Genomic DNA, 57,671 nt, shown 5'->3' with positions numbered 1-57,671 from the left:
TGCGCGGAACCGATCACCGACAGCGGCAGGTCGAGAACGTCGGCGTAGATCTGCATCAGCAGCGCGTTCTTCATCAGCCCGCCCGCGATCACCAGCTCGGTCACCGGCACACCGGCGTCGGTGAACGTGTCCACGATGACCCGCGTGCCGAACGCGGTGGCCTCCAGCAGTGCGCGGTAGACGTCCTCCGCCTTCGTGGCGAGCGTCTGCCCGAGGATCACACCGGACAGTTCGTGGTCGACCAGCACGGACCTGTTGCCGCTGTGCCAGTCGAGCGCGATCAGCCCGTGCTCGCCGGGCGCCTGGCCGGCCGACAGCTCGGTGAGCAGCTCGTGCACGGAGATCCCGCGCTCGCGCGCCTGCTCGTGGTAGGCGGGCGGCACCTGGTTCTTCACGAACCACGCGAAGATGTCGCCGACACCGCTCTGCCCCGCCTCGTAACCCCAGAGGCCCGGCACGATCCCGCCGTCCACCACACCGCACATGCCCGGCACGTCGCGCAGCACCGAGCCGCTCATCACGTGACACGTCGAGGTGCCCATGATCGCGACCATCTGGCCGGGCTCGACCGCCTGCGCGGCGGGCGCGGTGACGTGGGCGTCGACGTTGCCGACCGAGACCGCGATCCCCTCCGGCAGGCCGGTCCACGCAGCTGCCTCGGCGGTCAGCGACCCGGCGCGGTCGCCGAGCGCGGACAGCGGGTGGTCGAGCTTGTCGGCGACGAACTTCGCGAACGCCGGGTTGAGCTCGGCGAGGAACTCCTCGCTCGGGTACGCGCCGTCCTGGTGGATGCCCTTGTACCCGGCGGTGCAGGCGTTGCGGGTGTACTGGCCGGTGAGCTGCCAGACGATCCAGTCCGCGGCCTCGACCCAGTGCTCCATCGCCGCGTAGACCTCGGGCGCCTCCTCCAGGACCTGCAGGCCCTTGGCGAACTCCCACTCCGAGGAGATGAGGCCGCCGTAGCGCGGGAGCCACGGTTCCTTGCGGTCGCGGGCGAGGTCGTTGATGCGGTCGGCCTGCGGCTGGGCGGCGTGATGACGCCACAGCTTGATGTAGGCGTGCGGGTTGCCCGCGAACTCCGGCAGCTCGCACAGCGGCGTTCCGTCGGCCTTCACCGGGACCATCGTGCAGGCGGTGAAGTCCGTGCCGATGCCGATGACGAGCTGCGGCGCGATACCGGCGTCCTCAATGGCCTGCGGGACGGCGGTCCGCAGGACGTCGACGTAGTCGGACGGGACCTGCAGGGCCCACTCCGGCGGCAGGGCCTTGCCGGTCGCCGGCAGAGCGCTGTCCACCACGCCGTGGCGGTATGCGTGCACAGCGGTGCCGAGCTCGGCACCGTCGCGGACGCGGACGACCACCGCGCGACCGGACAGGGTGCCGTAGTCGACGCCCACCACACAGGCGTCGGGATGGATCGTCTTGTCAGTCACGACCTGAGTGTTATCGCTAACATTCCGCGCGTCAAGATGCGATCCGAAAGAGGTGAAAGCCTTGATAGGGCCGGTGTTGTGCAGCAGAGTGAACGCACGACAAAGGACCCCGGCCGGTGAGGTACCGGCCGGGGTCCGTCAGCCCAGCTGACAGGCGGGCTAGGCGGGTGGCGCCACGCTCTCGCGCTGCACGAGCACCGGGGCGATGGTCCGCCTCGGCCGCGCCGACTCACCCTCGCTGACCTGCTCCAGCAGCAGGCCGAGCGTCTCCCGCGCCACCGCGGCGAAGTCCGGGCGGACCGTCGTGAGCGGCGGGATGAAGTACGCCGCCTCCGGCACGTCGTCGAACCCGACGACGCTCACGTCGTGCGGCACCCGCCTGCCGCGCTCGTGCATCGCGCGCAGCACGCCCAGCGCGAGGTGATCGTTCGACGCGAACACCGCGGTGACCTCGGGCATCCGCGCCAGCATCTGCCCTGCCTTGTACCCGGACGAGGCGCTCCAGTCGGCCGCCATGACCGGCGGCACCTCCCGGTCGTGGAGCTCCAGCGCCCGGCGCCAGCCCTGCACGCGGCCTGCCGCGTCGAACCAGTCGGTGGGGCCGGAGACGTGCCACACGGTCTGGTGCCCGGCGTCCAGGAGATGGGTGGTGGCGTCGTACGCGCCGACCCCCTGGTCGACGGTGACCAGCGGCGTCGCCCGTTCCGGGTCGCCGTCCACCGTTACCAGCGGCAGCTCCGCCGGCACGTCCGCGAGCGCGTCGGCCGCGGACGAGTTCGGCGCGATCACCACGATCCCGGCCACGCGCTGGTCGCGGTGGCGTTCGACAGCGGCTGCTATCGACTCGCGGTCGAGGACCTTCACCCTGCCGACGCTGACCGCGAACCCCGCCTCGCCCGCCGCCTCCTCGAAGGCGGACAACAGCGAGGCCGGGCCGTACAGCGTCGAGTTCTGCGCCACCACGCCGATCAGCTGCGTCTTGCCCGTGACCAGCGCACGAGCCGCCCTGTTGGGCCGGTAACCCAGCTCCTTGATGGCGGCCCGCACCCGCAGGCGGGTCTGCTCGCGGACGTTCGGGTGATCGTTGAGGACACGCGAGACCGTCTGGTGGGACACCCCTGCGAGGCGGGCGACGTCGGTCATCGCGGGGTCACGAGTGGTCTTCTGATCCACAGACGGTCTCCGATCCTTGGTCTAGACCGATGATGTTAGCGATAACACCCGTCAGCCCTGATTCAGCACACCCATTGTGACCGCTATTCAAGCCGGAACGTCGCACGTCGGCGCGCGTCGCGGTCATTTCCGGGCTTGCCGGCCACCAGTCTGCCTCGGTCGTGGATGAGATAAGAATCTGCTCCAACATTCAACGAAACCGCCTTGCTGTCGGCGAGCCCCGGCACCCGCCGGAAGCTCGCCGCGCGGCCGTAGGCGTCCGAGTCCTCGAACGGGTCGATGCGGATGACGTCGCCGTCCACCCGCACGTACCGGTCGGGGAAGTTCACCGACTGCAGCGCGACGGTGTCGTTGCCGAGGAATCCGGGGACGAACCGGAACTGCGAGTCGGCCAGCTCGCGGACGTTGCCGTCCACCCGCAGCCGGTACTCGTAGTGCCGCACGTGCAGCCCGTCCAGTGTGGCCAGCCGCGAGATCGGGCCGCCCTCGCCGACCGGGACGCCGAAGCTCGGCGTGCCGTCGGCGTTCCAGTGCAACCGCTGCACGCGGGTGTGCCGGTTCGGGTCGAACAGCGGGTCGCCGTTGATGTCGCGGTAGTCGCGTGCGTGGTAGACCAGCACGTCCATGTCGCCGACCGTCGTGAACGAGTTGTGCCCCGGCCCGTACTGGGACGTCGGCACGTGAGTCGCGAAGATCGGCTGCGGGGACTTGGTCCACGCCCGCGCGTCGAGCAGGTTCGCGTTCTCGTCGGCGGTCAGCAGGCCCATGCAGTAACGGGCGTCGGTGGCGCTGGCCGAGAACGTCACGAACACGCGGCCGTTGCGGACCAGCACCGCGGGCCCCTCGTTCACCCGGAAGCCCTGCACCTCCCACGACAGCGTCGGCGTCGCGATGCGCACCGGCGCGGTCTTCAACGCCAGCGGCGAGGCCATCTCGGCGATGTAGAGGTTGGTGCCGGAGCCGACGCTCGGCTCGTTCTGCGCCCACAGGAAGTAGCGCTTCCCCCGGTGCGCGAACGTCGTCGCGTCCAGCGTGAACGTGTCCAGGTGCGTGACGATCTGACCGCGCAGCACCCAGCCGTCCTGACGCGGGTCGGCGTTGGCCGACTCCAGGACGTAGGTGCGGATGCGGAACGGCTCGTCCTTGTCCCCGGCGGCGAAGTAGATGTACCACTTGCCGTCGATGCGGTGCAGTTCCGGCGCCCAGATGTAGCCACCCATCTTGCCCGTGGCCGGCCGACGCCAGATGGTCCGCTCACGCGCCGAGGCCAGGCCGTCCAACGTGGACGCCCCACGCACGACGATCCGGTCGTACTCCGGCACGGACCCGGTCAGGTAGTACCTGCCGTCGGTCGGCGGCGTGATGAACGGGTCGGCTCGCTGCTCGACCAGCGGGTTGCGGGTCGGCAGTTCGGCAGGGGCTTGCGGCGCGGCCACGACAGGGGCGGAGGCCGCGAGGGGTACCGCACCGACGGCGGCGAGCACGCCACCGGTGCGCAGCAGGGACCTGCGGTCGATCACTTGCGGCTCCTGTCCTTGACGCGGAAGACCGTGATGGAGTTCGGCGGGAACGTGTGGGTGAACGCGCTGCGCACGCTGATCTGCGTGGTGCGCGGCTTGATGGGCTGGGTGAACTCGGTGTTCACGTCGTCGGGACGGCCCTGCAGGACGGTCACCTTCGCCGTCGACGCCACCGGCACGCCGAGGTCGACCTTGGTGCGGGCGGCGTTGTCCTGGGCGTTGACGACCTTGACGATCAGCTCACCGGTCGCGAGGTCGCGGGTGACGACCTGGCGGAACGGTTCCGCGAGCTTGTCGTCGGTGAACTCGCCCCATTTGATGCCGTCGAGGAACAGCGCGACGTGCCGTCCGCGCACCTCGACCCGTACGTCGTAGGTACGGCCCGTCTCGACGCGGGTGCCGTTGCTCATCAGCGTGCTCTTGCCGCCGCCGACGGCCTTCTCCACTGCGGACTGGGTGTTGTTCCAGCCACCGAGGTTCCACCAGTAGAAGTTGCCGGTGTCCTGGACGCCGAACGCGACGAGGAAGCCCTCGCGACCGGCCTGCTTGGTGGCCTTGAGGTTCAGCGTGTAGTCGCGCCAGTTCCTGTCGCCGGCGGTCACCAGGGTGTCCTCCGCGGCGGCGTCGGACTGGACGTAGGCGCCGTTCACGACGTTCCAGGTGCCCTTGCCGGTCTTGGTCCACTTCGCGTCGGTGCCGGAGAAGTCGTCGCTGAACAGCTGCTGGCCGGACGCGCTGGTGACGCGCACGTCGTCGTAGGTCGCGGCTGTGGCCCACGTGGACAGGCCGATCGCGCCCGTGATCGGCGCCTGGGTGGACGGCGTGGCCGACGCGGTGCTGGGCACGACCTCGTCACCGACGTTGGTCATGAACAGCTTCTGCGTCTCGTAGCTCGCCGAGCCCCACGACGCGTGGTTGTTGAACCAGATCATGTCCGGCTTCCACTGCACGTAGTCCTCGTTGGCGAGCAACGGCGCGTAGGAAGCGAGCTTCACGACGTCCGCGTTTCGTTCGAGACCGGTCATGAACGAGGCCTCGCTCAGCGCGTTGAACCACTTGTTGTCCTGGGAGGCGTACTCGCCGAGGAACACCTTCGGACCGTTGCGGTCGTAGGAGTCGTAGCGGTTGTTGTTCTCCAGGAACCAGCTCGGGCTGTTGTAGTAGTGCTCGTCGACCATCTTCACGCCGGCCTGCTTGTTGAGCTGCCACAGCCGGTCGAACGTGCCGCCGGTGTCGTCGGGACCGGAGTTGCTGACGACCGTGATGTCCGGGTACTTCGCGTTGATGGCCTTGCGGAACTCGGTGAAGCGGGCGAAGAACTCGTCCGGCAGGTTCTCCTCGTTGCCGACCCCGAGGTGGGTGAGCTTGAACGGCTTGGGGTGCCCCATCTCGGCGCGCTTGCGGCCCCAGGTCGAGTCGGCGGGACCGTTGGCGAACTCGATCAGGTCGAGGGTGTCCTGGATGTGCCGCTGCAGCAGCGCGGGGTCGTCCGTGGCGCGGTTCTGGCCGCAACCGGTGACCAGCGCGGGCACGACGGGCAGCGGCATGGCTCCGATGTCCTCGGAGAACTGGAAGTACTCGTAGTAGCCGAGGCCGTAGGACTGGTTGTAGCCCCAGAAGTTCCAGTTCGTGGCGCGCTGCTCGACCGGGCCGATCGTGTCCTTCCACTGGTACGAACGGCGGCGTTCGTAGTTCGGCGCGTCGTAGCCGTAGTGGCTGCCGGTGTTGACCAGGCAACCGCCGGGGAACCGGACGAAGCCCGGTTTCAGCGCGGCGATCTTCTCGGCGAGGTCGCGACGCAGCCCGTGACCCTTGAAGGTGTCCTGGGGCATCAGCGAGACCATGTCGAGGCGCAGGGTCCCGGTGCCACCGCCGGTGACGAGCAGCCTGCCGGTGGTCGTCGCCTTCCTCGCGCGGACCGAACCGGTGTAGCGGGTCCAGCCGTCGCCCTTGACCTCGAGCTTCACCGGGTCACCCAAAGGGTTGCCCGCCGGATCGGTGATCGTGGCGGTCAGGGGCGTGGCGGCCTGGTCGGTGCGCGCCCAGACGGAGAAGTCGTAGCGCTGCCCTTCCTTGACCGCGATCCCGCTGTTGTAACCCGAGTTGATGACGCCCGCGGGCAGGCCGAGCTTGAGGTAGCGGCGGTTGCGCTCGTTCATCCGGCCGTCGTCGTCGGCCACGTCTACGGTGCCGCTGTGTGGTGCCCACGAGGTCAGGCTGTTGTACGAAGCGTTGTCGGCCTGGTCGTACTCGAACGACCGGTTCTGGACGAGCTCGGCGTAGAGGCCACCGTCGGCAGCACGGTTGATGTCTTCGAAGAAGACGCCGTACATCGTGTCGTCGATCGACGCGCCCTTCTTGGTGGCGTCCACCTTCAGGGTGTAGTCGGTCTCGGCCGCCGCTCCGGAACCGGGGACAGCTGCCAGCAGGGAGGCCGCCAGTGCGGCCGACAGCAGAACGTGCCTGGGGGACATGGGTTGAGCTCCCGGCGTTGGAAGTTCCCAGCAAAAGTGAGCGCTAACATACGACGACCATCACCCTGGGTCAACGCTCACAAGTCGTTATGGTCGAAGGGTTGACGAGGCCGATGTGAGCGTTCACTCTTGTCCACCTGACAGCCGCGGACTCCGCGGCGGGCTCCGCGACACCGTAGTCACCTCGGAGGAATCCCTGTGCTGAAGAAGATCACGACAGCCGCCAGCGTGATCGCGCTGTGCGCGCTGACAGCGTGCGGCTCTGGCTCTGGCGGTGCTGGCAACAGCACCGGCTCGTCCGGCGACACCATCACCATGGGCTTCGCCCAGGTGGGAGCCGAGAGCGGCTGGCGCACCGCCAACACCAAGTCGATCCAGGACGAGGCCAAGGCCGCCGGCATCGACCTCAAGTTCTCCGACGCTCAGCAGAAGCAGGAGAACCAGATCAAGGCGATCCGCAACTACATCCAGCAGAAGGTGGACGTGATCGCCTTCAGCCCGGTCGTCGAGACCGGCTGGGACACCGTGCTGCTGGAGGCGAAGCGCGCCAACATCCCGGTGATCCTCACCGACCGCGCGATCGACTCCGACGACACGTCGCTGTACAAGACGTTCCTCGGCTCGGACTTCGTCGAGGAGGGCCGCAAGGCCGGTGACTGGATGGTCGCCAACGCGACCGGTCCGACGAACGTCGTCGAGCTGCAGGGCACCACCGGCGCCGCGCCCGCGATCGACCGCAAGAAGGGCTTCGAGGAGAAGATCGCCTCCAAGCCCGACATCAAGATCGTCGCCTCGCAGACCGGTGACTTCACCCGCTCCGGCGGCAAGCAGGTCATGGAGGCGTTCCTCAAGTCCCAGCCGAAGATCGACGTCGTCTACGCGCACAACGACGACATGGGCCTGGGTGCCATCGAGGCGATCAAGGCGGCCGGCAAGGTGCCCGGCAAGGACATCAAGATCATCACCGTCGACGCGGTGAAGGACGGCATGACGGCGCTGGCCAACGGCGAGATCAACTTCATCGTCGAGTGCAACCCGTTGCTGGGCAAGCAGCTGATGGAGCTCACCAAGAAGGTCGTCAAGGGTGAGCAGGTGCCGCCGCGGGTCGTGACCGAAGAGGGCACGTTCACCCAGGAGCAGGCCAAGGCCGCACTCCCCCAGCGCCAGTACTGATCCTTAACTGGTCCGTCCCAAAGTCTGCGGGGCCCGCCGTTCTCTCGCGCATCCGGCGGCGGGTCCCGCACCCCATCGACGAAGGCTCCCGCCATGACCGAGTCATCGCCGCCGATCGTAGAAATGCGAGGCATCAGCCTCGCATTTCCTGGCGTGAAGGCGTTGCAGGACGTCGACTTCCGGCTGTTCCCGGGTGAAGTGCACGCCCTCATGGGTGAGAACGGCGCCGGCAAGTCCACTCTGATCAAGACGCTGACGGGCGTGCACACCCCGGACAGCGGCTCAGTGCTGCTGGCGGGCGAGTCCGTCGCGTTCTCCTCCCCCGGCCAGGCTCAGCAGGCCGGGATCAGCACGGTCTACCAGGAGGTCAATCTCTGCGCGAACCTCACGGTCGCGGAGAACATCCTGCTGGGCCGCGAACCCCGCAAGTTCGGGGGCATCGACTTCCCGGCGATGCGCGCGCGGGCCGCGGAGGTGCTGGCGCGCATCGGTGTGCACATCGATCCCGCGTCCGTGCTGGAGACCCACCCCATCGCCGTCCAGCAGCTCGTCGCGATCGCCCGTGCGATCGCCGTCGACTGCCGGGTGCTGGTGCTCGACGAACCGACGTCCAGCCTGGACGCCGGTGAGGTCGCCGAGCTGTTCCGGATCATGCGGGTGCTGCGCGACGAGGGCGTGGCCATCCTGTTCGTCTCGCACTTCCTCGACCAGGTCTACGAGATCGCGGACCGGATGACGGTGCTGCGCAACGGAACCCTCGTCGGTGAGCACCTCACCAAGGACCTGGAACGGCGTGCGCTCATCTCCGCCATGATCGGCCGCGAGCTCGGTGCGCTCGAGGCCATCGAGGACGCGAGCGAACGCCACTCCGTGTCCGGCCCGGTGCTCGTGCGCGCGGAGGGACTCGGCCGGCGTGGCGCGATCGCGCCGTTCGACCTGGACATCCACGCGGGTGAGGTCGTCGGGCTCGCGGGCCTGCTCGGCTCCGGCCGGACCGAGCTCGCGCGCCTGCTGTTCGGCGCCGACAAGGCCGACTCCGGCCGGCTGATCGTCGACGGCACGCCGCTGCACCTGCGCGGACCGCGGTCGGCGATCGCCGCCGGAATCGCGTTCTGCTCGGAGGACCGCAAGGGCGAAGGACTCGTCGCGGACCTGTCGATCCGCGACAACCTGGTGCTGGCGATGCAGGCCGCACGCGGGTGGAGCCGCCCGGTCCCGCGCAAGCTGAAGGACCAGCTCGTCGAGAAGTACCTGGCGGCGCTGGACATCCGGCCCGCGAACCCGGACGCGCTGGTGCGCACGCTGTCCGGCGGCAACCAGCAGAAGGTGCTGCTGGCCCGCTGGCTCGTCACCGAACCGCGGCTGCTGATCCTCGACGAGCCGACGCGCGGCATCGACATCGGCGCGAAGGCCCAGATCCAGCAGCTCGTCACCACGCTTGCCGCCGAGGGCACCGCGGTGCTGTTCATCTCGGCAGAGATGGAGGAGGTCGTGCGCATCGCCGACCGGATCGTGGTGCTGAGGGATCGGCACAAGATCGCAGAACTGGACGGTGGCTCGACCATCGACCAGGTCGTCGAGCTGATCGCCGGCGACCCGGTGCCGGAGGAGGTGGCGTCGTGAAGAACCGCCTGCTCTGGCCGGGCATCGCGCTGGTCGCCCTGCTCCTGCTCAACCTCGTCGTCACACCGTCGTTCTTCGCGTTGCGCATCCAGGACGGCCACCTCTACGGCGGCCTGGTCGACGTGCTCAAGAACGGGGCGCCGACGCTCCTCATCGCGATCGGCATGACGCTCGTCATCGCCACCCGCGGCATCGACCTGTCCGTCGGCGCGGTCGCCGCCATCGCGGCCGCGGTCACGTGTGTCCACATCGGAACGTCGCCGGACATCGGCACGGCACTGGTCGGCATGGCGATCGCGCTGGTCCTCTGCGCGGCGCTCGGCCTGTGGAACGGTTTCCTGGTGGCGGGACTCGGCATTCAGCCGATCATCGCCACGCTGGTGCTGATGACCGCGGGCCGCGGTATCGCCATGCTGGTGACCGAGGGCCAGATCATCACCGTGAACAACGACGCGTACCGGCAGGTCGGCGCCGGGTTCGTGGTCCTGCCGATCTCCATCCTGATCAGCCTCGCCGTCCTCGGCCTGGTGGCGCTCGCCACGCGCAAGACCGCGCTCGGCATGCTGATCGAGGCGGTCGGCGTGAACCCGGAGGCCTCCCGCCTGGCGGGCGTCCGGGCCAGGACGATCATCTGGACCGTGTACGTGTTCGCCGCGGTCTGCGCGGGCATCGCGGGCCTGATGATCAGCTCGAACGTGAGCGCCGCCGACGCCAACAGCAACGGGCTGTGGATCGAGATGGACGCGATCCTCGCGGTGGTCATCGGCGGTACGTCGCTCGCGGGCGGCCGGTACTCGCTCGCCGGCACGCTGCTCGGCGCCATGATCATCCAGACCCTCACCACGACCGTCTACACGATCGGCGTGGCGACCGAGGTGACGCTGGTGTTCAAGGCTGTCGTCGTCATCACCGTGTGCCTGATCCAGTCGCCGAAGGCCCGCGCCGCCCTGAGCTTCCGGAAGGTGGCCGTGTCATGACCGCTCTCACCACCAGGCTGCCGTCGCGGTTCCTGCCGGTCCTCGCGACCGTGGTGCTGTTCGCGCTGACGTTCGGCGTGGGTTCCGTGCGCTACGAGGGTTTCGCGTCCGGTCAGGTGATCGCGAACCTGTTCATCGACAACGCGTTCCTCATCGTGCTCGCCGTCGGCATGACGTTCGTGATCCTCAGCGGCGGCATCGACCTTTCCGTCGGCTCGGTCGTGGCACTGTCCACAATGGTCACGGCGACGGGCCTGCGGGCTGGGTGGCCGGTCCCGCTGGTCATCATCGCCGTGCTGGTCATCGGCTCGACGCTCGGCCTGCTGATGGGCCTGGTGATCCACAAGTTCGACATCCAGCCGTTCATCGTCACGCTCGCCGGCATGTTCCTGGCCCGCGGCCTGTGCTTCCTGATCAGCGTGGAGTCGGTGTCCATCAAGGACACCACGTTCCGGTCCGTCGCCACCGCCGTCATCGAACTGCCCGGCGGCGTCACCATCACCTACAACGTGGTGATCGCGGTCCTGGTCGTGCTCGCCGCGCTCTACGTCCTGCACCGCACCCGGTTCGGCCGGGCGACCTACGCGGTCGGCGGCAACGAGCAGTCCGCGTTGCTGATGGGCCTGCCGACCGCCCGCGTGAAGGTCGGCGTGTACGTGATCAGCGGCTTCTGCTCGGCCCTGGCCGGCCTGCTGTTCAGCCTCTACATGCTGTCCGGCTACGGCCTGCACGCCGTCGGCATGGAACTGGACGCGATCGCGGCCGTCGTCATCGGCGGCACCCTGCTCGCGGGCGGGGTCGGCTACGTCCTCGGCTCGCTGACCGGTGTCCTGGTGCTCGGCACGATCCAGACGCTGATCTCGTTCCAGGGCACGCTCAGCTCGTGGTGGACCAAGATCGTGATCGGCGCGTTGCTGCTGGTCTTCATCGCGGTCCAGCGCGGCATGATCCGCGGCAGGCGACGACAAGGTGCTGTCGCCGCCTGACCAGGGCCGGGAAATGCGGTTCGGTCACCTCCACACGAGGTGACCGAACCCGCGTCGGCGGGTTCCGCCACTGGACTCGGCTGATGAAGCTGGGCGACGGCAAGCGGTTCGTCCACCCGGCCCGCATGTTCGGCATCCGCACCCTCGTGCTCGGCGTCGACCTGCTGACGCTCAAGCCCGGCGACGCGTCGGCTCGCCGCGTCCTGCCGTGCTCATCCACGCGACGGACACGGCTGCCGCCCTCTACGCCGGCAAGCTGACCACGATCATCTCCGCCGTCAACACCGGGCTGGCCGTCGTGTCGCTCGCAGCGGCCGAGAAGAGCTGATCCGTATCAGGCGGGCCTCTGCCGACTCCGTGTCATAGGCTGCCCCATGGCACGGACGGGAGGTTCCGGTGGGTTCGGCGGTCGAGATCGCGTTGCTCGGAGAGGTGAGCGCGCGGGTCGGTGGCCGCACGATCGAGTTGGGCCCCGCTCGGCAGCGATGTGTGCTCGCGGCGCTCGCGGTCGACGTCAACAGGGTCGTGCCGGTCAGGCAGCTGATCGAACGCGTCTGGGGTGACGAGCCGCCACCACGGGCACGCGCGACGCTGCAGAGCTATCTCTCGCGGCTGCGGCAGGCGTTCGCGGACACCGGCGTCGAGCTGGCCAGTCGTTCCACCGGGTACGTGCTCGTCGCCGACGAGTCCGCTGTGGACCTCATGAGGTTCCGGAAACTGCGCGGTGAAGCCGGCGACCGCGCCCTCGCGTTGTGGCACGGCGAACCGCTGACCGGAATCGGCGGTGACTGGGCCGACCAGACGCGCGACAGCCTGACGCAGGAACGCCACGCCGCCGAGCTCGACCTCATCGACGCGAGACTGCGGCTCGACCAGGGCCCCGAGCTGCTCGCGACGATCTCCGCGCTCGCCACGTCCCGTCCCCTCGACGAACGCGTGGCAGCGCAGCACCTGCAGGCGCTCGCGCAGGCAGGACGGATTTCCGAGGCGCTGGAACAGTTCCTGGTCATCCGCGCCCGGCTGGTCGACGAGCTCGGCATCGAGCCCGGCGAGGATCTCAAGCGGCTCCACGAAGAACTGCTCCTCAGCGATCAACCGGTCGAGGTTCCGAGGCAACTGCCGTCGGCGCCCGCGCAGTTCGTCGGCAGGCAGGAAGACCTCGCGCAACTGGACGACGCCGTGCGCACCGGGGTGGCGGCGATCGTGGGTGCGGGCGGCATGGGCAAGACGTGGCTCGCCCTGCACTGGGCGCACCGCAACCTGCACCGCTTCCCGGACGGCCAGCTGTTCGTCGACCTGCGCGGCTTCAGCCCCGACGAGACGCCGATGGAACCGGACGTCGCCATCCGCGGCTTCCTGCACGCGCTGGGCCTCGACGCCGCCCGCGTCCCTGCCGATCCGCGGGCCAGGGCCGCGCTGTTCCGGAGCCTGACCGCGCGGAAGCGCGTGCTCGTGGTCGTCGACAACGCGGCCGACGCCTCCCAGGTCGTCCCCCTCCTGCCCGGCGGCGACACGTGCCGCGTGCTCGTGACCAGCCGCAACCGGCTGCCGGGCCTCGTCAGCAGGCCGGTCGGTCTCGACGTGCTCGCCGACACGGACGCGAGCACGTTGCTGGCGACCAGGATCGGCCGGACCAGGCTGAGCGCCGAACCTCTCGCCGCGGCACGGCTGATCGACCTGTGCGGTGGGCTGCCGCTCGCGTTGAGCATCGTCGGCGCGCGCGTCCTCACCGAACCGGACCTGTCGCTCGCCGCCATCGCCCGCCAGCTCGAAGAGCTCGGGCTCGGCGCACTCGACGCCGACCCCGCGGTCAGCCTGCCGGTCGTGCTCTCCTGGTCGTACCGCGCGCTGACCGACGAGCAGAAGACGATGTTCGCGCTGCTCGGCATCGCACCGGGCGAGGACATCGACGCCCACGCGGCCGCCAGCCTCGCCGGAACATCCACAGAGGCCGCGAAGGCCGCTCTGCGGGCACTGGAGCAGGCCTCTCTGGTCTCGATCGGCCCCGGCTTCCGCGCGAGGATGCACGACCTGGTCCGCACCTACGCGGCCGGACGGCGCGCCGGCAGCGAGGACGCCCTGCGCAGGCTCGTCGACCACCACGTGCACACCGCGCACGCCAACGACCGGCTGATCGACCCGCTCCGCCCGTTGATCGACCTCGACGACCCCGCGCCGAACACCCTGATCACCCCCGCCGGTGACATGGCAGGCGCCCTGGCCTGGTTCGACGCCGAACGCGGCACGCGCAGGGCCGCCCAGCAGACGGCGGCTCAGCACGGCTGGAACGACAGGGTCGTGCTGCTGGCCAGGGTTTCGCACGCCTACCACCAGCGGCGCGGCCACCTCGACGACGAGCTCGCGATGTGGCAGGCCGCCATCGACGCCGCCGACGACCCGCAGGACAGGGTCGTCGCGCACCGGATCATGGGCAGCAGCCTCGGCCAGGTCCAGCGCTACGACGAGGCCCAGCACCACCTCGACACCTCCCTCGCGCTCGCGGAGCAGGCCGGCGAGGCACTGCCCCTCGCCTGCGCACACGGCACGCTGACCTGGCTGTGGGTCAGCAGGTCGGAGCACCACCGCGCGTACGAGCACGCCAAAGCCGCGCTGCCGCACTACCAGCAGACCGGCAACCAGATGCTGATCGCGCTGGCCCACAACAACATCGGGTACTGCGCCGCGGAGGTCGGCGACACCGACGAGGGCCGCGAGCACGCGACCAAGGCGCTGGAACTGCTGCACGAGCTCGGCGACCGGCAGGGTGAGGCCACCGCCGTCGACACGCTCGGCCGCATCGCGCACCAGACCGGCGACCACGCCGAGGCGATCGCCCTGCACGAGCGCGCCCTTGAGCTCTACCAGGTCGAAAACGACGACTACACCACCGCGAACGTGCTCATCGGCCTCGGCCACCCGCACCTCGCGCTCGAACAACGCGACCAGGCCGTGGAGGTCTGGCGACGTGCCCTGGAGATGCTGGAGCGGCAGGGCCGTGACGAGGAGGCCGCCCGGGTTCGCAAGCTGCTGGCGGCCGTCCACGCGGACTGACCGGGCGTCACGGCGGGTCGATGCTGAAGACCACCCGGTGGCCCGTGTACTCGTTCAGCCCCCACAACCGGCCGGAAGCGGTGCTGTACGAGAGGTTCTGGGTGAGACTGGGCGATCGCGTGACGACGCTCGGCTCACCTCCCGGCCGAGCCCGGTGGATGCACGAGTAGGCACCGCGGGCGATGGGGTCGGGCACCCAGCTCTGCGGGCACTCACCGGCCATGTAGTACCAGGTCCCATCGGTGGCCGCACCCTGCATCTGGAAGACCGGCGTGCTGTAGGCGGCGCTCGCCGTCGCCGTGCCGACGGTCGCGCCGTTGTCCGCGCGCGGCAGGTCGGTGGCGTCGTTCAGCGGCCACCGCACGACCCGGCCACCCGCGCCCGCGGCGTGGCTGCGGTACTCGCCGGAGACCAGCGCGGGCCCGGTGCGGTCGACGCTCAGCGAGCCCAGGCACGCCCTGCCGCTGCCGCCGGAGCAGGCGCGCGGGTCCAGGCCGCGGTCGCCGGTGTGGTAGCGGCCCTGCAGCGGCAGCGCCCACTGGTGATAGCGCGCCGACGACACCCCGTCGCGGATGCCGACCTCTCCGCTCGACGTCGACGACATCCGCCACAGGTACCGCGTGTCGAAGACGAGGAGCTCTCCCCCGTTGGCCACGAACAGCTTGTTGCCGTACCAGGCGATGCCGTCGGCGTGGACGTCGGTGACCGCCTTGAAGTCGTTGCCGACCGGCCGGACCAGCAGGACGTGGCCATAGCTGACCGAGCTGCCGGTCGACTCGGCGATGGTGATGCGGCCGAACTGGTTCATGGTGCTGCCATTGCCGTAGTACCAGGAGGCGAGGTAGAGGTTGCGCCCCTGGTAGGTGCTGCCCGTCGCGTCGTGGGCGGCGGTGAGGCCCTGCGGGTGCCAGCCTCCTCCTGCGGCGTACGCGCTGGTGTTGTCGTCGGCGGTGTCCCAGCAGAAGCCGTCGTACATGAGGGAGCCGTCCAGGCCGGTGTTGTGGCACAACGCCGCCCGCCCGACGTGCTGCCGGGACGTCGCGACGTCGAGAGGCGACGCGCGCGTGACGGCGCCGCGACTCTCGACCGCGCGGATGTCGTCACCGTAAGCGTCGTAGTCCGGCGTGCGGTCGATGTTGAGCTTGAAAGCGGACGACGGCAGCGGCGCGAAGGGCGTGGCGGCGGCCGACGGCGGCGCGGGCACGAACGTCAGTCCGGCCAGGGCGAGGGCTGTGCACAGCGTCCCCAGCAGCCGACCGCGTCTTGGCGATCTTCCCGATGTCACAGGCCAACCGTATTGGACAACGGCGTTGCCTGGCGCTCGAGGACCGTGCGCGGGTCACCTGCGGCGATCAACCGCCCGTTCTGGAGCAGCAGACAGTGGTCTGCGCGCGATGCCTCGATCAGATCGTGCGTGACGTGGACGACGGTCACGCCGTTGGCCCGTGCATCGGCCATCGCAGCGGAAATGTCCTGCCGGGCTTGGGAATCGAGGCCGGCGTCCGGTTCGTCGAGCAGCAGCAGGTCCGAGTCCTGAGCGAAGGCCTGCGCGAGAAGAGCGCGCTGGCGCTGCCCTCCTGACAGCGAGCTGAGCCGGTGCGAGGCGAGATCGGCGATACCCATCCGCTCCAGCGAAGCGCCCACCAGTTCCTTGTCCTTTGTGGACAATCGGCGCAACGGACCGCGGTGTTCCCACCTTCCCATGGCGACCGTCTCCCACACGGTGATCGGCAGTCCTGCTGGAACCGCACTGTGCTGCACCACGAACGCCGGACGCCGCGTGCCGATCTCCACCTCGCCCGCGGCGGGTGTGATGACACCGGCGAGGACGCCGAGCAGGGTCGACTTGCCGGAGCCGTTGTGACCCACGATCGCAGTCACCTCGGCGCGCGGGAACTCCGCGGTCACCTCGTGCAGCACCGTGTGCCGCGCGTAGCCGGCCGACAGTCCGCGCAGCCGTACCGCAGGCCGGTCCGAGACGTGCGTCACGACACCCTCCATCACATTGTAATGATTATCGTTGCCATTATACGGTCCTGCTCGTGGAGTGGATGCTTGCCCCGTTCGAGATTTCCTTCGTGCAGCGGGCTTTGTGGGCCGGTGTGCTCGTCTCGTGCCTGTGCGCGATCGCCGGGACGTGGGTTGTGTTGCGTGGCATGGCGTTCCTCGGGGACGCGATGTCGCACGGCATGCTGCCCGGCGTTGCCATCGCGTCGTTGCTGGGCGGCAACCTGCTCTTCGGTGCCGCGGCGAGCGCGGGCGCGATGGCGTTCGGCGTGACGGCGCTGGGCCGCACCAAGCGGTTCTCCCAGGACACGAGCATCGGCTTGCTGTTCGTGGGCATGCTCGCGCTGGGCGTCATCCTCGTGTCGCACTCCGAGTCGTTCGCGGTGGACCTCACCGCGTTCCTCTTCGGCGACGTGCTGGCCGTGCGGCCGCAGGACCTCGGTCACCTCGTCGTGGCGCTGGCCGTTGCCGCGGCGGTGGCGCTGTGGGGGCATCGCGCGTTCGTGGCGTTGACCTTCGATCCGCGCAAGGCGCAGACGCTCGGCCTGCGGCCACGGTTGGCGCACGCGGTGCTGCTCGGCCTGGTGACGCTGGCGATCGTGGCGTCGTTCCAAGTGGTCGGCACCTTGCTGGTGTTCGGTCTCCTCATCGCGCCACCCGCCGCCGCGACGTTCTGGTGCAACCGCATTGTGACGATCATGTTCGGCGCGGCGGTGCTGGGCGTGACCGCCACCGTCATCGGGCTGCTCGCCTCGTGGCACGCGGGCACCGCGGCCGGCGCAACGATCGCCCTGGTCTCCGTCGTTCTGTTCTTCCTGGCGGCACTGGGTGCCCAGGTGCGCGACCGGGTGCGGATCTCCGGCGCCGGTGGGCAGCACGCGGTGCTGATCGCCGCGCTGGTCGTGGCGCTGCCGCTGGCCGGTTGCGCCTCGAAACCCACCCAGGAGGAAGTGCCGCACGGCTACGTCGAGGGTGCGGAGGAGACGGCCGAGGCACAGTCCCGGCTGGTCGTGGCCGACGAGCGCACCGGTGCCGTGCGGGTCGTCGACCTGATCACGGAGCAGGTCACCGACGCCGGCAGCGTGGACGGTGTGCGGGCGATCACCGGCGACGGCCGTTTCGCCTACCTGACCGGCAAGGGCTCGGTGCGGATCGTCGACAGCGGGGCCTGGATGGTGGACCACGGTGACCACGTGCACTACTACCGCGCCCAGGCCAGGGATGTCGGGGCCGTCGCGGGAGACGGAGTGGTGAACGCGGACAGCGATCCCACCATCGCGGCCGTGGTGTTCGACCGCGGCGACACGACCCTGCTGGACCGGCAGGCACTGGACGGCGGTGCTGTGAACACGCGCGCCGAACTGCGCGGCGGGGTCGCGGTGCCTTACTCCGAACACCTGCTCGTCGCGGGATCCGGTCGTGTGACCGTCAAAACCAGGGACGGCAAGGACGTGACGACGATCGGGCCGGAGTGCCAGAGCCCGCGCGGCCAGGCGGTGACCCGGCGGGGCGTCGTCTTCGGCTGCGCCGACGGAGCCCTCGTGGTGACGGGGAAGGACGGTTCCTTCACGGGCGAGAAGATCCCGTATCCCCGCGCCGTGGCCGAGACCGACCGTGCCGTCGAGTTCCGCCACCGGCCCGGCAGCACGACGCTCGCCGCCGAGGCGGGAGACCTCGGTGTCTGGTCGCTCGACGTGCGGGCGAAGAAGTGGACGCTGCTGGAGACCGGGCCCGTCGCCGCCGTGAACGCGGTCGGCGAGGGAGGACCGCTGCTGACGCTGACGCCGGACGGGATCCTGCACTCCTACGACGTCAAGACCGGCAAGCAGATCACCCAGCGCCAGGTGCTCAGTGCACCCATCACCGGGGGCACGTCACCGGTGATCGAGATCGACCCGAACCGCGCCTACGTCAACGATGCGCGCGGCCGGGCGGTCCACGAGATCGACTACAACGACGGCCTGCGGGTCGCCAGGACCATCCGGCTGGAGATCGAGCCGGCGCACATGGTGGAGACCGGACGATGAAGCGGATTCTCGCGGCGGCCAGCGCCCTCCTGCTGGTGCTCACCGGATGCGGCAGCGCACGAGGGCAGAGCGACGGGATCGTGGTCACCACCAACATCCTCGGTGACATCACGCGGAACATCGTCGGCGACGCGGCGCCGGTCACGGTGCTGATGAAGCCGAACGCCGACCCCCACTCGTTCGCGATCTCGGCACAGGAGGCGGCAAGGCTGGAAAGCGCCGCGCTCGTCGTCCACAACGGACTCGGGCTGGAAGAGGGTGTGCTCCGGCACGTCCGCGCCGCCGAGCAGGCCGATGTGCCGGTCCTGTCGGTGGGCGACCAGATCGACCCGATCCGCTACACCGCCGACGACGTGGAGGGCAAGCCGGATCCGCACTTCTGGACCGACCCGAAACGCGTGCGCAAAGCCGTCGAAGTGATCAGCGAGCGCGTCGTCGAGCACGTCGGTGGCATCGACGCCGACAAGGTCAGGGCCAACACGACGCGCTACCTGGAGGAGATCGACCGGCTCGACACCTGGACGGCCGAGCGGCTCGCGTCCATCCCCGCCCAGCACCGCAAGCTGGTCACCAACCACCACGTCTTCGGCTACCTCGCCCAGCGCTTCGGCTTCCAGATCGTCGGCGCCGTGATCCCCAGCGGCACGACGCTCGCCTCACCCAGCGCGTCCGACCTGGCCTCGCTCGCGGAAGCCGTCCGCACGGCGGGCGTGGGCGCGATCTTCGCCGACTCCTCGCAACCCGACCGCCTGGCCCGCGTGCTCGCCGAGCAGGCAGGCGTCCACGTCCAGGTGATCGCCCTGTACTCGGAATCGCTGACCGCGGCGGGCGGCGGGGCGGCCACTTACGTGGAGATGACGCGCGCCAACACCGAGGCGATCGTGCGCGGCCTCGCCCGTGCCTGACCCGACACCCTGAAGAGGAAGTTGAGAAGCAGATGACAAGCTGGTCGCGAAAGTGGACGACCGCCGTGGTGTCCACGGTGGCCTCGACGCTCGTGCTGGCCGGTTGCGGCGCGGAGAAGGCTCCGCAGGCCGCTTCTGGAACCGGTGCGGTGGCCGAGCCGGTCGCCGTCACCTACGACGGCGGAATCCACGTGCTGGACGGCAAGACGCTCGAGGTCAAGGCCGACATCAAGCTGGCGGGCTTCAACCGGCTCAACCCCGTGGGCGACGACAAGCACCTGATGGTCTCGACGTCGAACGGGTTCCGGCTGCTCGACGCCGCCGCCGGCAAGCTGACCGACATCGAGTTCCCCGGCGCCGAACCGGGCCACGTCGTCCGGCACGCCGGGCGCACCGTGCTGTTCACCGACGGAACCGGTGAGGTGCGCATCCTCGATCAGGCCACAGTGGGCAGTGCCGAGCGGAAGGTCGAGACCTACAAGACCGCCGAGCCGCACCACGGCGTGGCGATCGAGCTGGCCAACGGCGAACTGGTCGTCACGCTCGGCAACAAGGACAAGCGCGTCGGGATCGCGGTGCTCGACAAGAACCGCAAGGAGATCACCCGCAACGAGGACTGCCCCGGCGTCCACGGCGAGGCGACCGCGAAGGACGAGGTCGTCGTCATCGGCTGCCAGAACGGCGTGCTGATCTACCGCAACGGCGCCATCACCAAGGTGAACAGCCCCACGGCCTACGGACGGATCGGCAACCAGGCCGGTAGCGACCACTCCCCGATCGTCCTCGGCGACTACAAGCAGGACCCCGACGCCGAACTCGAACGCCCCACGCAGATCTCGCTGATCGACACCACCACCGGCACCCTCAAGCTCGTCGACCTCGGCGCCAGCTACACCTTCCGCTCGCTCGCGCGCGGCCCGCAGGGCGAGGCGCTGGTGCTCGGCACCGACGGCAAGATCCACGTGATCGACCCGGTCAAGGCCGAGGTCACCCGCACCATCCCGGTGACCGACACCTGGCAGGAGCCGCTGGAGTGGCAGCAGCCGCGCCCGGCGATCTTCGTGCGGGGCGGCACGGTCTACGTCTCCGACCCCAACAAGCAGAAGCTGCACCGGATCGACCTCGCCGCCGGGACGATCACGGCGACCGCGTCGTTGCCGCAGAAGCAGAACGAGCTCAGCGGCGTCACCGCCTGAGCACCTTGATGCCGTACGGGGAACACCCCCGTACGGCATCACCGGCTGGGCGCGGCTCCAGGCACAGCGAGGTGCTGGCCAACCCGCGCGCCCCCGGGGACTTCCGGACCAGGGTTCTTCACGGGCGCGAACAAGGCGCCGGTACCGGGAGTGTGGCTCCTGCAAACAGCATCACGAGGAGCCGAGATGTCCACGTACTGCTGCTGTGCGCGGTCCTGCTCGCCGGAGTCGCCGTCTCCGCTGCCGGTCCGGTGCCGTTCGTCGCCCTGGTCGCGCCACAGATCACCATGCGGCTGCGCTCCCCGTGCCGCCGCTGATCGCGTCTGGGCCATTCGGCGCGCTGCTGCTGATCGGCTCGGACCTCGTCGCGCGCAGCGTGCTGCCCGACGACCTCCCGTCGGCGTCGTCACGGGGGCCGTTCCTCGTCCACCTGCTGGTGCGCGCGAATCTGAGACGCGCGGCCTGAGGTAATCCTCAGTTAAGTAAGGTTGCCCTATGACCGCGCTGCGCAACGATGCCGCCCGACTGGGTGCCGAAGGCGTCACGGTCGGGTACGCCGACCGGGTCGTGCTCGACAATCTCGACATCACCATCCCGACCGGTGTCATCACCACGGTCATCGGGCCCAACGGCTGCGGCAAGTCGACGCTGCTGCGCACCCTGTCCCGCCTGCTCAAACCGCGCCAGGGAACCGTGCTGCTGGACGGCCACGACATCGCGCGGCTCAAGACCAAGGACATCGCGAAGAGGATGGGCCTGCTCCCGCAGACCCCGATCGCGCCGGAGGGGCTCACGGTCGCCGACCTGGTCGCGCGGGGCCGGCACCCGCACCAGAGCTGGCTGCGCCAGTGGTCGAGCGACGACGCGGAAATCGTCGAGAAGGCCCTGCACATGACCGGTGTGGCCGATCTCGCACAGCGCCCGGTCGACTCGCTCTCCGGTGGTCAGCGGCAGCGCGTGTGGATCTCCATGACGCTGGCCCAGGGCACCGATCTGCTGCTGCTCGACGAGCCCACGACCTACCTCGACCTCGCGCACGCGATCGACGTGATCGACCTCGTCGACGACCTGCACGAGGGCGGCTGCACGATCGTGATGGTCCTGCACGACCTGAACCTGGCCGTCCGGTACAGCGACAACCTGATCGTGATGAAGTCGGGATCCATTGTCGCACAAGGACATCCGAGCGAAGTGATCACCAGCGAGCTGCTGCTGGACACGTTCGGCCTGCAGGCGAAGGTCATCGACGACCCGGTCAGCGAGCGCCCGTTGATCGTGCCCATCGGCAGGACGCACGTGGCTGCGAAGGGTGGGAGCAAGCTCTCGTAGTTCGGCTCGGTGTCGCCGTTCTTCATGACGACCTCGGGCTTGGCCGACGCGAACCTGCCCGCCGCCAAGGTCGAAGAGCTCGGCTGGGACGGCAAGCGCGTCGGCTGGGCCGAGATCGCCGAAGCGGCGGGCGCGCGGAAGTTCACCTACGGCATGACCGACCCGTCCGCCTCCAACTCCGGTAAACGGCAGGCCGACCACACCCGCTACCTCGAAGATCGCGAGTAGCCTCCAGGTCGTGGACATCGACGAGGCGATCGCGAGCCTGGACCTGCCGCAGAAGGTCCGTCTGCTCACCGGTTCGGCACTCTTCGCGCTGTGGCCGGAACCGGAGATCGGGCTCGCGGCCCTGAAGCTGTCCGACGGCCCGACCGGAGTGCGCGGCGCCGAGCTCAGGGGCGGGGTGATCGCCTGCCTGCTGCCCAACGCCACGCTGCTCGCCCAGCACTGGGACACCGAACTGGCGCGCGAGGTCGGCGAGGTGCTCGCGGACGAGGCTGCAGCGCAGCGCGTCCACGTGCTGCTCGGTCCGACGATCAACCTGCACCGCACGCCACTCGGCGGCAGGCTGTTCGAGGCCTACAGCGAGGACCCGCTGCTCACCGGCACGCTCGCCGCCGCGTACGTCCGTGGCCTGCAGGACAAGGGCATCGCCGCGACGCCGAAGCACTACGTGGCCAACGAGTCCGAGACCGAGCGGCGCACGGCGAGCATGGTGCTGGACGCGAAGACGTTGCGCGAGGTGTACCTGCTGCCGTTCGAGATCGTCGTCGAGGACGCCTCGCCGTGGGCGATCATGGCTGCCTACAACAACGTCAACGGCGTTCCGGCGACCGAGCACACCGAGCTGGTCGAGGGCGTGCTGAAGGGCGAGTGGGGCTTCGACGGCCTGGTCATGTCCGACTGGTTCGCCACCTCGTCCACGGCGCAGAGCGCGAACGGCGGTCTCGACCTGGTGATGCCCGGTCCGGGCGGACCTTGGGAGGACAAGCTCGTCGCGGCTGTCGAGGCGGGCACGGTTGCCGAGCAGACCGTCGACGACCACCTGCGGCGCTTGCTGCTCCTCGCGAAGCGCACCGGCGCGTTCGGACCTGAGCACAAGTGGCCGGACGACCTGCCCGCGCCGGACAGCGAGGTTCGCCGTGAGCAGCTGCGCAGGTTCGCCGCCGGTGGCATGACGGTGCTGACGAACAACGGTGTGCTGCCGCTCGACGCATCCAAGATCGCGCTGATCGGCCGGCACGCCATCGACACCGTCGCGCAGGGCGGTGGTTCGGCCGGGTTGCGGCCACCGCACGTCATCAGCATCGCCGACGGCCTGACGTCGTTGCTGGGCGACAGCGTGTCCGTTGTGGACGGTGTGGAGGTGCGGGCGCGGTACGCGGCTCCCGGCGCGGGGGTGCTGCGCGACCTCCGTGCCACGACGTTCGACGGGGCCGGCGAGGTGCTGGCGTCGCGAGAGATGGAGATCGCCGAGCTCGCGGCGTACGGCGGATGGGCACAGGGTGCCGCCTCCATCGAGGTGTCCGGCGAGGTCGTGCTGGACGAGCCGACGCGAATGCTGGTCGGGGTGCGCGGGTTCGGCGACTGGATGCTGGAGGTCGCCGGAGAGTCGCACGCCACGCGCCTGGCCTGGGCGGACGGCATGGTGGAGGAAGCACTGCTGAAGCCGCCGTTCTGGACGACCGAGGTCCTGGTTTCGCCCGGTGACCGGATCACGGCCCGCGTGCGCGAGGCAGCCGCGCTGGTCGGCTTGATCGCCCAGGCGGTCCCCCTGCCTCCCGCCGACGTGATCGGTGCCGCGGTGCGGGCCGCGCGCGAGGCGGATGTCGCGGTGGTCGTCGTGGGCCTGACCGACGAGCAGGAGACCGAGGGCTTCGACAAGACCACGCTGGCGTTGCCCGGCGAGCAGGACGCGCTCGTCGCCGCGGTGGCGGAGGCTGCTCAACGGACGGTGGTCGTGGTCAACGCCGCGACGCCGGTGCTGATGCCGTGGCTCACGCAGGTGGACGCCGTGCTGTGGGCCGGTTTGCCCGGCCAGGAAGCCGGTGACGCCGTGGCGGCCGCACTGCTCGGCCACATCGAGCCGGCAGGGCGGCTGGTCACCACGTTCCCGCGATCGGACGCCGACGCGTTGTCGCCGGTGCCGGTGAACGGCTCATTGCCTTACACCGAAGGCACGGCGATCGGGTATCGCGGCGCGTCGGAGCCGTTGTTCTGGTTCGGCCACGGTCTCGGCTACACGACGTGGGAGTACGGCGCGGCGTCGTCGTCCACTGTGGATGGTGCGATCGGCACGGTGTCGGTGTCGCTCACCAACACCGGTGCCCGTGCCGGGCGTGAGGTCGTGCAGGTCTACCTGCGGCCGGAGGACGAACCCGTGCGCCTGATCGGCTGGGCGGTCGCGGAGGTCGCGGCCGGCGAGACCACGCAGGTCGAGGTGCGGTGCTCGGCGCGGGTCCAGCGGGTGTGGCGGGACGGCTGGCAACCGTTGCGCTGTGGCGAGATCCTGATCGCCCGCGGGCTCGGCGATGTCCGCATCAGCCTGCCCGCTCCAACAAACCACAGGGGGATGTGAGCCGGCATGCCAGGCGGCCCAGCTCGTCGCCGACGCCCGTACGTCGTGATCGGCTCCGCGATCGTGCTCGTGGCCGCGGTCCTGCTCGGCTACGTGGCGCTGTTCGGCCGGCCGGCCGGGGTGGACGCGGCGCGGGAGCGAACCATGCGCGCGTCGATCATCAGCTATCTCGAACAACGACACTGGCGCGGCGTGCTGGAAGCCCGCCGTTCGAAGCAGAAGGTCCGGTGGATCTGCGCGGACCGGCTGATCGAGGTGAGCGGGGACGGGGAGAACTACAAGGTCGGGCTTCACGCGCTGTGCCAGGAGTTCACCGCGGTGGACGGCTCGCTGGTCAAGGGCAGCGGTGAATCAAGTCCCAAGCTCGCCACCGTGACCTCACCGGACAGGCCGGTCGAGGTGCTGCGCGTGGAGCAACCGCCCGACGGTTCGGGGTACGGATCGTGGGTCCGCTCGAACTTCTCCTGGGCCGGCGTCGCCGAGCTCCGTCGAATCCAGCGGAGCCTGCCCGCGGATCTCGAGGCCACGATGCTCACCAAGGCCCGCAGCGCGTTCGGACTGCCCGCTGACGCTCCGGTTCGCCGGTGATTTCGCAAGCCCGTTGCGGTACCGTCGATGCCGGGTGAAGTCATGTGACAGTGGTGGTTCCGAACTTCCACGGCAAACAGGCGCTCGACGCGTGGCTGGCAGGTCACGACGCGGGCCTGCTCCTGCAGGGTCCTGATCCGGACAGTCCCCATCCCCTGTTGAACGGCGTGGTCGTGGCGCAACTTCCTGCCGCGGGCGCACGGGTCGGACGCTGGGACGTCGTGACCGTCTGGGTCGAGGGCGGAGGAGACGGCAGCGGAGTGCGCGAGCCGCGCCGCCCGCTGCCGGAACGCCTCACGGCGACGCGGTGGCAGCCACCGGAAGCGTGAGCATGCCGACGATCAGGTCGCCCAATGCCCGGCAACGTTCCGGGCCGAACCACTAGGCTCGCAATCATGACCGTTGCCGAAGACCTGGCTCCGACCGGTGTGCTGCGAGCGTCGATCAACCTGGGGAATCCCGTGCTGGCACGGGGAACGCCCGCCGATCCCGGCGGCGTCACGGTGGACATCGCGCGGGAGATCGCAGCTCGCCTCGACCTGCCCGTGGAGTTCGTGTGCTTCGACGCCGCGCGCAAGTCGTTCGAGGCGATGAAGGACGGACAGGCCGACATCTGCTTCCTCGCCATCGAGCCCGCACGGGAGGAGGAAGTCGCGTTCACCGAGCCGTACATGGTGATCGAGGGTGTGTTCGCCGTGCCGGTGGACTCGCCGATCAAGACGGTCGCCGACGTCGACCAGCCCGGTGTGCGGATCGGCGTCAAGCAGGGTTCCGCGTACGACCTCTACCTGACGCGAACCCTGAAGCACGCGGTCGTGGTGCGCGGCAACGAGGGCGTCGAGGTCTTCCGCGAGCAGGAGCTCGACGTGGCGGCGGGGATCCGCGAGCCGATGACCGCGTTCGTGGCGGCGAACGACGACGTGCGGCTGATCGACGAACGGTTCACGGAGATCAGGCAGGCGGTCGGAACCACGCGGTCCCGGCGGCCAGAGACCGTGCGGTTCCTCAGCGAGGTCGTCGCCGAACTGCGGGAGAACGGGTTCGTCGCCCGGTCACTGGGTCGCTGACGCGCGTCGCCCGGTGTGGTTGAACAGCAGGTTGAGCACGAAGGCGGTCAGCGCCGCGCTGGTGATGGCGCTGCCGCCGATCACCTGCGCCCACGCGGGAAACGACTGGTAGATCTTCGGCGCCACCACCGGCAGCAACCCCACCCCGATCGTCACCGCGATGATCAGCAGGTTCCCGGTGTTCTCGAAGTCGACCCTGCCCAGAATCCCGATGCCCACGGCCGCCACCGTCGCGAACATGACCAGCCCGGCCGCGCCGACCACGGGACCCGGCAGGGCGGCGACGATCCCGCCGAGCTTGGGGATCAGCCCCAGCAGCACCAGAATCCCGCCCGCGACGGCGGCGACGTACCGGCTGCGCACCTTCGTGATGCCGACCAGTCCGACGTTCTGGCCGAACACCGTGTCCATGAACCCGTTCATCACCCCGCCCAGCACACCGGACACGCCCTCGGCGGCAAGACCACGAGCGAGATCGCGTGACGTCACCGGACGACCGGTCATCTCCCCCACCGCGAGCATGTCGGCGGTGGACTCGGTGAAGGTCACCAGCATCACCACGCACATGGAGATCACCGCCGCCAGCGGGAACTGCGGCGGCCCGAAGTGGAACGGCTGCGCGATGCCGAGCCACGCCGCGCCGCCCACGTTCGAGAAGTCGGTCATGCCCAGGAAGATCGCCACGACCGTGCCTCCGACCAGCCCGATCAGCACCCCGAGCTGCCCGAGCAGGCCACGCGCGAACCGGCCGACGAGCACGATGACCAGCACGATGCCGAACGCCAGGGCCAGCTTCGCAGGCGACGCGTAGCCGGCGGCCGACTCCTGGCCCGTGATCAGCCCGGCCGCCACCCCGATCAGCGACAACCCGATCACCGTGATCACCGAACCGGTCACCACTGGCGGGAAGAACCGCACGGCACGAGCGAACGGCACCGCGATCAGGATTCCGAACACCCCGGCGGCGAGCATCGAACCGTAGACGGCCTGCACCCCGTACTGCCCGGCGATCAGGATCATCGGCGTCACGGCGGTGAACGTCGCCCCTGCCACCACCGGCAGCCGGATGCCCAGGACGTTCCCGATGCCGAGCGCCTGCAGCAACGTGATCAGGCCCGCCACGAGCAGGTCGGCGTTGACCAGCAGCCCGATCGTGCGGGTGTCGAGGCCGGCCGCGGCGCCGAAGACGAGCGGCACCGTGACGCAGCCGGTGTACATGGCGAGGACGTGCTGCAAACCGAGCAACCCCAGCCGGGCAGGTGGCAGCATCTCGTCGACCGGATGCTTCAGGGCGGTCTCCATGGACCCTTCGTAGCCCCTGAGCGTTGCGGTGGTGTCACGTGGGCGAGAAGTCGCCCGCTCAGCGGTACGTTCGAACCATGACCGAGCCGGTGTCGCCGTTGACGCCGCGTCCTGTGCGGTTCGCCGCGGTCGGCCAGTGGTGGCGTGACGTCACGTTCCTCCACTGGGCCGTGGCGCCCGAGTCCGTCGCGGGGTTCCTGCCCGCCGGCACGCGGCCGGACGTGCTGGACGGCGTCACGTACGTCGGGCTGGTGCCGTTCCGGATGCACCCGATCGGCGGGCGGGTGGGGCCGCGACTGCCTTACGTGGGAACGTTCTGCGAGACCAACGTCCGGCTCTACTCGGTGGACGCCACGGGCAGGCGCGGGGTGGTGTTCCTCTCGCTCGACGCGAGCAGGCTGCTGCCCGTCCTCGGCGCGCGGATCAGCGCGCGGCTGCCGTACAAGTGGTCGTCGATGCGGCTGGAACGCTCCGGCGAGGTGCTCAGCTACACGTGCCGGCGCCTCTGGCCGGGACCTCGCGGCGCGTCGAGCCGTGTGGTGGTGCGGGCCGGGCGCCCGGTGGTGGCCGGCGAGCTGGAAAATTTCCTGACCGCGAGGTGGGGCCTGCACGTGGCGTGGCACGGAATGACCCTCTACCTGCCCAACGACCATCCAGAGTGGCCACTGCGCGATGCCGAGCTGGTCGAGCTGGACGACGGGCTGGTGGCGGCGGCCGGTCTGGGAAACCCCGCGGGGCCACCGGTCAGCGTGCTGCACTCGCCGGGGGTGCCGGTCCGGTTCGGCGTTCCCGTGCCGGTGTCCGCGTAGTTGGGTGGTGGCCCAGCGCAGTCTGGGGGACCTGACTGGGCCACCGGTCAAGTTGGCCGACGTGCGCGGTGACTTTCACACGCCGGCCGGGTTCTTGGGGGAACCGGACCCGGCAACTGCGCCGACCCCCTGTCCCGGGTGTTCGGGCCCGGCGGCGCAGGTACCGGATCTGGGTACAACGGTGCCAGGCGGCGCGCACAGATTTCGCCCAGGCCGCGCACAGGGCATCCGAAAGTGCGCGAGGATGGCTCGACCCCGAACGATGGTGACCGTCGAGGAGAGATGCACCTGTGGAGTTCCTGTTGCTCGGTTCGCTGGCGGCAAGGCGGACGGGCACACCGCTGGAGCTGGGCGGACCCCGGCAGCGAGCGGTGCTCACGATGCTGTTGCTGCACGCCAACGAGGCGGTCAGCGTCGCACAGCTCACCGAGGCGGTCTGGGACTCGCCGCCAGTTTCGCCGGAGTCGAACCTGCGCACGTACGTGGCGGGGCTGCGCAAGGTCCTCGGTGACCGGCTGGTCACCAGGCCCGGCCACGGTTACCAGCTCGTCGTCGAGCCCGGTGAGCTCGATCTGGACGCGTTCGACGACCTCGTGCGTCAGGGCGAGCAGGCCCTCGCGGACGGTGATGTCGAGGCGGCCGCCGACCTGTTCGCCCAGGCACTGGCCAAGTGGCACGGCACGCCCACCGCGGAGCTGAGCGCGGGACCGCTGCTGCGCGCGGAGCTCACGCGGCTGCAGGAACGCAGGCTGACCGCGGTTGAGCGGTACGCGAAGGCGGCGCTGGAGCTGGGCCGGCTCGACGACGTGATCCACCGGCTGCGGCGGGAGACCGCGCAGCACCCGTTGCGGGAGGAGCTGTGGGTCCAGCTGATGATGGCGCTGGACCGCTCCGGCCGCCGGGGCGAGGCGCTGGAAGCCTATACGGCCGCCCGCAAGCACATGGTCGAGCAGGTCGGCGTCGAACCAGGTGCGCGGCTGCGGCAGTTGCAGCAGGTGATCCTCGAGAGCCGGGCGCCCTCCCCCGCCGCGTTGAACGCGCATCGGCAGCTGCCGATGGACATCGCCGAGTTCACCGGGCGGGAGACCGAGCTGCGGCGGCTGTGCGAGCCGGGCCCGCAGACCACCGTCGTGATCTCCGCGATCGAGGGCATGGCGGGGGTGGGCAAGACGAAGCTCGCGGTGCGGGCCGCGCACCAGCTCGTGCCGCGGTATCCGGACGTGCAGCTGTGGGCGGACCTGCACGGGTTCGACGCCGACGAGCTGCCCGCGGACCCCGCCGCCGTGCTGGAGAGCTTCCTGCGCCTGCTGGGCGTGCCCGGCGGCCAGATCCCGGAGTCGCTGGAGGCGCGGGCGGCGTTGTACCGCGATCGGCTCGTGGGCAAACGGGCGTTGGTGCTGCTGGACAACGCGGCGGGCGAGGACCAGGTCCGGCCGTTGCTGCCGGGTAGCGCGAGCTGCCTGGTGCTGATCACGAGCCGCCGCACGCTGCTGCGGCTGGACGGGGTGAAGTCGCTCTTCCTCGACGTCTTCATGCCGGAAGAAGCGGTCGCACTGCTCGCCAGGATCGCCGGTGACGACCGCGTGCACGCCGACCGCGAGGCGGCGCAACGGGTCGCCGAGCTGTGCGGGCACCTGCCGATCGCGGTCGCACTGGCCGCCAAACGACTCGCCCGGCGTCCACAGTGGACTGTCCGGGACCTGGTGGCACAGCTGGAACGAGGAGGTGGTCACGGCGCGCGAGGCGTCTTCGACCTCTCCTACCAGGCGTTGCCGGACAACCAGCGCCGATTGTTCCGGTTGCTCGGGCTGCACCCGGGCGAGGACGTCACGGCCGAGTCCGCCGCCGCCCTCGCCGGGCTGACCGCGTACGAGACCGAGGACCTGCTGGAGACGTTGCTCGACGAACACCTGCTGCAGCAGCACACTCCCGGCCGTTACGGGCTGCACGACCTGTTGCGGGCGTACGCCGTCGAACAGGTGATGGCCGCCGAGCCGCCGCCTGCCAGGGACCTGGCGCGGCGGCGGGTGCAGGACTGGTACGTGCACACGGCATGGCACGCCGGGCAGCAGCTCAACCCGGTGCGCAAGCTGGAGATCGGCACCGCGGACCCGGCCGTGCACCCGCGCACGTTCGCCGGCCGCGACGCCGCGCTGCTGTGGTGCGACACGGAAAGGGCCAACCTGGTGGCCGCGGTCCGCGACGCCGCCGAGCACGGCCTGCCGGAACAGTGCTGGAGCCTGGCCCAGTGCCTGTGGGACTTCTTCAACCTGCGCAAGCACTGGGCCGACTGGATCGACACGCACGGCGTCGCGCTCGCCGCCGCACGATCGGTCGGTGATCGCAGCGCCGAGGGACGGATGCTGATCACGCTCGGCATCGGGCTGCGCGAGATCCGCCGCCACGACGAGGCCATCGAGTGCTACCGGCAGGCGCTCGCGATCTTCCGCGCGATCGGTGACCAGTCACGGCAGCAGCCGGTGTTGAACAACCTCGGCATCGCGTACATGGCGCAAGGGCGGGCCGACGACGCGTTGGCCTGCTACGAGCAATCCGCGCAGATCTCGCGTGAGCTCGGCGACGCGCACACGGAAGCCGTGCTGCTGAACAACATCGGCCTGCTGCACTCCGACGCCGGGCGGTTCGACGCCGCTCTGGAGTGCTACCTGCGGTCCCTGGAACTCCGGCAGCAGGTCGAGGACCCGTACAGCAAGGCGATCCTGCTCAACAACATCGGCGAGGTGTACCGGAACCTGCTCGACTTCCCGAAGGCCGTGTCGTACGTCGACCGCGCGCTGGAGACGTTCCGCGCGATCGGCGACCTCTACGGGCAGGCCGAGGCGCTCGACAACCTCGGGCTGGCGCTGGACGGCCTCGGCGACCGGCGCGGTGCCGAGAAGTGCTGGCTGGAGTCGGTGACGTTGTTCGAGGAACTGGGCGAACCCAGGGCGGACGAGGTCAGAAGCCGCCTGTAGCCCGTGCGGTCAAGCAGAGTGCGATCCATGCCGTATCGCGCCCTGCCAGCGTGACCCGACGGCCCCCGGCCGGTTCGGAACAACTGAATGCGAAGGACACGGCATGAAGGATCTTTCGTTCGATCTCGACGATCTTGAGCTCGGCGACCTCGCGGTCACCTCGATGCGCGACTCGGTCGCGCTGCCCGAGTCCGGCGCGTCCGGCGGACCCTCGTCCTGTTCGTGCAGCAGCGGTTCGTGCAGCAGCTGCCACCAGCCGCAGCTCCCGGCTCTGACCGCATGACCGATCGCGTGCGGGGAGAACCAGCGCCATACGCACTCGTGCGCCTGGCGGCCCTGCCGCACCCGGACGGCGCCGCGGCCGCGGCGCCGTTCCGGCGGGCAGTGGAGGCGTTGGCGGACAAGGAGAGCGAGCTGCTCGCACTCGCAGGTCCGCTGAGCGACCTGCTGCACGACAGCGCGGGCGCGCACTCCGCCGAGTTCCACCGCCGAGTCGTGCTGCCGTTGCGCCGCGACGTCCACAACCGGCGCACGCCCCGGCCCTCGGTGCGCGCCGCCGCCGAGTCGCTGCGAATTCCGCTGCTGGACACGTGGTTCAGGCTGATGGACGAGTGCGCCGAACTGGTTCTGGAGGTCGAGCGGCACCAGCCGGCGGCGCTGGCCGCCGAACGCGAGGTGCTCGCCTCGCTGTGCGCGGCGGAACCGTTGCGCAAGGCCGCTGTCCTCAGTGGACACGACCTCTGGCGGGGGCTGGGCCGCACCGGTTCCGGGGATCGCCGCGCCCGCAAGGCGGAACCGGCCGTGCTGCGCTACGCCCTGCGCGCCACGTCGAAGACGAGCCCGCTCTCCTGGTACACCTCGGTCGGCTGGGGCACCTGGTCGCCCGACGCGCCCGCACCCGACTGGGGCACACCGGTCGCCGTCACGCGGGTCAACCAGGTGCTGCTGACCCGGCTCGTGGCCGCGCTGGTCGCCGACCGCACGCGCGTCTTCGGCCACCCGCACCGCCTCGCGCCCGGCGTGCACGAGGACGGCGGCAGGATGACGTTCCTGCGCGACGTCCCCGCGTCCGGCCCGCTGCGCGCCCACGTCGCCGCCGAGGAGAACGTGGAGCTGGCGGTGACCGCGCCGTTGCGGTTCCTCGTCGGCCTCACCGCCGCCAACCCCAAGGGCATCAGCCCCGCCGAGCTCACCAGCGCGCTCGCCACCCGCCTGCCGGACGGCGAGTCCGCCCGCGCCCAGCGCTACATCGCTCTCCTGCTCGACGTCAAGCTGCTGGTCCCGGTGCTCCCGGTCGATCCGCAGGATCCGGAGGCGTGTCGTTCGCTGGCCTCGTGGTTGCGCGACACCGGACGGGCCGCGCTCGGCGACCGGGTGGCGTCGATCCACCGCTCGACCGCGGCGTTCGGCGCTCTCCCCGCCGACTCCCGTCCCGCCGCGCTGGCCGCCCTGACCGCCGCCTGGCAGGAACTGGGCGAGCTGACCGGTGCCGAGCTCACCGGCATCGTGCCGCTCAGCGAGGACGTCGTGCTGCCCCAGCCGGTGCGCCTCGGCCGCGCGTACGGCTACGACGGCGTCCGTTCGCTGGCCGCGTTGACGCCGCTGCTGATGCTGTTCGACCGGCATCTGGCCATCCGCCGGTACCTCCGCGACCAGTTCGTGGTCGAGTTCGGTCGCGGTGGCTCGGCCAGGCTCGCCGCGTGCGCCCCGCTGCTGCTGGACGCGCTGGCCTCGGCCCCGACCGGCGGCCTCGGTGCCAGCCGCGCCCCAGGTGGCCGACCTGGTGCGGGACGGCGTGATCACCGACGAGGCCGTCGAAGCCGCCGCCGACCTGCTGCCCTCGTGGATGAAGACACGCCCGGTCTCGTACTCGTTCTTCGCCCAGCCGTCGCCCGGCGGGCTCGTGGTGAACCACGTCTACGACGGCTTCGGCCGCTTTCCCAGCAGGTTCCTGGATCTCCTGCCACCGGAGGCCTACGCGTCCGTCCGTGCCACTTTGGACGGTGTCTTCCCGCGCGGTTTCGCCGAGTACCGCCCGGTGCAGGGCTTCAACCCGAACCTGCACCCGTTGCTGAGCCGCGTGGAGATCGGCGAGGACCCGCGCTGGGCCGACCACACTCCGGACGCGCTGGAGCTGTACCACGACCAGGAGCGCGACGAACTCCGGTTGCGGCGCCGCGACTCCGGTGCGGTCGTCGACGTGCTGTACCTGGGCTACCTCATGCCGATCTCGTTGCCGGGCCGGGCCGCCGCGCTGCACGCCGACCTCGCGTGCGGCGCCGCCGACCTGTCCGCGCTGCGGTCTGTCGCGGACTCCGGGGACGTGCGCTTCGCCGACCGCCTGCGCTACCGCGACGTGGTGCTGGCCCGCCGTTCCTGGGAGTTCTCTGCTGAGGCGCTGGACTTCGCCGACATCGCCGCCGTGACCCGGTTCCGCGCTCGTCACGGCCTGCCCGCGCAGATGTTCGCCGGCATGGGCGGCGTCGTGTCCTCCCGCGAGGACTACCTCGCCCGCATGAACGGCCCGAAACCGCAGTACGTCGACCTCACCAACGCCCTGCACCTGCGTTGCCTGCCCCGCCTGCTGTCCCGCTACCGCAACCACCGTGTCCAGCTCACCGAGGCGTTGCCGGTGCCGTCCGGCCAGGTCGTCGAGGTGTTCGCGGAGACCTACCGGAGGGCGGAATGACCGACGTCGTCTGCTACTACCACGACCCGATCAAGGCACCGCTGGTCCGCGACGGCGTCCTCCCCGCACTGGCCGCCGCCACGTCCGCGTTCCCCGACGTCACCGGCCACGTCGAACGCCACTGGCTGCACGGCCCTCACGTCCGCGTCCGGCTCTCCGGCCCGTCCGCCGACACCGCGGCTCTGCTGGTGGCCTCGCTGCTGCGGTCCTACGTGACCGCCTATCCGTCCACAGTGGAGATTTCCGAGGCCGAACAGCTCGCCCACGCCGCGTCCGCCGCCGTCGCCGAACTGCTCCTGCCACCGTTCACCCCCTTGTACCCCAACAACTCCGTCCGCATCGAACCGACGTCGTACGAGCGCCTGCGCGACCTCGTCCCCGACGCCTACATCGCCCTGCGCGCCAAGGGCCTGCGTCTCGGTCTGCCCGCCCTGCGCGAGTCGTTCTCGGTCCCGCGCGCCGAACTGGCGTTGACCGCGATGGCCGGGCTGGTCGGCGGCTTCTACGACGACCTCGCCCACGACGTCATCGGGCTCGACGGTGTGGACGACGTTCTCGTCTACTTCCTGCCCCTGGCTTCATAGCACGCCGCATTCAGATCTCCACCGAATCCACCAGGGAGTCCACGGTCGGCTCGATCGCCGCGGCGGCCCGCGCGTCCCGGAACCTGCGCTCGATCCCCAGGTCCCGGCGAAACGCCGCGTCCCCGCACACCTTCATCGCCAGGTCCGTCACGGCGACGGCCGCCTCGGTGGCGGTCACCGCGAGCAGCCGCACCCGGTCGACGGACCGTTCCGGATGCCACGTCACCGCGGACAGGGTGTCGTTGTACAGCACCCGGACCGAGTCGGTCCGCAACCGCATCCGCACCAGGTCGGCACGTGTGCGCGGATCTCCGCCGCCGAGATGGCCCAGCGCGGCGGCGAGCGCGCCCTCCATCAGCCCCAGCGACACGGCGGCACCGAGCACCAGGAACCACGGGTACGCCGGCTCTTCCGACCACAGCCGGTTGGACGCGGGCACTCGCACGGGATCCGCTTCCACACACGTGGCGACAGTCCCGCGCAGCCCCATCCCGGCGTGGTCGGCCGGCACCAGCAGACCCGGCGCCTGTGCCGGTACCAGCCACAACGCCGAGCCGGTCGACCAGACGTAGCTGTCGGCCTCGCCGGCCGCGATGACCCAGCTCTTGCGCGCCCGCACCTGCACGACGTCGCCGTGTGACGACACGGCACCGGACGAGCCGAAAGCCGCGAGCGTCGACAGATGACGGCCGGCCGCGATCTCCGCACGCAGCCAGTGCGGTCCCGAGCGGTCCAGCACCGCCGCGGCGGAGTAGTGCGAGCGCAGCACGGAAGCCGTTGCGCCGCAGACGTGAGCGACCTGTTCGACCACCCGCCCGGCCGATCTCAGGTCCTGTCCTCCCCCGCCGGCCGTGCGCGAGATCGTCATGCCCAGCAGGCCACGCGCGCCCAGTGCGTTCAGGGCGGCGCGCGGGAATCTGGCGTGCTGGTCGACATCGGCGGCCGCGGGCGCCACCACGTTCTGCACGATGCGGATCAGGTCCGCCCGGTACGTCACGTCGGCGGGTAGAGCGAGTAGGAGGGGAAGTTGCCGTACGGCCGCTCACCGGGAGGTCCCTCCGTCACGGCGTGGACCAGGAGCTCACCGCCCACGAACGCGCCACGCCACGACGCGCCACGCCCGCCGAACACCTCGTCCCGGTCGCCCCGCGAGCGAGGCTTGTTGATCCCGACCTTGAACGCCTGGACGTCCTCGCTCAGCCGGCGGGCCGTCGCCTCGTCGTCGCAGGCCAAGGAAGCCACGAGGGCCCCGTTGGACGCGTTCATCGCGGCGAGCAGCTCGGCCTCGGTGTCGACCAGGACGATCGTGTCGACCGGCCCGAACGGCTCCGCGTGGTGCAGGACGGACGACCGCGGCGGATCCAGGATCGCGACCGGCGCCAGGTAGGCGGCGGTCTGCTGGCCCGGCAGGAACCGGCCCGAGTCCGGCGATCCCCGGTACAGCGGTACCCCGCCGGCCCGGATCGCCTCGTCCACGGCGTCACCGAGCTCCTTGGCCTTCGCGTCGTTGATCAACGGGCCGAAGTCCAGCACCGGCAGCTCGTCGCCGGGTGAGGAGACGGCGAGCGGATGCCCGAAGGTGACCTCCCTGACCGCGGGCAGGTACACGGACAGGAACTTGTCGAACAACGACCGCTGCACGACGTAGCGGGGGTAGGCGGTGCAGCGCTGCTTGCCGTAGTCGAAGGCCTTGCGGATCTGCGTGCCGAGCATCTCCCAGGAGTCGAACTCCCAGACACCCCAGCAGTTGAGGCCCTCCTGCTCCAGCACGTGCCGCCGGTTCGAGTCGACCAGCCGCGCGGCGATGGCGCCGCCGACGTCACGACCGCCCACAAAGGACACACAACCCAGGAACGAGGACCCGACCAGCACCGGCGCCAGCTCGGCCCCGCTGCCCGACACCAGCGTCAACGGCAGCCCGGATCGCACGGCCAGCGCGGTCGCCAGCGTCAGGCAGCTGACGCCGCCGTCGGTCGGTGCCTTGGCGATGACCGCGTTGCCCGCCAACGCCTGCACCAGCATCGCGTGCATCAGCACGCTCATCGGGTAGTTCCACGACGCGATGTTGCTGACCGGTCCGGACAACGGCTCCCGGCCCGCCAGCATCGCGTCGATCTCCTCGACGTACCAGCGCACCCCCTCGATGCAACGGTCGACGTCGGCCGTCGCGAGCCGCCACGGCTTGCCGATCTCCCACACCAGCAGCAACGACAGCAGGTCGCGGTGTTCGGTCAGCGCGTCCAACGCCTCCGACACCCGCGCCTTGCGCTCGGCCAGCGGCACGTTGCGCCACTCGATGTGCTGGTCCACGGCGGCGACCACCGCGCGGCCGGCGACGTCGAAGTCGAGGAACGGCGGGCCCGCGATGGTGGAGCCGTCGACAGGGGTGGTGGCGGGCATCGGTTCACCGGAGCGGCTCCACCCGCCGCCGAAGTGGTTGAGCAGCCGATCGTCGTGGAACGCTTCGGGTGCGAGCCGAACGCACTGCGAGTAGACCTCGTTCCACGAGGTGCCGGGCTTGAGGATCAACGACATCGGGCGCCCTCCCTGCCGAACGGAATGTGGCCGCGCGCGGGTCAGCGGTTTTGCACGTGCTGCCAGCCGAACCGGCCCTTGATGCACAGGTTTCCGTGCGTGACGGTGCTGTCGTGCGGTGACGTCACCTTCACGATCTCGTTGTCCTGCACGTGCAGGGTGAGGTTGCACCCGACACCGCAGAACGTGCACACGGTCGTGGTCTGGGTCTGCCTGGACTCGTCCCAGGTGCCGTCTTCGCGCTTGTCGTGCTCGCGCTTGAAGCTCAGCGCACCGGTCGGGCAGACCTCGATGCAGTTGCCGCAGTAGACGCAAGCGCTGTCGGGCAGCGGCGTGGCGAACTCCGTGGAGATCCGCGCGTCGAACCCGCGGCCCGCCACCGAGATGGCGAAGCTGTTCTGCCACTGGTCGCCGCACGCGTCGACGCACTTGTAGCACAAGATGCACTTGCCGTAGTCGCGCACGTACAGCGGATTGTCCACTTTGATCGGTTGCCGGACCGTGGCAGCCGTTTGCCCGTCCGGCTCCTCGTGCTCACCCGGCCGGCGGTCGTCGCGGTCCGTCGACGGCGGCTCCGGCGGCCCGAACCGGGTGGGGTCGGCGCCGCACGCGGACATCCACTCGTCCACGTGCGGCGTGGTGGACAGGTCCGTCGCGGACCCCAGAAGTTCCAGCACCAGCTTGCGGCTGTGTTGCGTGCGCTCGGATTCCGTGCGCACGACCATGCCGGGCTCGACCTTGCGCGAGCACGACGGCACGAGCGTGCGCGAACCCTCGACCTCGACCATGCAGACGCGGCAGGCGTTGGCGGGCTTCAACGTGTCGCCGTAGCACAGCGTCGGGATCGACTTGCCCACCGCCGTGCAGGCGTCGAGGATCGTCGCACCTTCAGGCACGCGTACGGACTCGCCGTCCAGCGTGACCTCGACCAGCCGCTTGGGCAGCCCGATCTCGACGATCGTCATGACGTCGCCTCCTCTGCGTAACCCAAGCGGTCGAGTGCTGATTCGATGGCGTTCCAAGCGGTCTGGCCGAGCCCGCAGATGGACGAGTCGCGCATGACCTGCCCGACTTCCCTCAGCAGCTGGAGATCAGCCGCGCTCGTGCTCAGCGGGCGCTTGCCGACGAGCCGGTGCAGCGCCTCTTCCTGCCGCACGGTCCCGATCCGGCACGGCACGCACTGCCCGCACGACTCGTCTCGGAAGAACGCGGCGATGCGCAGCAGGAAGCTGCCCAGGTCGGCGGTGTCGTCCAGCACCAGCACGACACCGGAGCCGAGCGTGGTGCCGGCGGCGCGCGCGTCCTCGATGGTGAGCGGCAGGCCGAGCTCGTCCGGCCGGACGAACCCGCCTGCCGCCCCGCCGAGCAGTACCGCTCGCAGCTCCCGGCCTGGCGGCACGCCACCCGCCAGATCGAGGAGTTCCCCGAGCGTGGTGCCGAACGGCACCTCGTACACGCCCGGACGACTCACGTTCCCCGACAGGCAGAAGAGCTTCGGCCCCGTGGACCCCTCGGTGCCGATGCGCGTGTACGCCTCGCACCCCTCCGTGAGGATCACCGGCACGTTCACCAGCGTCTCCACGTTGTTGACCACGGTGGGCTTGCCGAACAGCCCCTGCTCCACCGGGAACGGGGGCTTCGACCGCGGCTCACCGCGGAAGCCCTCGATGGAGTTGAAGATCGCGGTTTCCTCACCGCAGATGTACGCACCGGCGCCACGCCGGATTTCGATGTCGAACGAGAAACCCTCGTGGCCCATGATGTTCGCGCCGAGGAAGCCCCGTTCGCGCGCCTTCGAGATCGCGTTGCGCAGCAGGTGCAATGCGCGCGGGTACTCGCCGCGCAGGTACAGGTACCCCTTCGAGCACCCGGCGGCGAACCCGGCGATCGTCATCGACTCGATCACCGCGAACGGGTCGCCCTCCATGAGCAGCCGGTCCTTGAACGTGCCCGGCTCGCTCTCGTCCGCGTTGCACACCAGGTAGTGCGGCCGCACGGGCTGACGGGCGGTCGCGTCCCACTTGCGTCCCGTCGGAAACGCCGCGCCGCCGCGTCCCATCAGCTTCGCGTCGGTGATTTCCCGGATCACCCCGGACGGTCCGAGCAGAAGCGCGGTGCGCAGTGCCTGGTAGCCGCCCGTCGCCCGGTAGTCGTCGAGCGACTCCGGATCGACCACGCCGACCCGCTTGAGCAGCCGCAGGCCGGAGTCACCGGCCTGCGGCACCTCCGCGCGCTCATCGTCCACATGGGAGGGACCGGCGGCCGCCACCGCGATCACCTCACCGGCGTGGGTGGGCGCGAGGAGCTGCTCCTTCGCCACCTCCCCCGCCTCGAACGCGAGCGCCGCCGGAGCCTTCTCGCACACCCCGAGACAGGGGCTGCGCAGCCAGCCGCTCCTCGCTCCCGCCGGGCCGAGCTCGTCGGTCAGCCGGTCGCACAACGCCTTCGCGCCGTTGACCTGGCACGCCAGGTCGACGCAGACGTGCACGACCTTCGCCGGCCGTTCCGTGAGCGAGAACAGCGAGTAGAAGCTCGCCACGCCGTACGCCTCGGCCGGCGGGATGTGCAGGACGCGGCAGATGTGGTTCAGCGCGCCCTGACTGATCCAGCCGACCCTGTCGTTGACGGCGTGCAGAGCGGGCAACAGCTGATCCCGCCCCATGCCGGTGAACAGGTCGACCACGACGCGTTCGGCCTCGGTGGGCTCGACGTCGAGCAGTTTGAGGTCCACTCAGCCCGCCTTCCCGGCAACAGCGGGCACCGGAAGCTTGTCGATGCGGATGGCCGCGGCCTTGTACTCGGCCGTGCCCGCGATCGGGCAGGTGGCCTCGATGGTGATGATGTTGACGTCGATCTCGTCCGGGAAGTGGAACGTCATGAACACCAGGCCGGGCGTGAGACCGTCGTCGATCCGCACCGGCGCCTGGATCTGCCCGCGCCTGCTGGTGATCTGGACTTCCTCACCTTCCTCGACGTTCAGCTCGGCCGCATCCTGCGGCGACAGGTCGAGCGTCTCCCCCTTGCGCAGCGGCGACTCGAAGCCGTGCGACTGCACACCCGTGTTGTAGGAGTCGAGCCGGCGCCCGGTGGTGAGCCGGAACGGATACTCCTCGGTCAGCTCGTCGACCGGAGGACTGTGCAGCACCGGCGAGAACGGCGCTGGCTTGCCGCGCTTGACCGGGTCCTCCTCCCAGAGCCGGGCGTGCAGGTAGCTCGGTTCGAGGCTGTCCTCGCTCGGGCACGGCCACTGGATGCCGCCGAGTTCCTCGAGCCGCTGGTAGCTCATGCCGGTGTGCAACGGCGACAGGCTGCGCAGCTCGTCCCACACGTCCTCGCCGGTCTTGTGCTCCCAGGCCGCACCGAGCCTCGTGGCGATCTCACCCATGATCTCGATGTCGTCGCGCGCACCCTCCGGCGGGTTGAGGGCCTTCCGCACCCTCTGGACCCGGCGCTCGCTGTTCGTGAACGTGCCGTCGGTCTCGCACCACGCGGCCGCGGCGGGCAGCACGACGTGCGCCATCTTCGCCGTCTTGGTGAGGAAGATGTCCTGCACGACGATGTGGTCCAGATTGGACAGTCGCTTGATCGTGTGCTCACAGTCGGCCTCGGACTGCACGGGGTTCTCACCGATGATGTAGACGGTGGTCAGGTCACCCCGTTCCATCGCCTCGAGCATCTGGGTGAGGTTCCAGCCCTTCTCCGCCTTGATGTTCGAGCCCCAGGCGGCGTTGAACTTGGCCGTGACCGCGGGATCGGTGATGTCCTGGAAGCCCGGCATGCGGTCGGGGATGGCCCCCATGTCACCGCCGCCCTGGACGTTGTTCTGCCCGCGCAACGGGTTCAGCCCCGCGCCGTACCGCCCGACCTGGCCGGTGAGCAGTGCCAGGTTGATGAGGCTGAGAACGTTGTCCGTGCCGTTGTGGTGCTCGGTGATGCCGAGCGTCCAGCTGAGCTGACCGCGGTCCGCCTTGGCGTAAGCGTGCGCGAGCTCGCGGATGAGCTCGGCCGGCACACCGGTCTCCAGCTCCGCCACCGGCAACGTCCACGGCTCGACCGCCTTGACGAACTCCTCGAAGCCCTCGGTGGCGCGCTCGATGAACGACATGTTGGCAAGTCCGGACGCGATGATCTCGCGCGCGATGGCGTGGGCCAGCGGAATGTCCGTGCCGACGTTGAGCCGCAACCACTTGTGCGCCCACCTGCCGGTGCTCGTCAGCCGCGGGTCGACCACGTACAGCTTGGCGCCCTTGTTGACCGCCTTGAGCACGTGCTGGAAGAAGATCGGGTGCGCCTCCCGCGCGTTCGACCCCCACAGGATGATCAGATCGGCGTCCTCGATCTCCTGGTAGGAGGACGTCCCGCCACCACTGCCGAAGACCTTGGCCAGCCCGGCCACGCTCGGCGCGTGACACGTGCGGTTGCACGAGTCGACGTTGTTCGTGCCGATGACCGCCCGCGTGAACTTCTGGGCCATGTAGTTCATCTCGTTGGTGGCCCTGGCACAGGAGAACATCCCGAACGCGTCCGGCCCGTGCTTCGCAACGTTGCGGTGAAACCCCTCGGCCGCGCGGTTTAGCGCTTCGTCCCAGGTGGCCGGGCGCAGGATGCCTGCGTCGCGCACCAGCGGCTGGGTGAGCCGCACGTAGGGCTCGGTCTTCTTCCGCCTGCTCATCACGACACCTCCTGCGTCCATACTGTATGCAATCTTCGGTATGCGCTAGCCCCTGTTGCGGTTTCTTGCCGGGGCTCAGGTGGCTCGGGCACCGAGGGGTCGGCTTGCGTTGGCTGGTGCCGGTTCCAGCGGAGGGGCACCTGGCTTGCGAGGCGTCACCTTGCATAGGTGGTTGCGCAGACCTTGACGGGCCGGGTCATTTCATCGCCGCTTCGCGACGATAGCGATTGGGGCTTGACTTCGGGGCCCTTGCGAGGCGCTGGTCGGCCTGTAAAAGCCGGGCATGTAAAGCGCCCGGCCGATCCGAACACGGTAGCACCTCGCACCCAAAGTCAAGCCCCAATCGCCAGCGTGCGTGGTTGCGCTTGTTCGTTCGGGTGCGGGAATTACCGCTAGCACGGCGGATAATTGCCCTGTACGGCTCGCTCCGCTTCGCCACGAGGGTGGTTGGCTCAGACTGTTAACTCGATTGTGTATACCGTGACCTGTTATTTTCTCGTGATCTTGCGGTAGATTAGAACACGTGAGCGACACCCGACTCCTCTCCACCGACGAGCTGCTACGCGGCATCGTCGACGAGGTGACGGAAATCCGGATTCGCGAACATTCGGTCATGCAGAAGATCGCAGAGTTGGATCGGCGCGGGGCCGCGGCCGAACTCGGCTACAAGGATTTGCCGCACGTGTTGCGGCACGCGGTCCGCTGGGACCGGAAAACCGCCAGGAAATGGGTCACCCACGCCGCACTGCTGAGTCGCGAGATCACGCCGACCGGCAGTGTGCTCGCGCCCGCACTTCCTGTGGTCGCCGAGGCGGCGGCCGAGGGGGCGCTGTCGGTCGAGCATGTTGGTGTGGTGGCCGAGGTCATGAAGGCGCTGCCCGCCGAGGCCGAAGAGCCTGTCGTGGGTTTCGCCCGTGAGCATGAGCCGAGTGCGGTGCGGGCGTTCGGCAAAGAACTGGCCTACCGGCTGTTCCAGAACGACCCCGAACCCCGCGACGCCGAACCCGCTCCGCCGGTCAACCAGCACGTGATGCGGTGGAAGAACGGCTACCTGGAGATCTGGGCGAAGCTGGACACCATCACCGGCGCCAAGTACGAGGCCTTGCTCGACCCGCTGGCCAAGCCCCGCCCGACCACCGCCGACGAAGGCCCCGATCTCCGGTCGCGGGCTGAGCGCGAAGGCGACGCCCTGGCCGACCTCGTGGACCTGATGCTGCGCGCCGACCAGCTGCCCGAGCACGGCGGCGAACCGGTCACCCTCACCCTGACCATGCGCTACGACGACCTCGCCGACCAGGTCGGCCAGGCCATGCTGGACAACCGCGAACGCGTGCCTGCCGACCAGGTCCGCCAGCTGGCCTGCAACGCCGGGATCATCCCGATGGTCATGGGAGCGAAGTCGCAGCCGCTCAACGTCGGCCGCAAGTCCCGCACCTTCACCGCCGGAATGCGGCGCGCCCTGGTCGCCCGCGACCACGGCTGCGCCTTCCCCGGCTGCGGCCGACCACCCAAACACTGCGACGCCCACCACATCCACCACTGGGCCGACGGCGGCGACACCTCCGTCGGCAACGGCGTCCTGCTCTGCCGCCACCACCACAGGCTCATCCACCACAGCGGCTGGACGGTGACAATGGTGCAGGGCATCCCGGTGTTCTATCCGCCGCGCTGACTGGATCCGCTGCGAAAACCCAGACGCAACCTCATCCACACCGCCGCCTGACCTTGGGTCGGTGACACCGCCGCGCGCCGGAATACCCGGCGCGCGGCAAAGGCGAGGTGGAGGTCCGCAAAGCAACCGCGATGGCGAAGCCGAGGCCTCCGGAACCAGCCGCAAGGCAAAGTCGCAGCCCCGGAACCAGCCGCAAAGGCGACGCCGAGGCCCCGGAAGAAACCGCCAGGTGAAATCGTGGCGTCCTCTCCTCAACCGCGATGGCGAAGCCGAGCCGGACAGGGCAATGCCACACCGTTCAACCGGTAATTACCGCACCCGACCGCCCTACGTGCCCACGTACGCTTGCGATTGGGGCTTGACTTTGGGTGCGAGGTGCTACCGTGTTCGGATCGGCCGGGCGCTTTACATGCCCGGCTTTTACAGGCCGACCAGCGCCTCGCAAGGGCCCCGAAGTCAAGCCCCAATCGCAATCGTCGCGAAGCGGCGATGAAATGACCCGGCCCGTCAAGGCCCGCGCAACCACCTACGCAAGGTGACGCCCCGCAAGCCAAGTGCCCCTCCGCTGGAACCGGGGCAGCCAACGCAAGGCCACCATCGCAAGGCGACCGCCTACGCAAGGCGGGCCGGTCTACGGGAAGGTCGCTCGCTACCCCCTGACCGCGTACGAGTGAGCGCCCGTGCCCGCGAGCTTGCCGCCGTCCACGATCAGATACTCGTCCCGGATCGGCGTGCCGGCGAAGAACGACTCCAGGATCTCCCTGGTACCGGCGGCATAGCGGGCCTGCGCGGACAACGAACTGCCCGAGATGTGCGGCGTCATGCCGTGATGAGGCATCGTCCGCCACGGGTGGTCGGCGGGCGCGGGCTGCGGGAACCACACGTCGCCCGCGTACCCCGCCAGGCGGCCGCTCTGCAACGCCCGCACCACGGCGTCGCGGTCGGCGATCCGAGCCCGCGCGGTGTTGATGAGGTAGGCGCCGCGCTTCATGGAACCGATGAGCGAGTCGTCGAACAGGCCCTCTGTCTCCGGGTGCAGTGGTGCGTTGACCGTGACGACGTCGCAGTGCGGCACCATGTCCGCGGCCGAGGTGTGGAACGTCAGGCCGAGTTCCTGCTCCACCTCGCGAGGCAGGCGGTGCCGGTCGGTGTAGTGCAGGTGCACGTCGAACGGGGCCAAGCGTTTGAGGACCGCCAGGCCGATGCGGCCGGCGGCCACGGTGCCGATGTGCATGCCCTCGACGTCGTAGGAGCGGGCCACGCAGTCGGCGATGTTCCAGCCGCCGTTCAGCACGGTCTGGTGTGAGGGAACGAAGTTGCGGACCAGGTTCAGGATCGACATCACCACGTGTTCGGCGACGCTGATGCTGTTGCAGTAGGTCACCTCCGCGACGGTCACGCCGTGGGCGATGGCCGCGTCGAGGTCGACGTGGTCGGAGCCGATTCCGGCGGTGACGGCGAGCTTCAACCTGGGAGCGCGGGCGATTCGGTCCGCGGTCAGGTAGGCGGGCCAGAACGGCTGGGAGATCACGACGTCCGCGTCGGCCAGGTGCCGTTCGAACTCCTCGCTCTCCTTGTCGGACGTCACGACCAGCTCGTGGCCGGCTGCTTCCAGGAAGGCACGCAGACCCAGCTCGCCGGACACGCTGCCGAGCAGGTGGCCGGGGGTGAAGTCCACTGAGGACGGAGTCGGCAGCGTCTGGCCGCCCGGGTAGCCGGGCAGCGCCGGCAGGTCGTCGCGGGCGTAGGTGGCCGGGTAGCCGGTCACCGGGTCGTCGTAGAGGACGCACAGGATCTTCATGCCCTCCAGCATCGAAGGGACACCGGCACCGCGTCCAAGCGAAAGTTCCTATCCCGTCATAGGTCGCGTCTATCAAGATGCTTGTGCAGCAGCCGATCCAGCTCGCCACGCACGTCGAGGCCGCGCGTCAGGTCCAGCATCGCCCGCGCGAGCATCGACACCGGCTCCTGGTCGCCGACCACGAGGCCGATCCGCGGCACGCGTTGCGGGTCCTCGATCCGGACGACACGCATCCCCTCCGGCGTTCCGAACATCTGCAGCCAGGCGTGCGCGATGACGCTCGACCACTTCCGGGTGGCCACGTGGGCGTACAGCGTCGCCACCGTGTCGGCCTCGATCACCGGCACTGGCTGCACGCCGGCGTCGGCGAAGATCCCGTCGAGGATCCGGCGGTTCCGCATCTTCGAGGTCAGCAGGCACAACGGCAGCGCCGCCACGTCCGCCCACCGCGCCACCGGACGGGAAGCGATCTCCTCGTCGTCAGGAGTGAGCAGCACATATCGTTCCTCGTACAACGGCAAAGCGCGCACCGAGCTGTCCACGTAGGTCATCGCGACGTCGAGCTCGAACTCGGCGAGTCCTCGCTCGATCTCCGACGACGACAGCGACTCCAGCACGACACGAACATGCGGGTGCCGCTCGCAGAACGGCGTTGTCAGCAGCGGAGCCGCGGGCAACGCGGTCGGTATCGCGCCGATCCGCAGCACACCGGACAGCGACTCGCGCATGCGCGAAAGGTCCTGCCGCAGGGCATCGCGGTCCGCCAGCATGCGATGCGCCCACAGCAGGACCCGTTCCCCCTCCGGCGTCAGCGACTCGAAACGGCGGCCGCGGGACACGATCGGCACCCCGAGCTCGCGTTCGAGCTTGCTGATCGCCGCCGACAGCGACGGCTGGGACACGTGACAGGACTCCGCCGCGCGGGCGAAGTGGCGTTCGCGCGCCAGAGCGACCAGGTACTCCAGCTCTCGCAGCAACAACTACGACACCAGCGACGTGCGCGACAGGAGGTCGATCGCCGCGTAGACGTGCCGCAACGTGGGCGCGGGCACCCGTGTCAACGAAGCGATCTCCACCACCGCGCCGATGATCGCGTCGATCTCCAGTCGCTTGCCGGCCTCCAGGTCCTGCAGCATCGACGTCTTGTGGTGCCCGACCCGCCGGGCGCCGTCGATGCGCTTGTCGATCGAGATCTGCGGGTCGCAGCCCGCCGCCCGCGCGATGGTCAGCGTCTCGGCCATCATCTCGGCCACCAGGTCGCGGCTGTCCGAGTGGTCGCAGATCTCCACCATCGTCGCGCGGGTCAGTGCGCTCAACGGGTTGAACGCCACGTTGCCCATCAGCTTGATCCAGATGTCCTCGCGGACGTCCTTCTCCACCGGGCACTTCAGGCCGCCCGCGACCATCGCCTCGCTCAGCGCCACGCAGCGCGGCGAGATCGACCGGTCGGGCTCGCCGATCGAGAAGCGCGTGCCTTCGAGGTGCCGGATCACGCCCGGCGACTCGATCTCGGTCGAGCAGTAGACAACGCAGCCGATCGCCCGCTCCATCGGCAGAACGGCCGTCACCGAGCCACCGGGGTCCACGGCCTCGATCCGCTGACCTTCCAGAGGGTGGCCGGTCATGCCGTGGAAGTACCACCACGGGATGCCGTTCTGCGCCGCGATCACGGCGGTGTCGCGGCCCAGCAGCGGTGCCAGCAGATCACCCGACGACGCGTACGAGTACGCCTTCAGGCCGAGGAAGACGTAGTCGACCTCGCCCACCTCGGCGGGATCGGAGGTCGCGTGTGGATGCGCGGTGAAGTCACCACGAGGACTCAGCACCCGCACGCCGTGCTCCCGCATCGCGGCGAGATGAGCTCCACGTGCGATCAGGTGGACCTCCACGCCCGCACGATGCAAGGCCGCACCGACGTAGGCACCGATCGCTCCGGCTCCGAGAACAGCGATCTTCATGTCACGCCCCGCTCCGCCAGACACACCGGCAAGATTGCATACAGTATACGGACAACATGACCAAAGCTCTAGAAGTGCTTTTTGCATACCAAAAGCTGTATTCTGTCTGACATGACCTCTTTGCCCAGTGGCCGCCGTGCCGCCCGCGGTCCACTCAGTGCCGCCGCGAGCCGCCGCGTCGAACGGCCGGCACCGCTGCGACAAGCCGTCTACGACGCCTTGCTCGAGCTCATCGTCAACCGGACCCTCGCGCCCGGCCAGCACCTGGTCGAGGCCGAGCTCGCCGAGTACCTGGGCGTGAGCAGGCAGCCGGTGCGCGAGGCCCTGCAGCGGCTGCAGACCGACGGCTGGGTCGACCTGCGCCCCGCCCAGGGCGCCTTCGTGCACACCCCGACCGAGGAGGAGGCCGACCAGCTGCTCGCCGTGCGCAGCGTGCTCGAGACCTACTCCGCCAAGCTCGCCGCCGAGCACGCCACCGCACAGGACGTCAAGCAGCTCAAGAAGCTGCAGAAGGCCGGCGAGGACGCGCTGGCCGCCGCCGACGTGGACCGGCTGGTCGAGGCGAACGCCAACCTGCACGCCGCTGTCGCGTCGATCGGCCGCAACAAGGTCCTGTCCGAGATGATCGGACTGGTCGACCGCCGGGTGCGCTGGTACTACACCCCGATCGCCCGCCCACGGAGCCGTGACTCGTGGAACGAACACGCTGAGCTGATCGCCGCCATCGCCGACGGTGACGCAGAGCGAGCCGGCGAGGTCATGCACCATCATGCGGAGCAGACCCGGCAGACCTATCACGACCAGAAGACCACCGAAGGTAACTGAGCCATCACGCTCAGATCACCCGAAATCGGTCATTTGGTGCCGCACGGGTGATCCCCGACACGATGGCCGCAGATTGCATACAAAACGCAGTATGCTGAATGTGGGCAGGGACGGGGTCGATGAGGACCCGGAGTGGGTATCCGATGGAAAGAGCCCCGGCCGCAACCCTGCTTCCCCCGTGCGACAGTGCCTGCAGGGCTTCTGCGCGCCTCGGGGGTGACCATCGACAGGAAGAGAAGGAAGACCATGCCTCGTTGGAAGAACCTCGTGAACGCGCTCACCAGGCCGCGCCAGGGATTCTCCGCCGACGGCCGCACGCTCGGCCTCGGACTGGCCACCGCGCTGAACGAGCAGCGCAAGGACGCCGAGGCCGTAGCGGCCGTGGCCAAGACGCTGCGCCCCAGCTCTCAGGGCAAAGACGCCGAAGGCCACACGATTCACGGCTGAGTGTCCTTGACGGGAGCGTCCTCGCTCCTCTGTGCACTCTCCGCTCCCTCCACGGCGGACTGGGCGGCCCGCCTGGAGGTGTGCAGGCTCCACACCGTGGTGATGGCGAGCGTCACCACGATCACCCCGAGAGACACCACGATCGGGATCTCCGGAGCCCACGAGACACCGTGGTGGTGCAGCGCCTCGAAGATGAGCTTGAGCCCGATGAACGCGAGCACCACCGCGAGGCCCTTGCTCAGGTGCACCAGGCGATCCAGCAGGCCGCCCACCAGGAAGAAGAGCTGGCGCAGGCCCATCAACGCGAACGCGTTGGCGGTCAGCACCAGGTAGGGCTCCTTGGTGAGACCGAAGATCGCCGGGATCGAGTCCACCGCGAACAGCAGGTCCGTGGTGCCCACCGCGACCATGACGATCAGCATCGGCGTCACCACGCGGCGACCGTCGACGCGCGTCGTCAGGGCGGCGCCGTGGTAGGTCGTCGTCGCCGGGACGACCTTCTTCACGGCGCGCAACGCGGCGTTCTCGGAGAACTCGGCCTCCTCGGTTTCCTCCTGCCGCAACAGCTTCCACGCGGTGTAGATCAGGAAGGCACCGAAGAGGTAGAACAGCCAGTCGAACCGCGCGATCGCCTGCGCGCCCAGCGCGATGAACACGGCCCGGAGCAACAGGGCCAGGACGATGCCGACGATGAGCACCTTCTGCCGGTACTCCCGCGGCACCGCGAACCTGGCCATGATGAGCACGAACACGAACAGGTTGTCGACGCTCAGCGAGTACTCGGTGATCCAGCCGGCGAAGAACTCGCCACCGTACGACGGCCCGGCGAGGAACGTGATGCCGAGTCCGAAGAGGACGGCCAGGCCGACGTAGAACAGCACCCAGTACAGCGACTCGCGGAACGACGGCTCGTGCGGTTTTCGTGCCACCAGGTAGAAGTCGAACGCGATCACGGCGGCGATGCCGCCCATGGTCGCGATCCACACCCAGACAGGAAGATCCAGCATTCTCGCTCCTCCGGCGGAAGGTCAGCGGGACGTGGCGGCGCCAGAAGTGGCACCAGCGGTGCGCATGCGCAGCGCGATGCGCTCGTGCAGCCACAGGAATCCGATCGCCCAGCCCATGCTCACGAGTCCCTGGTAGGCGAGGAAACTGGCCAGGTCCGAGGGCAGCCGGACCTGGCCGGTGAGCACCAGGCTCACGGAGATCTCGTGCACCAGGCGGGCGAGCGGGAAGCCCGCCAGCCAGAACAGCGCGACGGGAGCGAACCGCCCGCGCGGCAGCCGGCCCGACGCGACGAGCACGCCGAGACCGCCGCCGAGCAACGCCAGCGGCACACCGAGCGCGAGCATCGTCACCAACGCCCACGAGAGGGGCTGGCCGACCAAGGCCGCCAGCCCGCCCGCAACCACACCGGCGGCGAGACCGACCGCCGCACCGGGTATTGCCTCTCGGATCTCCATCAGTCCACCACGACGCCGAAGCGGACCAGGCTGTAGAACAGCATGCCGAGGTAGAACACGGCGCCCAGCCCGATGATGATGTTCGTGACCAGCTTGGGCCGGATGGGTTTGGGCAGCATCCGGTTGTTCACGAGCAGCAGCACGACGCAGTAGGCACCCATCGCGAACGTGGAGAGGAACGCCAGGACGTCGAGGATCGCTCCCGGTCCGTCCGCCGGTCCCCACAGCAGGATGATGATGCCGAACGTGATGACGCCCCACAGGAATCCCGCGTAGAGGTGCGACATCCGGAACCGCTTCGCACCGGGCACGAAGTGGTACGCCATGTCGGCCTGGCCGCGGGAGAACGAGTCGAACAGGCCCAGCGTGGCGTTCAGGCCGATCAGCGCGATGAACCCGAGGAACACCGCACCGAGCACCGGGCCGCCCGCCGAGGCGAAGGCGTCCGACATGCCGTTGAGCGCCGCTTCCCGTTCACCGGCCTCGATCAGCGCCTTCACGTTCGGGCTCTCCCGGTTCGCAGCCTGGGCGAGCACGGTGAACGAGATCGTGACCAGCATCGTGATGCCCCAGAAGAGCAGCAGGGCGTCGAACGTGACCCAGCGCCGCCAGCCCTTCCACTTCGCCATCTCGGCGGGATCCGAGGTGTCGAACATGAAGCCGCGGCTGGGCATCTGCTCTTCCTTGCCCGCGTGCCGCAACCCGCGCACCTTCGGGATGTGCGCGCCCATGCCGGCGCCGCTGTCGCGCAGGTGCAGCGTGTACCACATCTGCTGCATGCCGGACGGTCCGGCGAACGCGATCGAGCCGACGATGACCGGGAACCACGTCGCCGACAGGGCGTCCGCCGGCAGGTAGCCGAACTGGAACATGCCGGTGACGGTGCTGACCAGGTCCTGCCACGTGCCGACCATCGCAGCGACGATCGCGGTGCTGACGACCAGCAGTCCGATGAGGATGGACAGCAGGTTCTCCAGCAGGTTGTAGATGACCTTCGCCAGGCTGAAGAGCACGCCGACCAGGATCAGGCCCACGCAGGCCGACACCGTCCACGGTATGCCGGTGATCCGCTCGAGCGCCGCCGCGCCCGCGGAGAGATGGCCCGGCCAGATGTAGACGGCCATCGCCACGATGAAGAAGAACCACATGATCGGCTTGAACACGCGTGCCGCGCCGAAGAAGATGCTCTCGCCCGTCGCCATGGCGTAGCGGGCCATCTCCAGCATCACGACGGCCTGCAGGGTCACGCCGATCAGGAACAGCCATCGGATGTCCGGCCCGAAGAGCAGCACGAGCCGGGGCCACATGTAGGCCTCGCCCATGCCCACGCCGAGTGCCACCAGGAAGACGGTGGGGCCCAGCAGGTGAATCGACGGTGGCGCGTCGGGCAGTTTCCTGATGGGCATCGCTTCCAGCCTGCCCGCGGGCCAGACACGCTCCCCCTGTGGTTCTTTCTGTGACTCTCTTTGGGGCGGTGCTGACACGTCCGTGCGGGCGACCAGATTTGGATCATCCACGGTTAACAACCTCCAGAGGACCGGCTGTCTTCGTTGACCTCCCTGGCGGGTTCGCGACCGTGGGCGTGACACGGTCGCGGACGGGCCATCTCTCCCTTGCTAGAGCGTCCTGCCGCTAACCGAGCAAGCCGGCGGCCCTTGCCCACCGATACTTCGCGCCCAGCACTGCGACAGGTTTCTCCGTTGTGTACGGATACGCAACCACTCCGTTCCGGTACAGGTACTCGCTGGCCTCCTCCACCTCGACGTCGCCGGCGAGCGAGGCGACGACGGGCTTGTGGATGCCGTTCGCCCGGTACTCCTCCACCACGTCGACCACGAGCTTCGCGAACACCATCGGTGGCGTGACGATGGTGTGCCAGTAGCCGAGGATCAGCGAGTGGATGCGGTCGTCCGCGAGTCCGAGCGCGATCGTGTTCCGGTACGTCGAGGGCGGTTCCCCGCCGGTGATGTCGACCGGGTTGCCCGCCGCGCCGAACGGCGGGATGAACTTCCGGAACGCCGCGTCCAGATCGTCCGGAATGCTCATCAGCGACAACCCGTTGTCCACACAGGCGTCCGAGAGCAGCACGCCCGAACCGCCCGCGCCGGTGATGATGACGACGTTCTCGCCCTTGGGCGTGGCCAGCAGCGGAATGCCCCGCGCGTACTCCAGCAGGTCGTTCAGGCCGGGTGCCCGGATCACGCCGCTCTGCTTGAGGATGTCGTCGTAGACCCGGTCGTTGCCGGCCAGTGCGCCGGTGTGCGAGCTGGCCGCCTTGGCGCCCTGGTCGGTTCGCCCGGCCTTCAGCACGACGACCGGTTTCTTTTCCGAGACGCGCTTCGCCGTCTCCGCGAAGGAACGGCCGTCCTTCAGGTCTTCCAGGTGCATCGCGACGAGCTGGGTGTTCGGGTCCTGCTCGAAGAACGTCAGCAGGTCGTCCTCGTCGATGTCGGCCTTGTTGCCCACACCCACGATCGCGCTGACGCCCATGCCCGCGGAACGGCTGAAGCCGAGGATCGCCATGCCGATTCCGCCGCTCTGCGACGACAGCGCGACACCGCCCTTGACGTCGTACGGCGTGCAGAACGTCGCCGAGAGGTTCTCCGGCGTGTAGTAGTAGCCGTAGATGTTCGGGCCGAGGATGCGCACACCGTGCTTGCGCGCGATCGAGACGATCTCGTCCTGCAGCTCCTGGTTGCCCGTCTCGCCGAAGCCGGACGGGATCATGATCGCGCCGGCGACGCCCTTCCTGCCGACCTCTTCGAGGGCGGCGGGCACGAACTTGGCCGGGATCGCGAACACCGCGACGTCGACGTCACCCGGGACGTCGCCGATGCTCGCGAACGCCTTGCGCTCGAGGATCTCGTCGGCCTTGGGGTTGATCGGGTGGATCTCGCCCTGGAACCCGCCGTTGACGAGGTTCTTCATCACCGAGTTGCCGATCTTGCCCTCTTCGTTGGAGGCACCGATCACGGCGACGGCGGCCGGCTTCATGATGCGGTTCATCGCGGTCAGGATCTCGTCCTGCGTGAACCGGTGCGGTTCCTTCGCGGCGTTCTCGTCGACCAGGATCCGCACGTCGACCGCGGTGGCACCACCCGGAGTGGCGAGCACCGGGTTGAGGTCGACCTCCGCGAGCTGCGGGAAGTCCGTGACCAGGTCGGAGACGCGGTGGATCAGGTCGGCGAGCTTGTGCGCGTCGACGCCCTGCGCGCCGCGGACACCGCGCAGGATCTCCGCGGCCGCGATGCCGTTGACCATCGAGAGCGCCTCGGACGCGCTCGTGGGCGCCAGCCGGAACGTGACGTCCTTGAGCACCTCGACGAGCACCCCGCCGAGGCCGAACGCGACGATCTTGCCGAACGTCTCGTCGGTGGTGGCGCCCACGATCACCTCGTGGACGTCGTTCCCGGTCGGCAGCTGCTGCTGGACCTGGACACCGGTGATGTCGGCGTCCGCCTTGTAGTTCTTCGCGTTGTGGATGATCGTGCGGTAGCCCTCGGCGACCTCGTTCGCGCTGCGGAGGCCCACCAGCACGCCACCGGCCTCGGTCTTGTGCAGGATGTCCGGTGAGACGATCTTGAGCACGACCGGGTAGCCGATCTCCTCGGCGAACGCGACGGCGCCCTCGGACGACTTCGCCAGCGCTTCGGCCGGGGTCGCGATCCCGTAGGCGTCGCAGACCCGCTTGCCCTCCGGCGCGGTGAGCGACGACCGTCCCTCCGCCCGCACCTTCGCGAGCACGTTCTCGACCGCGGCGCGGTCGTAGCCGTTGTCCGGCATGAGATCTCGTCTCCCTAGAGGTATCAGATGACGCCGGCGGTGCGGAGTTCGGCCAGTCGTTCGCTGCTGTAGCCCAAGGCGCCGAGGACCTCGTCGTTGTGCTCACCGAGCAACGGCGAGCGGTGCACCTCGACCGGAGAGTCGGAGAGCTTGAGCGGGCAGCCGACCGTCTTGAACGTGCCGCGCTCGGGGTGCTCGACCTCGACGACGGTCTCCAGCTCGGCCAGCGTCTCGTCCTCGATGATCTCCTTGGTGGACAGGATGGGTCCGCACGGGATGTTGTGGGCGTTGAGCTTGTCCATCACCTCCCACTTGGTGTGCTTCTCCGTCCACTCCTCGATCAGCGCGAACGCCTTGTCCAGCTTGGAGAGCCGGACCTCTGGCGTCGCCCAGGCCGGGTCGTCGGCGAGCTCGGGCTTGCCGATCAGCTCGGTCAGCGGCTTCCACCCGACCGGCTGGATGATCACGTAGATGTAGTCGTTCGGGCCGCCGGGGGCACAGCGCACCGCCCAGCCGGGCTGGCCACCACCGGATGCGTTGCCGGAGCGGGGAACCTCGTCCCCGAACTGCTCGTTCGGGTACTCCCCCAGCGGCCCGTGGGCGAGCCGCTGCTGGTCGCGCAGCTTCACCCGGCACAGGTTCAGGACGGCGTCCTGCATGGCCACCTGGACGCGCTGCCCGCGCCCGGTGTTCGTCCGCTGGTACAGCGCGGCCAGGATCGCGGCCACCAGGTGGATTCCGGTGCCGGAGTCACCGATCTGCGCGCCGGTGGCGAGCGGTGGCCCGTTCTCGAACCCGGTGGTGCTCATCGAGCCGCCCATGGCCTGCGCGATCACCTCGTAGGCCTTGAAGTCGGCGTAGCGGCCGGGGCCGAAGCCCTTGATGGAGGCGTAGATGAGCTTGGAGTTGAGCTCGTGCAGCTTCTCCCACGGGTAGCCGAAACGCTCGACGACGCCGGGGCCGAAGTTCTCGACGAGGATGTCCACCTCGCCGACGAGCTTCTCGAAGATCTCCTTGCCCTCCGGGGCCTTCATGTTGAGCGTGATGCTCCGCTTGTTGCAGTTGAGCATCGTGAAGTAGAGACTGTCCACATCGGGCAGATCCCGCAGCTGGCCGCGGGTGATGTCGCCCCGTCCCGGCGTTTCCAGCTTGATGACGTCCGCGCCCAGCCAGGCGAGCAGCTGGGTCGACGACGGTCCGGACTGCACGTGCGTCATGTCGAGGACTTTGACGCCTTCCAAGGCCTTGCCGGCAGTGATTCCCATTGGCTGGCTCACCTACTTGTACATCGTCTGGTTCATGGTTCCTGGCGCGTACACGTCGGGGTCGATCCACACGTTGATCAGCGAGGGCTTGCCGGACTCGCGGGCGCGCTGCAACGCGGGGCCGATGTCCTTGGGATCGCGCACTTCCTCGCCGTAGCCGCCGAGCATCTTGGCGAACTGGTCGTACTTGACGTCGCCGAGCGTGTTGCCGACGCGCTCGCGTTCCAGGCCGTACTTGGCGGCCTGGCCGTAGCGGATCTGGTTCATGGAGGAGTTGTTGCCGACGATGCCGACGAACGGCAGGTTGTAGCGGACGAGCGTCTCGAAGTCCCAGCCGGTGAGGCTGAACGCTCCGTCACCGAAGAGAGCCACGACCTCCTTGTCCGGCCGCGCGAGCTTCGCGGCGAGCACGAACGGCACACCGACGCCGAGCGTCCCGAGTGGACCGGGATCCATCCAGTGGCCCGGCGACTTGGGCTGCACCACCTGGCCGGAGAACGTGACGACGTCGCCGCCGTCGCCGATGTAGATGGAGTCCTCGGTGAGGAAGTCGTTGATCTCGCTCACCAGCCGGTACGGGTGGATCGGCATGTCATCGGAGCGCAGGTGCTCCAGGCGCTTCTGCCGGGCCTTCTCCTCGACCGCCTGCAGCTCCTCCAGCCACACCTTGCGGCCCATCGCGCCGTTGTCCTCCCGGCCGGAGGCGGCCTGCGCGACGCTGGACAGCACCAGGTCCGCGTCACCGACGATGCCGAGGTCGATGTCGCGGTTCTTGCCGACGGTGCGGTAGTCGAGATCAATCTGCACGACCGTCGCGTTCGCGGAAAGCCTGCGGCCGTAGCCCATCCGGAAGTCGAACGGGGTACCGACGATGACGATCACGTCGGCGTTGTCGAAGGCGTAGCGGCGCGACAGCTGGAAGTGGTGCGGGTCGCCGGGCGGCAGGGTGCCGCGGCCCGCGCCGTTCATGTAGGCGGGGATGTTCAACGTCCGCACGAGCTCGATCGCGGAGTCCGTGGCGCGCGTCGTCCACACCTGGCTGCCCAGCAGGATCGCCGGCTTCTTGGCGTGCACCAACAGGTCTGCGAGCTTCTCGATGTCCCTCGGGTCGCCGGCGCTGCGCGTGGACGCGCGGTAGTGACCGGCCTGCGGGATGCGGGCCGTGCTGAGCGGGACCTTGGCGTCCAGGACGTCGCGCGGGATCTCCAGGAACGACGGGCCGGGCGCGCCGGCGTTCGCCTCGCGGAACGCCATCGACACCATGTCGGCGATGCGCGCGGTGTGCGGGACGTTCGCGGCGAACTTGGTGATCGGCGTCATCATGTCGACGTGCGGGAGGTCCTGCAGTGAGCCCATCTTGTGCTGGCTCAACGCACCCTGGCCGCCGATCAGCAGCATCGGGCTCTCCGCGCGGAAGGCGTTGGCGACGCCCGTGACGGCGTCGGTGGTGCCGGGTCCCGCGGTCACGACCGCGCAACCGGGCTTGCCGGTGATGCGTGCGTAGCCGTCCGCGGCGTGCGCGGCTACTTGTTCGTGTCGTACGTCGACGACGGCGATGCCCTCGTCCACGCAGCCGTCGTAGATGTCGATGATGTGTCCACCGCACAGCGTGAAGATGGTGTCGACGCCCTCGGCCTTGAGCGCTTTGGCGACCAGATGGCCGCCAGAGATCGACCCAGAATCCGACCCAGCCTCCGCGGAACTCGTCATCGGCGATCAGCTCCCCTAGCGCTCGACTGTAGATTGCATACCGTATGAGGTAGGCATATCGTTACTCCGCTACCAACCGGATGTCCATAGATGGCCCTAAGTTTTCGGCGAGAGGACGTAGACGGTGGATCTTTTCGAACACGAGGCCCGGGACCTCTTCGAGCGGTACGGGGTCCCCGTTCCGCGCGGTTTCGTGGCGGACACTCCTGAATCCGCGCGCGAGGCGGCCGTGAAACTGGGCGGCACCGTCGTCGTGAAGGCTCAGGTGAAGACCGGCGGGCGCGGCAAGGCCGGTGGCATCAAACTGGCTGCATCGCCCGACGACGCGGCTGCTGCCGCCACCGCCATCCTGGGGATGGACATCAAGGGTCACACCGTGCACAAGGTGCTGGTGACCGAGGCGAGCGAGATCGCCGAGGAGTTCTACCTGTCGTTTCTTCTCGATCGTGCCAACAGGACGTTCATCGGCATGGCGTCGGCCACCGGGGGCATGGAGATCGAGGAGATGGCCGACTCCATCACTCGAATGCCAGCTTCGTCCTTCGACGCAGCTGCGGTGTTTCCAGCTTCGATTGCCGGCGAAGTGAACGCCGTCGCTTCCGCTTTGTGGAAGGCCTTCGTTTCCGAGGACGCCACTCTCGTCGAGGTGAACCCGTTGGCGCTCACGAAATCCGGCAGGATCGTCGCACTGGACGGCAAGGTGACGCTCGACGACAACGCCTCCTTCAGGCATTCCCGCACCGATTCAGGCGCGGAGGGTGACCCGCTGGAGGTCCGTGCGGCCGAGAAGGGCCTCAACTACGTCAAGCTCGACGGCACGGTCGGCGTCATCGGCAACGGCGCCGGCCTCGTGATGTCCACATTGGACGTCGTAGCGCTGGCCGGTGCCGCGCCCGCGAACTTCCTCGACATCGGCGGCGGCGCCTCGGCCCAGGTCATGGCCGACGGCCTCGACGTCATCCTCTCCGACCCGTCGGTGCGCAGCGTGTTCGTGAACGTGTTCGGCGGCATCACCGCGTGCGACGCGGTGGCCAACGGAATCGTGCAAGCACTCGGCCTGCTCGGCGACCGCGC

The 57,671-nt window shown here is 69.2% G+C and carries 46 protein-coding genes and 1 pseudogene (2 of these 47 only partly in view); 26 read left to right on the top strand and 21 right to left on the bottom strand.

The features are described 5' to 3' along the window. The 4 genes from araB to ABFX45_RS28385 form a co-directional block, all read right to left on the bottom strand. Positions 1–1,433 carry the 5' portion of a ribulokinase gene (gene araB / locus ABFX45_RS28400; protein ID WP_346133161.1) on the bottom strand. Its footprint begins 250 nt before the window's first position, so only the first 1,433 of its 1,683 coding nucleotides appear in the window; it begins with the start codon at positions 1,431–1,433; its stop codon lies off the left edge, out of view. 159 nt (positions 1,434–1,592) lie between these two features. Continuing rightward, positions 1,593–2,606, bottom strand: a complete 1,014-nt coding sequence (locus tag ABFX45_RS28395; protein ID WP_211337292.1) for a LacI family DNA-binding transcriptional regulator — start codon at positions 2,604–2,606, stop codon at positions 1,593–1,595. Between the two features lie 83 nt (positions 2,607–2,689). Continuing rightward, entirely contained in the window at positions 2,690–4,126 is a 1,437-nt protein-coding gene (locus tag ABFX45_RS28390) for a family 43 glycosylhydrolase (protein WP_346133158.1), read from the bottom strand. Beyond that, positions 4,123–6,600, bottom strand: coding sequence for an alpha-L-arabinofuranosidase C-terminal domain-containing protein (locus tag ABFX45_RS28385; RefSeq protein ID WP_346133156.1), 2,478 nt, complete (start codon positions 6,598–6,600; stop codon positions 4,123–4,125). Before ABFX45_RS28385 ends, ABFX45_RS28390 begins: the two co-directional genes overlap by 4 nt. A gap of 198 nt (positions 6,601–6,798) precedes the next feature. On the opposite strand from ABFX45_RS28385, the gene ABFX45_RS28380 reads away from it, so the two are divergent. From ABFX45_RS28380 to ABFX45_RS28360, 5 genes are all read left to right on the top strand, one after another. Then, the gene (locus tag ABFX45_RS28380) at positions 6,799–7,773 is read left to right on the top strand and encodes an ABC transporter substrate-binding protein (protein WP_112225799.1); all 975 of its coding nucleotides are present in this window, start codon (positions 6,799–6,801) and stop codon (positions 7,771–7,773) included. A 123-nt stretch (positions 7,774–7,896) separates the two neighbouring features. Continuing rightward, a complete protein-coding gene (locus tag ABFX45_RS28375; RefSeq protein ID WP_346133154.1) occupies positions 7,897–9,396 on the top strand; it encodes a sugar ABC transporter ATP-binding protein in 1,500 nt (499 codons plus the stop codon). Next, positions 9,393–10,373, top strand: a complete 981-nt coding sequence (locus ABFX45_RS28370; RefSeq protein ID WP_109636367.1) for an ABC transporter permease — start codon at positions 9,393–9,395, stop codon at positions 10,371–10,373. Before ABFX45_RS28375 ends, ABFX45_RS28370 begins: the two co-directional genes overlap by 4 nt. Continuing rightward, positions 10,370–11,359, top strand: a complete 990-nt coding sequence (yjfF, locus tag ABFX45_RS28365) for a galactofuranose ABC transporter, permease protein YjfF (RefSeq protein WP_346133151.1) — start codon at positions 10,370–10,372, stop codon at positions 11,357–11,359. Before ABFX45_RS28370 ends, yjfF begins: the two co-directional genes overlap by 4 nt. A gap of 396 nt (positions 11,360–11,755) precedes the next feature. Further along, positions 11,756–14,410 carry an AfsR/SARP family transcriptional regulator gene (locus ABFX45_RS28360; RefSeq protein WP_346133149.1) on the top strand — a complete coding sequence of 885 codons (2,655 nt, stop codon included), beginning with the start codon at positions 11,756–11,758 and terminating at the stop codon, positions 14,408–14,410. Positions 14,411–14,417: 7 nt separating this feature from the next. On the opposite strand, the gene ABFX45_RS28355 is transcribed toward ABFX45_RS28360, so the two are convergent. Both ABFX45_RS28355 and aztA read right to left on the bottom strand, forming a co-directional pair. Further along, a complete protein-coding gene (locus ABFX45_RS28355) occupies positions 14,418–15,695 on the bottom strand; it encodes a hypothetical protein (RefSeq protein ID WP_346133147.1) in 1,278 nt (425 codons plus the stop codon). After that, positions 15,692–16,399, bottom strand: coding sequence for a zinc ABC transporter ATP-binding protein AztA (gene aztA / locus ABFX45_RS28350; protein WP_233439474.1), 708 nt, complete (start codon positions 16,397–16,399; stop codon positions 15,692–15,694). The genes ABFX45_RS28355 and aztA overlap by 4 nt, the downstream gene beginning before the upstream one ends. 53 nt (positions 16,400–16,452) lie before the next feature. Between aztA and aztB the strand changes: the two are divergent. The 11 genes and pseudogenes from aztB to ABFX45_RS28300 form a co-directional block, all read left to right on the top strand. Further along, positions 16,453–17,271 (top strand): annotated as a pseudogene (gene aztB, locus ABFX45_RS28345) (zinc ABC transporter permease AztB); the annotation flags it as partial. A gap of 1,169 nt (positions 17,272–18,440) precedes the next feature. Further along, positions 18,441–19,349 carry a zinc ABC transporter substrate-binding protein AztC gene (aztC, locus tag ABFX45_RS28340; protein WP_346133145.1) on the top strand — a complete coding sequence of 303 codons (909 nt, stop codon included), beginning with the start codon at positions 18,441–18,443 and terminating at the stop codon, positions 19,347–19,349. 32 nt (positions 19,350–19,381) lie between these two features. After that, on the top strand, positions 19,382–20,545 hold the full coding sequence (gene aztD, locus ABFX45_RS28335) for a zinc metallochaperone AztD (RefSeq protein ID WP_346133143.1): 1,164 nt from the start codon (positions 19,382–19,384) through the stop codon (positions 20,543–20,545). 8 nt (positions 20,546–20,553) lie between these two features. Then, positions 20,554–20,862 (top strand): iron chelate uptake ABC transporter family permease subunit, encoded by a 309-nt coding sequence (locus ABFX45_RS46570; protein WP_428834198.1) that lies wholly within the window; start codon positions 20,554–20,556, stop codon positions 20,860–20,862. Beyond that, positions 20,850–21,011 carry a hypothetical protein gene (locus ABFX45_RS28330; RefSeq protein WP_346133141.1) on the top strand — a complete coding sequence of 54 codons (162 nt, stop codon included), beginning with the start codon at positions 20,850–20,852 and terminating at the stop codon, positions 21,009–21,011. Before ABFX45_RS46570 ends, ABFX45_RS28330 begins: the two co-directional genes overlap by 13 nt. 29 nt (positions 21,012–21,040) lie before the next feature. After that, positions 21,041–21,874 carry an ABC transporter ATP-binding protein gene (locus ABFX45_RS28325; RefSeq protein WP_346133139.1) on the top strand — a complete coding sequence of 278 codons (834 nt, stop codon included), beginning with the start codon at positions 21,041–21,043 and terminating at the stop codon, positions 21,872–21,874. A 9-nt stretch (positions 21,875–21,883) separates the two neighbouring features. Then, on the top strand, positions 21,884–22,102 hold the full coding sequence (locus tag ABFX45_RS28320; protein WP_346133137.1) for a hypothetical protein: 219 nt from the start codon (positions 21,884–21,886) through the stop codon (positions 22,100–22,102). Between the two features lie 10 nt (positions 22,103–22,112). Beyond that, on the top strand, positions 22,113–24,452 hold the full coding sequence (locus tag ABFX45_RS28315; protein WP_346133135.1) for a glycoside hydrolase family 3 protein: 2,340 nt from the start codon (positions 22,113–22,115) through the stop codon (positions 24,450–24,452). 6 nt (positions 24,453–24,458) lie between these two features. Beyond that, entirely contained in the window at positions 24,459–25,040 is a 582-nt protein-coding gene (locus tag ABFX45_RS28310; protein ID WP_346133134.1) for a hypothetical protein, read from the top strand. A 44-nt stretch (positions 25,041–25,084) separates the two neighbouring features. Next, positions 25,085–25,369, top strand: a complete 285-nt coding sequence (locus ABFX45_RS28305) for a PASTA domain-containing protein (protein WP_112225814.1) — start codon at positions 25,085–25,087, stop codon at positions 25,367–25,369. Between the two features lie 66 nt (positions 25,370–25,435). Next, positions 25,436–26,107 (top strand): transporter substrate-binding domain-containing protein, encoded by a 672-nt coding sequence (locus ABFX45_RS28300; RefSeq protein ID WP_346133131.1) that lies wholly within the window; start codon positions 25,436–25,438, stop codon positions 26,105–26,107. On the opposite strand, the gene ABFX45_RS28295 is transcribed toward ABFX45_RS28300, so the two are convergent. Continuing rightward, on the bottom strand, positions 26,093–27,409 hold the full coding sequence (locus tag ABFX45_RS28295; protein WP_109636353.1) for a nucleobase:cation symporter-2 family protein: 1,317 nt from the start codon (positions 27,407–27,409) through the stop codon (positions 26,093–26,095). The two genes, ABFX45_RS28300 and ABFX45_RS28295, sit on opposite strands and share 15 nt — an antisense overlap. Before the next feature lie 77 nt (positions 27,410–27,486). On the opposite strand from ABFX45_RS28295, the gene ABFX45_RS28290 reads away from it, so the two are divergent. The 6 genes from ABFX45_RS28290 (at position 27,487) to ABFX45_RS28265 (ending at position 34,466) form a co-directional block, all read left to right on the top strand. Then, positions 27,487–28,218 carry a YqjF family protein gene (locus ABFX45_RS28290; RefSeq protein WP_346133129.1) on the top strand — a complete coding sequence of 244 codons (732 nt, stop codon included), beginning with the start codon at positions 27,487–27,489 and terminating at the stop codon, positions 28,216–28,218. A 290-nt stretch (positions 28,219–28,508) separates the two neighbouring features. Beyond that, complete coding sequence (locus ABFX45_RS28285; protein WP_346133127.1) at positions 28,509–31,193, top strand: AfsR/SARP family transcriptional regulator; 2,685 nt, start codon at positions 28,509–28,511, stop codon at positions 31,191–31,193. Positions 31,194–31,296: 103 nt separating this feature from the next. Beyond that, positions 31,297–31,476 (top strand): thiazolylpeptide-type bacteriocin, encoded by a 180-nt coding sequence (locus ABFX45_RS28280; protein ID WP_109636350.1) that lies wholly within the window; start codon positions 31,297–31,299, stop codon positions 31,474–31,476. Then, positions 31,473–33,587, top strand: coding sequence for a lantibiotic dehydratase (locus tag ABFX45_RS28275; protein ID WP_346133125.1), 2,115 nt, complete (start codon positions 31,473–31,475; stop codon positions 33,585–33,587). The genes ABFX45_RS28280 and ABFX45_RS28275 overlap by 4 nt, the downstream gene beginning before the upstream one ends. Next, on the top strand, positions 33,517–33,882 hold the full coding sequence (locus ABFX45_RS28270) for a hypothetical protein (RefSeq protein ID WP_346133123.1): 366 nt from the start codon (positions 33,517–33,519) through the stop codon (positions 33,880–33,882). Before ABFX45_RS28275 ends, ABFX45_RS28270 begins: the two co-directional genes overlap by 71 nt. Next, positions 33,879–34,466: a hypothetical protein gene (locus tag ABFX45_RS28265; RefSeq protein WP_346133121.1), complete on the top strand. Its 588-nt coding sequence runs from the start codon at positions 33,879–33,881 to the stop codon at positions 34,464–34,466. The genes ABFX45_RS28270 and ABFX45_RS28265 overlap by 4 nt, the downstream gene beginning before the upstream one ends. Positions 34,467–34,476: 10 nt before the next feature. Here ABFX45_RS28265 and ABFX45_RS28260 read toward each other — a convergent pair whose 3' ends face one another. From ABFX45_RS28260 to ABFX45_RS28240, 5 genes are read right to left on the bottom strand one after another with little or no spacing between them, the layout of a single operon-like run. After that, entirely contained in the window at positions 34,477–35,463 is a 987-nt protein-coding gene (locus tag ABFX45_RS28260) for an acyl-CoA dehydrogenase family protein (protein ID WP_109636345.1), read from the bottom strand. Beyond that, entirely contained in the window at positions 35,460–37,001 is a 1,542-nt protein-coding gene (locus ABFX45_RS28255) for an aldehyde dehydrogenase family protein (RefSeq protein WP_346133118.1), read from the bottom strand. The genes ABFX45_RS28260 and ABFX45_RS28255 overlap by 4 nt, the downstream gene beginning before the upstream one ends. 41 nt (positions 37,002–37,042) lie before the next feature. Next, positions 37,043–37,966, bottom strand: coding sequence for a 2Fe-2S iron-sulfur cluster-binding protein (locus ABFX45_RS28250; protein ID WP_109636343.1), 924 nt, complete (start codon positions 37,964–37,966; stop codon positions 37,043–37,045). After that, positions 37,963–39,732 (bottom strand): NAD(P)H-dependent oxidoreductase subunit E, encoded by a 1,770-nt coding sequence (locus ABFX45_RS28245; protein ID WP_346133116.1) that lies wholly within the window; start codon positions 39,730–39,732, stop codon positions 37,963–37,965. Before ABFX45_RS28245 ends, ABFX45_RS28250 begins: the two co-directional genes overlap by 4 nt. After that, positions 39,733–41,673, bottom strand: a complete 1,941-nt coding sequence (locus ABFX45_RS28240; RefSeq protein ID WP_346133114.1) for a molybdopterin oxidoreductase family protein — start codon at positions 41,671–41,673, stop codon at positions 39,733–39,735. Positions 41,674–42,196: 523 nt separating this feature from the next. Here ABFX45_RS28240 and ABFX45_RS28235 point away from each other — a divergent pair. Continuing rightward, positions 42,197–43,345 carry an HNH endonuclease signature motif containing protein gene (locus ABFX45_RS28235; RefSeq protein WP_346133112.1) on the top strand — a complete coding sequence of 383 codons (1,149 nt, stop codon included), beginning with the start codon at positions 42,197–42,199 and terminating at the stop codon, positions 43,343–43,345. Between the two features lie 649 nt (positions 43,346–43,994). Here the strand turns inward: ABFX45_RS28235 and ABFX45_RS28230 are convergent. Genes ABFX45_RS28230 through ABFX45_RS28220 form a run of 3 tightly spaced genes read right to left on the bottom strand, consistent with a single transcriptional unit; the run spans position 43,995 to position 47,104 of the window. Next, the gene (locus ABFX45_RS28230; RefSeq protein WP_170154907.1) at positions 43,995–45,146 is read right to left on the bottom strand and encodes an NAD-dependent formate dehydrogenase; all 1,152 of its coding nucleotides are present in this window, start codon (positions 45,144–45,146) and stop codon (positions 43,995–43,997) included. Between the two features lie 56 nt (positions 45,147–45,202). Beyond that, positions 45,203–46,126 carry a LysR family transcriptional regulator gene (locus ABFX45_RS28225; RefSeq protein WP_346133109.1) on the bottom strand — a complete coding sequence of 308 codons (924 nt, stop codon included), beginning with the start codon at positions 46,124–46,126 and terminating at the stop codon, positions 45,203–45,205. Next, positions 46,127–47,104, bottom strand: a complete 978-nt coding sequence (locus ABFX45_RS28220; protein WP_346133107.1) for a 2-dehydropantoate 2-reductase — start codon at positions 47,102–47,104, stop codon at positions 46,127–46,129. It lies immediately after the preceding gene. A gap of 111 nt (positions 47,105–47,215) precedes the next feature. Here ABFX45_RS28220 and ABFX45_RS28215 point away from each other — a divergent pair, with 111 nt between their 5' ends. After that, positions 47,216–47,929, top strand: coding sequence for a GntR family transcriptional regulator (locus tag ABFX45_RS28215; RefSeq protein WP_346133105.1), 714 nt, complete (start codon positions 47,216–47,218; stop codon positions 47,927–47,929). A 246-nt stretch (positions 47,930–48,175) separates the two neighbouring features. Continuing rightward, a complete protein-coding gene (locus tag ABFX45_RS28210; protein WP_346133103.1) occupies positions 48,176–48,376 on the top strand; it encodes a hypothetical protein in 201 nt (66 codons plus the stop codon). On the opposite strand, the gene ABFX45_RS28205 is transcribed toward ABFX45_RS28210, so the two are convergent. From ABFX45_RS28205 to ABFX45_RS28180, 6 genes are all read right to left on the bottom strand, one after another. Next, the gene (locus ABFX45_RS28205; protein ID WP_112226291.1) at positions 48,367–49,380 is read right to left on the bottom strand and encodes a TerC family protein; all 1,014 of its coding nucleotides are present in this window, start codon (positions 49,378–49,380) and stop codon (positions 48,367–48,369) included. The genes ABFX45_RS28210 and ABFX45_RS28205 overlap by 10 nt on opposite strands. A 24-nt stretch (positions 49,381–49,404) precedes the next feature. Further along, positions 49,405–49,839 (bottom strand): hypothetical protein, encoded by a 435-nt coding sequence (locus ABFX45_RS28200; protein WP_346133101.1) that lies wholly within the window; start codon positions 49,837–49,839, stop codon positions 49,405–49,407. Then, positions 49,839–51,245, bottom strand: coding sequence for an Nramp family divalent metal transporter (locus ABFX45_RS28195; RefSeq protein ID WP_346133099.1), 1,407 nt, complete (start codon positions 51,243–51,245; stop codon positions 49,839–49,841). Before ABFX45_RS28195 ends, ABFX45_RS28200 begins: the two co-directional genes overlap by 1 nt. Positions 51,246–51,471: 226 nt before the next feature. Further along, positions 51,472–53,622 (bottom strand): acetate--CoA ligase family protein, encoded by a 2,151-nt coding sequence (locus ABFX45_RS28190; RefSeq protein WP_346133097.1) that lies wholly within the window; start codon positions 53,620–53,622, stop codon positions 51,472–51,474. A 23-nt stretch (positions 53,623–53,645) separates the two neighbouring features. Continuing rightward, positions 53,646–54,887, bottom strand: coding sequence for a formyl-CoA transferase (gene frc, locus ABFX45_RS28185; RefSeq protein ID WP_346133095.1), 1,242 nt, complete (start codon positions 54,885–54,887; stop codon positions 53,646–53,648). 12 nt (positions 54,888–54,899) lie between these two features. Next, positions 54,900–56,597, bottom strand: coding sequence for a thiamine pyrophosphate-binding protein (locus tag ABFX45_RS28180; protein WP_109636330.1), 1,698 nt, complete (start codon positions 56,595–56,597; stop codon positions 54,900–54,902). Positions 56,598–56,721: 124 nt separating this feature from the next. Here ABFX45_RS28180 and sucC point away from each other — a divergent pair, with 124 nt between their 5' ends. Then, positions 56,722–57,671, top strand: partial view of an ADP-forming succinate--CoA ligase subunit beta gene (gene sucC, locus ABFX45_RS28175; protein WP_346133092.1) — the 5' portion only. It continues 157 nt past the right edge of the window; the window shows 950 of its 1,107 coding nt (coding positions 1–950); it begins with the start codon at positions 56,722–56,724; the stop codon falls past the right edge of the window.

Source organism: Lentzea roselyniae (genome assembly GCF_039537795.1).
Taxonomy (GTDB): Bacteria; Actinomycetota; Actinomycetes; order Mycobacteriales; family Pseudonocardiaceae; genus Lentzea; species Lentzea atacamensis.
The sequence above is the reverse complement of the archived record's forward strand: the minus strand, read 5'-3'. Positions and strand labels throughout refer to the sequence as shown.

Bases quoted from the DNA above. Each gene is read 5' to 3' on its own strand.
- ABFX45_RS28385 (WP_346133156.1), bottom strand. From the start codon at position 6,600: ATGTCCCCCAGGCACGTTCTGCTGTCGGCCGCACTGGCGGCCTCCCTG.
- ABFX45_RS28375 (WP_346133154.1), top strand. From the start codon at position 7,897: ATGCGAGGCATCAGCCTCGCATTTCCTGGCGTGAAGGCGTTGCAGGAC.
- yjfF (WP_346133151.1), top strand. From the start codon at position 10,370: ATGACCGCTCTCACCACCAGGCTGCCGTCGCGGTTCCTGCCGGTCCTC.
- aztC (WP_346133145.1), top strand. From the start codon at position 18,441: ATGAAGCGGATTCTCGCGGCGGCCAGCGCCCTCCTGCTGGTGCTCACC.
- aztD (WP_346133143.1), top strand. From the start codon at position 19,382: ATGACAAGCTGGTCGCGAAAGTGGACGACCGCCGTGGTGTCCACGGTG.
- ABFX45_RS46570 (WP_428834198.1), top strand. From the start codon at position 20,554: ATGCCGTACGGGGAACACCCCCGTACGGCATCACCGGCTGGGCGCGGC.
- ABFX45_RS28325 (WP_346133139.1), top strand. From the start codon at position 21,041: ATGACCGCGCTGCGCAACGATGCCGCCCGACTGGGTGCCGAAGGCGTC.
- ABFX45_RS28310 (WP_346133134.1), top strand. From the start codon at position 24,459: ATGCCAGGCGGCCCAGCTCGTCGCCGACGCCCGTACGTCGTGATCGGC.
- ABFX45_RS28300 (WP_346133131.1), top strand. From the start codon at position 25,436: ATGACCGTTGCCGAAGACCTGGCTCCGACCGGTGTGCTGCGAGCGTCG.
- ABFX45_RS28295 (WP_109636353.1), bottom strand. From the start codon at position 27,409: ATGGAGACCGCCCTGAAGCATCCGGTCGACGAGATGCTGCCACCTGCC.
- ABFX45_RS28290 (WP_346133129.1), top strand. From the start codon at position 27,487: ATGACCGAGCCGGTGTCGCCGTTGACGCCGCGTCCTGTGCGGTTCGCC.
- ABFX45_RS28280 (WP_109636350.1), top strand. From the start codon at position 31,297: ATGAAGGATCTTTCGTTCGATCTCGACGATCTTGAGCTCGGCGACCTC.
- ABFX45_RS28275 (WP_346133125.1), top strand. From the start codon at position 31,473: ATGACCGATCGCGTGCGGGGAGAACCAGCGCCATACGCACTCGTGCGC.
- ABFX45_RS28265 (WP_346133121.1), top strand. From the start codon at position 33,879: ATGACCGACGTCGTCTGCTACTACCACGACCCGATCAAGGCACCGCTG.
- ABFX45_RS28255 (WP_346133118.1), bottom strand. From the start codon at position 37,001: ATGTCGTTGATCCTCAAGCCCGGCACCTCGTGGAACGAGGTCTACTCG.
- ABFX45_RS28250 (WP_109636343.1), bottom strand. From the start codon at position 37,966: ATGACGATCGTCGAGATCGGGCTGCCCAAGCGGCTGGTCGAGGTCACG.
- ABFX45_RS28240 (WP_346133114.1), bottom strand. From the start codon at position 41,673: ATGAGCAGGCGGAAGAAGACCGAGCCCTACGTGCGGCTCACCCAGCCG.
- ABFX45_RS28230 (WP_170154907.1), bottom strand. From the start codon at position 45,146: ATGAAGATCCTGTGCGTCCTCTACGACGACCCGGTGACCGGCTACCCG.
- ABFX45_RS28220 (WP_346133107.1), bottom strand. From the start codon at position 47,104: ATGAAGATCGCTGTTCTCGGAGCCGGAGCGATCGGTGCCTACGTCGGT.
- ABFX45_RS28215 (WP_346133105.1), top strand. From the start codon at position 47,216: ATGACCTCTTTGCCCAGTGGCCGCCGTGCCGCCCGCGGTCCACTCAGT.
- ABFX45_RS28210 (WP_346133103.1), top strand. From the start codon at position 48,176: ATGCCTCGTTGGAAGAACCTCGTGAACGCGCTCACCAGGCCGCGCCAG.
- ABFX45_RS28200 (WP_346133101.1), bottom strand. From the start codon at position 49,839: ATGGAGATCCGAGAGGCAATACCCGGTGCGGCGGTCGGTCTCGCCGCC.
- ABFX45_RS28195 (WP_346133099.1), bottom strand. From the start codon at position 51,245: ATGCCCATCAGGAAACTGCCCGACGCGCCACCGTCGATTCACCTGCTG.
- ABFX45_RS28190 (WP_346133097.1), bottom strand. From the start codon at position 53,622: ATGCCGGACAACGGCTACGACCGCGCCGCGGTCGAGAACGTGCTCGCG.
- frc (WP_346133095.1), bottom strand. From the start codon at position 54,887: ATGGGAATCACTGCCGGCAAGGCCTTGGAAGGCGTCAAAGTCCTCGAC.
- ABFX45_RS28180 (WP_109636330.1), bottom strand. From the start codon at position 56,597: ATGACGAGTTCCGCGGAGGCTGGGTCGGATTCTGGGTCGATCTCTGGC.